Origin of the sequence: Paenibacillus sp. 1-18 (assembly GCF_000520755.1) — a bacterium.
GTDB lineage: Bacteria > Bacillota > Bacilli > Paenibacillales > Paenibacillaceae > Paenibacillus > Paenibacillus brasilensis.
Genome location: NZ_ASSB01000244.1, coordinates 1 through 57,671 on the forward strand (window position 1 = coordinate 1; position 57,671 = coordinate 57,671).

The window sequence follows — 57,671 nt, forward strand, 5'->3', positions numbered from 1 at the left end:
GGGAGAATAAATCATGGTAGAAGTCAAAAACGTATCTAAACGCTACGGGAATAAAAATGTGGTGGATCAGGTATCCGTCACCGTACCGAAAGGCACCATTACCTCCTTTATTGGACCCAATGGCGCGGGGAAAAGCACATTGTTGTCGATGATCAGTCGCCTGACAGACAGTGATGAGGGGGAAATCCTCATTGATGGGCAGGCGGTGAGCGTGACCCAAAGCGAGGAGCTGGCGCGGAAGATTTCTATTTTAAAACAGACGAATGATGTGAATATCCGCCTAACTGTGAAGGAGCTGGTGAGCTTCGGCCGTTTTCCGTATTCCAAGGGCAGGCTGAACAGCGAGGATCGCAAAATGGTGGAGCAGTCTATGGCCTACATGGGACTGGAGGATATGAAGGACAAGCATATTGATTTGCTTAGTGGTGGACAGCGGCAGCGAGCTTTTATTGCCATGATTCTGGCACAGGACACGGAATACATACTGCTGGATGAACCGCTGAACAATCTGGATATGAAGCATTCGGTTCAGATTATGAAGACGTTGCGCGGTTTGGTGGATGATCTCGGCAAAACGATTCTCCTGAACTCATCATCATCGGTGGCAGACAAGTGTCAGGTAATTAAAAAGTAAGGAACCAAATTTGTTGATTTTACTGGGATTTTCCGAGACATGTGATAACACGAAGAAAAGAAAGTTGGGAGCTGCTCCATTAGTGGATTTCACCAGTTAACTCAATACGGTATGGTTCAACGTTTGAAGTGTATTTCTGTCTGTATCCTATAAAGGTAAAGGTTACTTCGGAAATAATTCCAGTTGATACAAAATCAACTCCTCAACGTCAATTATATGTTTCGTTAAATGCGTTGCCAGATCGATGTATTGTACGCTGTTCGGTTCGGATGAACCTGCTTAAACCGTTTCATGAGCTGTTCTACCGGTTCATGTTCTACCATAATCGCATCAGCGGGGCATACTACAATACATTGGCTCTCTCCAAAGAATCCGTAGCATTCGGTGCAAACATTCAGGTCTACAACCGGACGCAACGATCCCGGCTTGATTGCCTCATTCGGACATTCCCACTCGCATGCACCACAGGTAACGCAACTTTCAGTAATTCTTACGGACATATAACATACCTCCATTTTTCTCAATCACTAATAATGTCGATCAGCCCTACATCTAGCAAGGATTCGATAAAATGACCTACATCTGCGGACAGCCTTTGGAAATCTTCTTGAGGGTAGAATTTTTGTAATTCCTCCAATATTTTAACAGACGTTAGACCATCACATAATTCCCAAATAAGAGCACCGATATCGTTTGTGGTGAAAAACACACCGGTTCCAGTGTGGCAGAGCACTGTTTCCCCATCTATCTGATCCCATATCACTTCCGGTATGCGTTGCACTTTATTCATAAGTTTGCCTCCTTCTCTTCTTTGACTAAAACACTAGTAGTTTGTATGGAATATACCGTTTAGTCATAGAAGTGGACTTTACGGGCAGACGGAATATCGCCCGTGCTGCTCCAAGTTTGGTGTTCAAAGGTGCTGCGCAGGTAGGCACAGAACATCTGATCTGACTGGATATATTTCTCTGTAAACGAATAATGTATCCCTCGGCAACCACCTCCACAGTGATTCTTGATGATACATGTCTTACAGGATGATAGTTTATCGACTACCTTGCTCTGAATCACCTTAAATGAAGGGTGGTTTTGGAAAATTTCAGCTAGGCGACGATCCCGAATGTTATCGGTTTTGAACTCTGAATATTGAAGTAGTTTGCATGGAAAAACCCAGCCCTCCGGGTCTATTGAGATTTCGCTCAGTCCGGCACCACAGTGGTTTCGACGACTCTTCTTCCTGCTGTAGGACCCTTCCGTTTGTATCTGGGTGTCACTTTCGCTTGTCAGCTCTTGGTTGGCACGATAAAGCTGATCATTCAGGCTCATCAGTTCGCTTGGGCTAAGCTCACTGTTGCGGTTACAACCACCTCGCCCCATTGGGAATTGCGGAATGATTCGATGGACACCCAATTGTCGATTGCGCGCAAAACTGAGCAATTCTTTTACATCTCGGAGACCAAGTTGTGAAAGTACGGAGTTAATGTTTACGTTTACTCCAGCATTTATAAGTAAGTCAATAGCATGAACAACCCGTTGCCAACTCCCCTTACCTCGATGATGATCATGGTGTTCGGCAAGGCCATGATCAAGACTGATCGTCACCTCATTAAAAATGGATGCGATTTTGTTGATATTCTTTGGAGTTATATAATGACCATTACTGATGATATTCGTACGTAGGCCACGGCTTCGGGCATAGCGGGCTATATCCAGCAGATCACGCCTCGTCATGGGCTCTCCTCCGGTAAAGATAAGTGTCGTGGCACCAGTTTCCACCACCTGATCCACTAAGTCAATGGCCTCAGATGTAGTTAATTCGTGCGGACGGGCCATCGAAGCTACTTGGTAACAATAAGTACAACGTAAGTTGCAAGCTTGAGTACAGACCCAATACACAGTTTTTAAAGAATTATCGGAATGGACAAGTTCAGGTATTTGCGGCTCTCGGTCGAGATAAAGCAATCTTCGTAAGACACACCATTTAAGAATCTCCTCAAGACGATTCAAGGCCAAGGCTGGAATATAATCAAAACGCCGTTCCAAGTGCTCACGTATATCGTTTCGACTACGACCTGCTCGAAGCCATCGCAATACCTCAGCAGTATCATCATCTAAGCGCTCCCATAAATTGAGCCCGGGATTATAGCCCAGACTTACTCCATTCCGATAGATCAATGAAAGTCGTGTCGGGATTAAAACTCTATCTAACATCGTATTTACCACCTTTACATAACGAAATTTTGTTCCCCACCATGCCTACAGGATTACTAATACATGCACAATCACAAGTCTCTGACCATACCATCTTATGCGAACCTTCAACTTTAAAAGTAGGACATCAGTATACTTTAATTTTTAACAACATTATTAAACTGTATAAATTAACTTGTACATCAATTCATAAATGACCCGTTGGATGGTTATGAAGTATATAGAGATAATTAATATTGTCACCCCGTACCTGTTGCCTTAAGGTGATAGGGTGTTGCACCATTACGAGTAAGCTATGGGGGGTAGCAATAGAACTACATTGGAGCTGATTGGCGAAGCCGGAAAACATAAGTGGGCAATCCCAGAAAGCTTATTCGTGGATATCTGGATTACCGTTGCCGAACGCGATGCATTTTGCCGATAGATCCGGTCGAGATAGAAACATCACCGTAAAAAGTGCCAGAATAGACAGACGATAACTACGGTGCGACCTGAAGGCCAATTTACAATATTGAATATCGCTTTAACGTAACTTTTTGTCCGAATATATGGTCGTTCCAAGTGCTCACGTAAATAGTTCAGATTACGGCCTGCTCTCAACTAACTCTTCATCATTTAAGCGTTCCCATAAATAAGCCCGGGATTTTACCCAGGCTTATTCCATTCCGACTTACCAATGAATGTGAGCCGGGACTACGACTCTGTCTAATATCGTGATTTACCATCATTACGTATCGTAATTTATTGTAAACCAGATCCACTGCCTGCTCCGGCATTACCAGCACAACCACAAGCACAATCCATTGACCTTACCATCGCATTTGAATCTTCAACTTGTAAAGTAGGACATTGGTATTCTTTCTCTCCAATTTTTAATATAACCTGTTGCTCTTCCATGGGTATAGCCTCCTTAATTTAGTTTTAACAACAATTGATATTATTACCTATAGTGATAAAATTATACGCAATTGAAATCAATGCTCGATCTACTCTTTGCCAATTCCTGCAGAAGTTTAGAAATACGAAAACACTTAGACTGCAAGGAGAAAGGCAATATGTATGCAAGTCATTCTAAACTTTTCCTATACTTATCCAGAATTTTCTACTGGTTCCACACTTTTTTATCACCCGACAACAAGCAGATGCATACAAAGAATTGAGCAAAATTGCACCTACTATTTCGATGGCTGTTGATACCAAGGATTATATCAATTCCTTTAAGAAAAACGTAGAAACGCTGGGGCAAATCTTTGACAAAGAAGATGCTGCCAAACAGGAACTGGCTGCGATTGACAGCTCCATCAAGGCTGTGCATGATAAGGCTGTAGCGAGCAAAGCTAAAGGCTTGATCGTGCTGACGAATGAAGGAAGCCTGAGCGCATATGGCTCACAATCCCGCTTCGGCATCATTCATGATGCTTTTGGCATCACAACTGTAGATCCTGACATTAAAGTATCCACGCATGGACAAAAGGTTTCTTTTGAATATGTACAGCAAAAAAATCCGGATTATATTTTTGTTGTTGACCGTGGGGCTGTGGTAGTCGAGGAAGGTAAGGAACAGGTTACAGGTAAACAAACCATTGAGAACGAATTGGTGAAGAAAACCAATGCATTTAAAAACGGTCATATTGTATACCTTGATCCTAACTACTGGTACCTGTCAGGTAATGGTCTGGAATCCGTATCTGAAATGATCAAGGAAATTGATGCTGCGTTGAAATGAAAGGGCATATAGATGAAGTTTTACTAGATGGGTATCTTGTGCACGTCTATACACCTCCCGTCTCCGTGAATCATAATGAGCTGTATCCTGTGCTGTATGTGCAGGATGGCAGTTCATTATTTCTAGGCAGCCTGGATGAGCTGGAGCGGTGTTTTGCTACGGGGGAGCTGCCCCGTGTAGTACTGGTGGGCATTCAGCCAGTAAATCGGCTGGATGACTATACACCTTGGCAGGCGGTAGCTTTAGTAGAAGGCAGGCCTGCTTTTGGCGGGGGCGGCGATGCTTATCTGGAATTTATGGTTACCCAAATAATGCCACACGTTGAGGCGGGATATCCGGTTCAAACCGGACCGAAGCATACAGGAATCATCGGCGCCTCGCTGGGTGGACTGATTTCCATGTATGCCGCTTTTCGATATGCGGACGTGTTTGGACGCATCGGCTCGATTTCAGGCTCCTACTGGTACCCGGGTATGATTGAGTACGTGCAGTCAGCATCTAATGCCGCTGTAACGGCTGGAACACACCGCTTTTATGTATCTGTCGGCACCTGTGAAGGTGAAGGGAAAACGACTGTACAAAAAGATATGGTTCCGCTGACGCTCCAGGTATGTGATACACTGCTTGCCTATGGTTTGACGGAGCGTGAGGTACGGTTGGTAAAGGATAAGGGAGCAGTTCATAACATAAACCACTTTCGGCGCCAATTTCCCAAAGCTGTCGCGTGGTTGCTTGGATAAAGCTTTTATATTGGTTTTAAACAATAAACGCCAAAGGAAGAGAATGTGATATCTCGATCCTTTGGCGTTTATTTTTATACTGACTGAAACTCGTGTTTTGTCTGGATAGGCTAGGTTCAAGTTTGGTTCAGGGCACTTGAATACGTATAATAAAGAGAAATTCAATACTTGATGTTACACAAAAATAGACGCAAGGGGGAACATAAATGAAAAAAAACCGTCTGGGATCTTCGGAATTACTGGTGGGCGAGATTGGCTTGGGATGTATGTCGATTGGTACGGAGGAGCAGCAAGGGGTCTACCTGATACATGAAGCGTTAGACAGGGGCGTAAATCTGCTGGATACAGCCGATTTGTACCATCATGGGCGCAATGAGGAAATTGTGGGCGCGGCGATCCGCGGGCGACGGCAGGATGTCATCCTGGCAACCAAGGTTGGCAATCGGCGTCTACCGGGACAAGAGGGCTGGGGATGGGACCCGTCCAAGTCATACATTCTGTCTGCAGTCAAAGAGAGTCTGCGCCGCCTTGGAACGGATTATATCGACCTGTATCAGCTTCACGGAGGAACGATAGATGATCCCATCGACGAGACGATTGAGGCTTTTGAACAGCTCAAGAGAGAAGGCGTCATCCGTTACTATGGTATTTCTTCGATTCGTCCTCACGTCATTCGAGAATATGTCAAACGCTCAAATATCGTCAGTGTGATGAATCAGTATAGTTTGCTGGATCGGCGTGCAGAGGAAGAGGTGCTGCCGTTGCTTCAGGAGCGGGGAATTAGTGTGATTGCACGCGGGCCTGTCGCCAGCGGCGTATTGGCCGATGGAGGGGAAGGAAAGGCAGCGAAGGGATATCTGGACTATGAAGAAGCTGAGCTGCTGGATGTACGAAAGCAATTAAGGGCATTCGCAGGGACAGATTGCAGCATGGAGCAGACAGCAATCCGTTACAGCCTGTCTCATCCAGCTGTCGCGGCTGTCATCCCGGGTGCAAGCTCATTGCGGCAATTGGAGCATAATACCGCAGCAGCGAAGATCCCGCCCTTAACCCAACAAGAGCGGCAGGCACTACAGCAAATCAGCCGGGCCAATCGTTATGATGCGCAGTACCGCTGATATGCTAACGTGTACTCGCTGCAGTTGCAATATATGAGAGAATCATTACAATATAAGAATAAGCTCAGGTTTATCATCCGTACTTGAGTATGGAGACGTTCATAAATATACCCTAGGAGGGAAATGCCCATGGAACGCATTGAATCACAGCAGCAATATCAGGATTTGATTAATGGTGACGGCCTGACCGTCGTAAAATTTGATACAACCTGGTGTCCGGATTGCAAGACACTGGATAAATTCATGGACGGCATTATCGCGGAAAACGCAGATAAGCGTTTCTTTGCGCTCGACGCCGAGAAATTCCAGCCGATTGCCGAGGAAAATCAGGTACGAGGCATTCCAAGCCTGCTCGTTTTCCGCAACGGTGAAAAAATTGCCCATTTGCACAGCAAATTTGCCAAAACGCCAGCTCAAGTTTCTGAGTACCTGACTACGCTGGAATCCAAACAATAATCTGAACGCAGATTCAAGAATGGAATGAGTTTATTTATCATTTCAGTAAATATGGTTTCAGTATGATCAAAAAAGGGATATCCGAGGGCAGATGGTTCATGCCGTGCGGATATCCCTTTTTGGTTATAAAGCAACAAACAATGGCTTACAAAATAATGAAAAAGAACACAGCCGCCAGTACGAAACGGTAGATGGCGAATGAAGTCAGGCTCAAGCGTTTGAGCAGACCGAGGAATGTTTTGATTGCTAGCATCCCGACGATAAAGGCGGTAATAAAGCCGGCCGCAAATACCGGAAAATCGCTCATAGACAGATGATCCATACTTTTGATCATATCAATGCCCGAGGCGCCCAGCATAACCGGAACGGACACCAGGAATGTAAATTCCGCAGCTGCCGTATGACTTACACGTGCAAATAGGCCCCCGGACATGGTTGAGCCTGAACGGGAGAAGCCTGGCCATAGCGCCAGGACCTGAAACAAACCAATCGTAAATGCTTGTTTATACGTAATTTCATCAATGGTTTGCGATTTAATGGGGGGATGAAATTTCTCAGCGGCGATCATCAGCAGGCCCCCGATAACCAAGCTGTACAAAACGGTCTCAGGACCAAACAGGTATTGCTTGATTACATCACGGAACAGTACGCCAATCAACCCCGCAGGAATCATGGCTAAAATAATATGCAGCAGATTTAGACGTGGCTGGGTTGAGATTCTGCGTCTGAAATCAAACAGGCTCAGAAATCTGCGCCAATACAATACCACAACTGCCAGCACAGCACCTAATTGCACGATAACCTCAAACGTTTTGACCGTATCATTCTCTGTGTTTAGCCCGAGAAGATCAGCCGTCAGGATCATGTGACCCGTCGAAGAGACCGGCAAAAACTCTGTCAGCCCTTCAATAATTCCCATAATAATAGATGATAAAATATCCACTTTACTAGTTCCTCCTTACACGCGTGCAGGGCAAACGACCTGAGTCATTTGCCCTAAAAATATGTCATTTCAGTAGGAGTGAACGCTAGTGGCAAGTGCAAAATACAGGTCGCTCAGGTCACAACGGTTCACTCCCGGGAAGAAGAGTCCGATTTCGTTTCTAATTCCGATATCGGGGATTTCTGGTGTAAAATAATTTCCACCCGACGAATACGATTTTTACCCATTTCACGAATGATAAATTTTACATCATCTTCTATGAATTCCTTGCCCTGTCTTGGTTCCGGAACCCGGCTATACACCCACCCTCCGACAGTATCCACGTCTTCATCGTCCAATGTCAAGCCAGTCAAATCACTCAGCTCGGAAAGCAGTACTTTACCATCCATCAAATAACTGTTCTCCGTCAGTTTCTCGATTTCCTTCCGTTCATCCTTATCAAATTCGTCTCGGATTTCGCCAACAATTTCCTCCAAAATGTCCTCAATAGTAATGAGACCGGAGGTTCCGCCGTATTCATCGACGAGAAGAGCAATATGGACCTGCTCCTTCTGCATGCGTTTCAGCAGCGTGTTAACGGGCATAACTTCCGGAACGGTCAAGATCGGCTGAATCAAACTATTGAAATCAAGCTCCTGGTTGCGATCATACTGAAGGAACAGTTGCTTGGTATTAATCATACCGATGATCTGATCCTTGCTATCTGTCGCCACTGGAAAACGGGTATACTGTTCTTCATGAATAGTCAGCATGTTTTCTTTCAGCGAGCGATTCGTAAACAAGCATACCATATCTGTACGTGGCACCATAATTTCTTTGGCAACGGTCTCGTCAAAAGCAAAGATCCGATTCACGTAGCCATATTCGGTGTTATTGATCTTACCACTTTCCACGCTTTCGGACAAAATGATTTGAATTTCTTCCTGAGAATGCGCTTCTTCGTGTTCGCTTGCCGGTTGAAGACCGAACAGACGAACCAGACGGTTGGCAGAGCCGTTAAGGAGCCAGATAAACGGATACATAATCCGATTAAACCACACGATAACGGGGGAGGTTAAGAGGCTGATTGCTTCCGCTTTGCGGATAGCCAATGTTTTGGGAGCCAGTTCACCGATCACCACGTGCAGGTAAGTTACAATGACAAATGAAATAATAAAGGCCAGGATATGTGAAAAATCCCCATTGATGTTGAGCTGTTGAAAGAGAGGCTCCAGCAATTTGACCACGGTCGGTTCACCGAGCCAGCCGAGTCCCAGGGCTGTAATCGTAATACCAAGCTGACAGGCGGACAAGTAGCCGTCCAGATTATTGACGACCTTTTGTAACGCCAGTGCATTTTTACGGTTTTCCACTACCAGCTGATCAACCCGGCTGGAACGGATTTTAATAATCGCAAACTCGGTAGCCACGAAGAAAGCACTAAATAAAATCAACACCGCAAACAAAAATAGACTGACACCTATACCCATATAATTTTCACTCATCCCTTTTTCGTTCAAATTTTTAAGGAACTCCATTTTAAGTTCACTTGAACTTATTTTAAGAACTTAAAAGAAAATATACAAGGTTCATATGGAAGTGTGGCGGGTCACCTACCTTCAATTTGATCAGAAAACAAGGCATTATAGAACCCGCACGGCACATTGCTTTGCTTTACAAGCCTAGTTCGAGGGCGTATGATGGGTTCAAATGAACTTGAAATGGTTTAAAGGGAGGAAAGCAGATGGAGTCTTTTACCCTCACTCGCCGTGATATGGCCCATTTGCTGCTGGCCATGGAAGGTCGCCGCGAATTGCAGCCTTTGGCTGTTCTTCAGGATGCCTGGAGACGGACTCATAGTCAACTGGACCGTTCCGGCAGCACGATGCCAGCATTTTTGTACACAGAAGTGACGCCTGTGCTGGATAAAATCATCAAGGGCAAGCACAGTGCCGCCTTTTCGCTCCAGGAGATCGTTTCGCTAGGTCAATTGGTCGAATATAGCCATGTTTCACTGGCCTCCATGCAAAATTGGGTCAAACGTGATTTCAAGGAATTTCTCGGCGCCCCTAAGATCGGCAAAAAATACTCGGTTAACCAGGCAGCTATTTTGCTCATTGTGGAGGATTTAAAATCATGCCTTGATTTTGAATCCATCCGGCAGCTATTTCATATCCTGTTCCAACAGCCTGAAGATGATGCAGATGATCTGATCCAGCCAGTGGATTTGTACGCTGCGTATTCAGCCTTGTTTGAGGAGCTGGATGCGAACGGAGATCAACTGCTGGATGTGACAGGGGGCGGGCATGCAAAAGAAAACGGGAATTTTACTACAGGACAGCAGCGTCAGGAAGGTGCCACAGAGGAACTGCTGATTCAGGCAGCTGATCAATACACCCGTCGTTTACCGTATTTGAACTCCAGCCAGCGTGAGGCGGTACGTAATACATTGCTGGTAGCAGCGGTATCGGTGCAAAACAGTTATTTTTTGTCCATGGCACGCCGGTATGTAAATGCGACGTTGTTTCTGGACTTTCAAGGTTAGATCAGGATTGGCATTAGAAGCCGATCCTCTTTTTTTGCCCTTTTTCGAGTATAGTCTACCCTTTTGGAGACTCAAAAAGTATACAAAAGAGGTATATACACTCAAACGCTGTCAAAGATACAATAAACATATATAATCCAGCAATTGGAAAAACTTTAAATATCCCTTCCAAAGCTTTGGATACACACACAGGAGGTAATGGCATGTCCGATGTCTCCATCATCATTTGTACCCGCAACCGGATCGAAGACCTGACACGCTGTATACAGTCTATTGCAGCACAGCAGCAGCTGGAGCATACGGCTGTAGAACTGCTGATTGTTGATGACGGTGATATTTCCGGCCAACAGGTCGAGCAGTATCGTGACATGGTTTCCGGCTTGCCCCAAGGCGTGCTCAAGTATCATAAAAAAACTCGTCCCGGTGTTTGGCTATCCCGCTATGAAGCCTTGTCTCTCGTGCGGTATGAGATTGTGCTGTATTTTGACGATGATGCTGAACTGGACGATCAACTCTATATCCGGCGCTTGCTCGATACCTATGACCAGGATGAAACGATTGTGGGTGTTGGAGGGATTGCAAAGGGACTACATTCGAGCCGGGCAGGAAAGCTGCTGGGCGTTTTGACATTTCAGATGTCTCCATCCCTCGGCAAACTTTCACCCAGCAGTCTGGCAGGTTCGTTACTGCGTTGGAACGAAGCAACGGAGATATTTGACACCGAATTTTTTCATGGCTGCAATATGTCATTCCGAAAAGATGCGCTTCGGGATATGAAGCCCTACCCGTGGATGACCAGCTATGCTGTGGCTGACGATCTGTATATGTGTCAGTTGGCGAGTCGTTACGGCAAGCTCGTTATAAATCCCGACTTAACCATCATCCATCACGAATCTCCAAGCTCGCGTGATAAGGCGGGCAAGGTAGCCAAGGCTACAGCGATCAACCACTATTATTTTCTCGCTCTGAAAAAGGCGGGAGCCATCCAGTATGGAGCCCTTTTATGGACCTTATCCTACTTGATGCTCAAAGAAACGCTGCGCCGCAATTTTAATGCCGCAGACGGATACATGCAGGGGGTGTTGTTCATTCTGAATCCGCGCAAGCAAAAATACAACGAGTATTTAGGCTCGGCGGTTCAGTAATCTGTTCTACAGACATTTACAGGATAAAGGGGGAGTATGATGTTAAGCTTGTCCATTGCCCTGTGTACCCGAAATCGGATTGACGATCTGACCCGATGCATCAATTCAATTGCGATTGGCGGAGCACCGGAGGGATGTGAAACCGAGCTGTGGGTTATCGACGATGGAGAACTGCCGAAGCATGTGCTGGAGCGTTATGAGCGTCAGTTGGGCAGAGCGGGTATTACCTACCGATATCATCGCAAGGAGCAGCCGGGCTTATGGTTATCGCGTGTGAAGACGGTTGAGCTTGCGCAGGGTGACATTATTTTGTTCCTTGACGATGATGTAGAGTTGCCGAGCAACTATTTGACTGAGTTAATGAGTACCTATGAAGCTTATCCGCAAGCCGCTGGTATTGGCGGCATTGCAGAGGGAATGAGCAACAGCTTCATGGGGACGATTCGTTGCCTGCTGTCATTTCAGCAGTCTTGGTTCAAGGGAAGGTTGTCCCTCAGCGGTCAGTCCGGCTCAATGTACAACTGGCACAAGGCGAAAAGGACGTTCAAAACCGAGTTTTTCCATGGGTGTAATATGTCATTTCGCCGAGAGGCCATTCGTGGTCTGGAGCCCGTACCCTGGCTGCAAAGCTATAGCGTAGGAGAGGATCTGTTGCTTTCGCGTATCGCGATGAAAAGCGGCCCATTGTACATCAATCCAGCGCTCACGTTGCTTCATCACGAATCGCCGTCCTCGCGCGACAATATGGAGCAGGTCACTTATATGCGGGTGATGAATCATATTCATCTGCTGCGGGACGAGCGTTCCGGACCGATTGGTTATGCAGCGTTGTACTGGACGACACTGTATCAGATTTTGAGAGAGAAGCCCCGGAAAAACCATGCTGCCATTCAAGGCTACAAAAGAGCGCTAAAGGCGATTTTTTCAAGTCAGGAGGAGCCTCTTGGCGGAGGGCGGCTATCTGAACGCCATTCCAAAAAAATGGCAGGTTAATGGAGGTGCGGCGAAAGGCGCGATGTGAGCGGAAAAAAGGCTTAATAAGGAATGGGAGTTGGACGTGACATGAGCACATGGACAGCAGCAAGGAAAGTATTCACGGGTGACAGTCTTGCCAAAACGATCATGCGTACGAGCTTTAACAATTTTTTTGTACTGATCGTTACAACTCTGACTTCTATTCTGACCGCGCGTATGCTCGGAGTAGAGGGGAAAGGGGAGCTGGCAGCGGTTCTGTTTTGGCCAACGCTGATCGGCAGCGTATTGAGCTTCGGCTTGCCAACGTCACTCATTTATAATATTAAGAAAAAAACAGGTACGACAGAAGAACTGCTGTCGCTGTCGCTGTGGATTCAGTTGCCTGCCAGCTTGTTGGCAGGGGCTGTGGCCTGGATATGCATGCCCATGTGGCTGAATGGCTATGGTGCGGATATTATCCAGCTGTCTCAGCTCTATTGTGCGGCAGCGGTACCGCTCGCGGTGCTTACAGCACTGACGACGGCTCTGTCGCAAGGGCTCGATCGCTTTAGCGTCTACAACGGCTTGTTGTTTTACTACCCGTTGCTGAACTTCATCGGGCTGGTGACCCTGTGGTTGATGGGCTTGCTCAATGTGCAGCTGGCAGGGGTTGTGAATTTTGTCGCGAGTTTCCTTGCGTTGGTGTGGGCGTTCCTCCGTTTGCGCAAGCATATGAATTTGCGTGCTTTTCGTCCGTTTACCCGTCGCCAGGTGCTTCGCCCTTATTATAGCTATGGGGCAAGAGTCTACGGGATGGAGTTGATGGGGACCCTGTCGACACAAACAGACAAAATTGTGATTGTGGCGCTGCTGTCTCCCAAAGCTTTCGGCTTATATTCTGTTGTTTACGCCTTGTCGCGCGTATTCAATGTGGTGCAAAACGCTGTCACGAACGTCACTTTTCCCAAGGTGACCGGGATGGAGCACAGCAAGATTGTCGAAACGGTCGGCCGTGCCTTCCGTATCTCGATGGCCGCCATGTTGATCGTCATCGTACCTGCCCTTTTCATTGGACGATATATGTTGGGTTTGCTGTACGGGCCAGCTTTTCTGGAAGCGTCGCTAACGTTCTACCTGCTGTCACTGGAATGTATTATCGGTGGCGGCTCATGGATTCTGGCTTCAGCCTTCAACGCGCTGGGGCGTCCGGGGCTTGTATTGTTCCGACAACTTGTAGCCTATGCGATCACCGTCGGATTGTTTTTTATTTGTACACCGATTTTCGGTCTGGACGGCATCGCCATTGCTTTGCTCGTAGGTGCTTGTGTGCGGTTGGCATTCTCATTGTTTTCGTTCCCTATGTTTTTCAATGTTCCGCTATCACGGATCATTTTTGATAAAAGTGACATCACGTTTGTCATTCAGACTATACAAAAGAAGCGCAGGAAGGGAGAACTGAAAAATGCCGAATTCGCATCCCATGGCTAAACTGAAAAATAAGCTGAGCGTCATTCTCGACGTAGTCCCTCAAGGTTCGAATATCATTTATGTCGATTATCCCGTTTATAATAACGGTGGAGATGTACTCATCATGAAAGGCACCGAGGCGTTCTTCAAAGATAACGGCATTCATGTCCGTGCCCGTTACAGCGCTATGGACATTCCCGATCAGCTCCACATTCCGGGCGACTGGATTATCGTATGCCACGGCGGCGGTAATTTCGGCGATCTGTATTTAAATCATCAAAACTTGCGAGAACGTATCGTGCGGGATTTTCCTAATCACCGGATTGTAATCATGCCGCAGACAATCCATTTTCAGTCTGAACAGAAGGCCAATGAGGTCGCTGCTCTGTTCAACGCCCACCCCGATCTGCATATGTTTGTGCGGGACACACGCTCTTATCAGTGGGCCAAGGACAAACTGAATCAATGCCATATCACGTTATGTCCTGATATGGCGCACCAGCTCTGGCCGTTAAAGCCGACTACAGTAACAGTGAAGGATGTACTGTACTTCCTGCGTACGGATATTGAAACGGTAGGGGGACAAAAAAAATTCGACGACGAGGCCGATGCAGCCCATCGTCTGGATTGGGATACTTTGTTCACTCCGCTGGAGGTAAAGGGGATCGTCTACTTTCAGAAGTTTTACCGTTTGAACAAAAGGATCGGTGGACCGTTGCCAACGCGTACATTCTGGTACAAGTACACTGACCATCTGATGAACAAGGCGGTCACGCTGTTCAGTTCTTACCGCGAGGTTCGCACCTCACGGCTGCACGGTCATATTCTGGCCTGTCTGCTCGATATGCCGCATGTAGTCATTGATAATTCTTATGGAAAAAATTCGCAATATTATAATACCTGGACTCAGCCAAATCCCAAAGCGAGGCTGTTTAACGATGCACTTGACGCACTGGAGCAGCCGTCTTAAAGGTAGGCAATATTATTATTGAAATGTCGCTTTGAACGTACGGAAACTCTAAAAAAACCCTCCTGACCCTTTGTGGCATAGGAGGGTTTTAGCTTGGTGCTCTTATAGACGTGATGTAAAAAAATGTATAATAATCAAAGAAACAAGAAGATGATTGGAAAAATGTTAAAAATCATTGTTGCATACTATGATTATTATAGCAATAGCAACCCTGGTTTCAATACGGTTTTTGGACTGAAACAGGAATGCTGCTAACCGCTATAGTTATCACAAAAGAAAACGCCATGGCTCATAATTTACGAGTTCAATCTATATAATACCTTTATTTTTCGGAAACAAAAATGTTTACATAAATGTAATTGTAAATATTTAGGTTTGTATTTTAATGAATCTTAATTACGGTATATTGGATTTTAAAAATGTCCACGTAAACGTAATTAACTACGTTTACGTAGACATTTTTAATTTGATGTTGTTGACAAAAATCTACAACTCTTTTTTGTAGAAATATGAGGTTACAATGATATATGGGTAGTACCAGCGAAGCTGACACTACCCGCAAAGTAAATGTAATTAAACGAGAAATTATAACCTCTCTGGCAACTTAATATTTTTTGTCTATCTGCTCTTTTAGTATTTCTATATGCTTACTGAGCAATTCTATTTTTCTTTGGAATAATTTATTTGTTTTTCTTATTTTAAAGAGGTAGATCAACGCACATGAACATATAAAAATATGAATAAAGCAGAACCAGTAGATTATGGTTACAGAAATAGTCCAGGTCCCTATTAGAATCCTCTCCTTACTTCGATTTTGTTAGTTGGGTTGTTTCTGCTAAAATCTCATCTAATTGATGCATAGCTTTGTTTTTTTTTAAAATGTTAATGATAAAAATAAGCGCAAAAATTAAGAGCAGTATTTCACTTCCTAAGAGAAAAAGTAGAGACATTTCATGAAAAAATAATTCATCGAACATAGAGATTACCTCCAATTTTAATAATATTTTACATATAAAGCTATAATATGTTAATTTTCAATAGCATCATACCATATTAGAGGAGGAAGAACATGAAAAAAGTTAGCATCTGCAATATTGTCCGCTTCTCTTTTACTTTCAGTGGCACCCGTTAGTTTTGCAAGTGAGGTCCCTTCTGTTACATTTTCAAGTCAGGATTTAGATAAGATATCTGATCATTTAAATGATTTGGGTCTTTCTAAAGAGGTACAACAAAGTCTAATAGAAAAGATTAAAGCAGGTGAACTTCCTGATTCTGACAATCCAGAAAAAAAGGTACTGGTATTACAAGTGAAATAGAATCATCAGATGGTTTGAAAATACAAAGAACCACATTTCCTGATGGTTCCGTAATTCAGTCAACAATAGATCTTACAAATGCGAAAACAAAGGAAGAAAATGTTATTACTCCAAATGATGTTTCAGGGGGATATGCCTCAGGAGGATCTGGTTATAGAACATTTACAAATGCAACAGTAAGAGAAGAAACCTCTTACGTTAAAGCAAGATTTTTTGCTGATTACACATTAGTTCAAGGTGGCTATAGCTATATATCAGACGCTTATGATCCTTATATTGATATAATTGCGGGATACTCAAGTGGAGACAATTTAGTTGTTGATCAACCTAAACAGACTGACTCAAGACCCGCTCGTGCAACCTTGACATTTACTTGGGTTAAAATAAATGGTTGGTTTAGCTCTACATGCAAATTATTTTTATATGTTCACGACGGTTCAGCAAGCTCACAATTCCAAACATATAATTAATAATTTGTTGTATTTTTTCTTATTATTCTATTTATAAGCGAGAAACAGAAAAGGCTTCCTCCAAGTTAAATAAACTCTGGGAAGCCTTTTACATAAATTAAATATCAATTTTCCTTAAAGTACATTCTAAGAGCCTCATTAATAATGCGAGTTCCCTCTTTTTTTCCTTTTTCCCTTCTGCGCCTTCCTCATCAAAGCTTTTTTTAAAATCATTTTCTAACCACACTGTATCCCGTTTATATAATTCTTCAAATTGCTTCTTTCTAGGCTTCACAGGTTTACTTTCAAAAGAAGTGTCTATATAAAAAAATTGTGCAACAAGAAAAAAATAGTATTTTATCATAAACAAGTGATATAAATTATTTAGTTAAGCTGGTGAACAATTAAGCTCATGAATATTTAATGGCTAGAATTTCAGAAAAAAAGATACGAACTATAGCTTAGAGAAGTAAGTTGACAATAAATTTTCAATACAAGTGTTAATATGATCGTGTAACGAATACAGCAGCGGAGAGGGCGGAATCGTTCTGAAGAAGCGTCAGCGTTTGCCTTTGCCCCCGGCGTTCTACCTTGAATATTTTAATCGGGAAATCCGGGGGCAACAGCAATCGGAAGAATGATCCGTCCGCGTAGCGACCGCTATTGCGCCAATCTCTCTCCTACCGCTTTATTTTGACAATTCATTTCATAGATAGATATAATTTATGGGACAAAACTTGCGGAAAACCGGGGAATTTCCCGGCTTTTGCAGTACATCATATGATCATATATTTATTTAAATGAATCGAGGCTGACAAATGAGCAATCAATCTATAGACATGCTTCTTACCAAGGATATCGTGCGTGAAGGGGAACCAATTTTGCGTACGAAGGTTGATCCGGTATGCCTGCCGCTGTCTGAAGAGGACCTTCAACAGATGCAATGGATGCTGGATTATCTGAAAAATAGCCAAAATGAAGAGCTGGCCACCCGCTATGAGCTGCGCCCGGGTGTAGGGCTGTCCGCTAACCAGGTAGGTCTGAATAAAAGAATGTGCGCTATCTATTATGAGGATGGAGATCAAACGATAGAGTATGCGCTGTTTAATCCGAAGCTGGTCAGCCACTCCACATCCATGATTTATTTGGAACAGGGTGAAGGATGCTTGTCAGTGGATCGTTACATAGCCGGATATGTTCCGCGTTATGAAAAAATTCGCGTTAAGGCCTATTTGCCGGACGGAACCCAGGAACTATTGACCTTCAAAGGTTATGCAGCGATTGTGGTACAGCATGAAATGGACCATTTGGACGGTATTATGTTCTATGACCGCATCAACCCGGAAGATCCGCATAAGCTTCCGCAGGGAGTGCATATTGAACCTTTTGCGCGTAAATAGTTCATGATCTGTAAAGTGTGGTGACTTCGTTCGCCACATTTTTAATTTGCAAGAAAATATGGATATAAATGTTGCGAAGCTTTAAACTGGAACCATATACGTCGTGATGGAATTTGAGGTATGCATGAAAATGTAAGCGCTTATCTTACTGGAGGGATGGCATGTATCGTGGAGTACGGCATCTGATGAACAATATGCGTATGCGGAATAAGCTGCTCTTCTCCTACGTGTTGATTGTCATGATTCCGGTGCTGGTGGTGGGCGGCTGTGTTACTTTTTATTTGCGTCAGCGAGGTTATACAGAGCATACGCGAGTTGAGCAGCGAGCCGTTTCATTTTCTCATATTAAGCGGATATGCAGACTTTGGTTATGCCCGGCAAGCCATGGGCTTCGGGGTAGATGGTTATTTATTGAAGCCTGTTGATGAGGAAGAAATGACAACAGAGCTGAAACGGGTACGCCGTAGCATTGAGGACGAAAAAGAAAACGGCAAGTGGGGAGGTGCTTCTCACCATGGGCGTGATTGGATCGAGGCACTGCTATTTTCAGTTCAAGAGAATTTAGCTAAACGCGATGCAATAGAACCCGGCAGTCCTCTGGATGAATGGACGCGACAAGCCAAACAGCACGGGCAGCATCAGGTGCTGCCTGCTTTGGATTGGGGCAGCTATCAAGTCATTCTGCTGGATCTGCGGATACCTGACTGGGATCGCCAAGCCCGGCAAGCGGCAGCCAAACAGCATCTGGCGGAGATGTACCGGGAGCAGGGCAGAGGTGTGGTATTTGAGACCGGAATCTATACGGGCCTGCTGCTTCCCGCTACGGTAAAAACGAAGGAAAACGCTGTTCAGATGCTGGCATCCTGGCGGCAAGAGCTGAAGCCGTGGGCAACAGAGATTTACGTGGCAGCCGGTGATCCGGTGGCGGAATTAACCGATATTCCCCGCTCTTTTGAACAGGCAATGAGGTTATTGGAGCGTACTTTTCTGTTTGGGATGGAGAGAGTGATGCTCCCCAGTGATCTGCACCCATTGGAAGCAATGAATACCGGAATGGACGAAGCGTCCAATAAAACAGCAGACTCCGTGCGTTACGCAGAGAAGCTTTACTATGCGCTGGATATGGCAAGCCGGGAAGCAGCGTTGCGTGTATTAAAGGAAATGGCTATTCAATTTCCACAGGCTTATGGTACAGAAGCTGCAATCAAGGCGGCATTTGCCCAGACATTTACATTGGCACTGAACAAGTATGCGGCTGGACAGGATCAGAGCCGAGCGGTGTTGGAGGAGCATTCCAGCTTGATTACCGATGTTTATGCCTATTCTACATTGGGCGAGCTGGTCGATCACTCGGTGGAGCATATATTGAAATGGATAGGTCAGACGGACTCGGGCGGCAAGGAGATCATTATGAGGCAAATGCTGGACTTCATATTACTTCCATAGCAAATTCAAAAAGTATGCAGGCATGTCGCCTTCCTCCTACCGTAATCGGGTTCAGAAGAACGGAGGAACGGATGGCTAATAGATTCTCTAGGCTGCACTCTACAAAGTCTCTCGTGCAGATGTCGAAGAAGGTTCTCTGACATCTACACGAGAGATTTTTTTGCGCAGAGAAATATGCAGATCAATCGAAAAAGTCACACTTATTAGTGGTTTTGGGCTGATTTCAAAAATTCGCCATCGTTACGACACAACTTTGACACGATGTTCACACTTTCGATTCTATTTCATTCAAATCTATTCTATATAATGTTGTTATTCTGAAGTCGGGTCATGAAATCAATGGCGAAAGTGACTGGGCAAGCCATTCTTAAAAAATGATCAGTTCATATGCAAAAATGTGAATATTATCACAAAGATGGATTGTTGGCTTCGGAGACTCATTTATCAATCGTTCTTAGGAGAAGCACAGGGGGAGGAATAACATCATGGACGTATTAGAATTGGCACGAATGCAGTTTGCGACAACGACGATTCTGCACTTTGTTTACGTGCCGATCTCCATTGGATTGTCATTGTTGGTGGCGATCATGGAGACCATGTATGTAATCAAAAAAAATGATTTGTACAAAAAAATGGCTCAATTTTGGGGGACGTTTCTGCTAATCAACTTTGCAGTCGGCGTGGTCACCGGGATTTTACAGGAATTTCAGTTCGGGATGAACTGGTCGGACTTTTCCCGTTTTGTTGGCGATGTATTTGGTACGCCGCTGGCGATTGAAGCGCTGCTTGCCTTTTTTCTGGAATCCACCTTTATCGGCTTATGGGTATTCGGTTGGGAAAGGCTGTCCAAGGGTGTCCATTTAACTTGTATGTGGCTGGTTTCCATCGGTACGATGCTCTCGGCTTTGTGGATTCTGGCTGCCAATTCATTCATGCAGCGTCCCGTAGGATATGTGATCGAAAATGGACGTGCAGAAATGCAGGATTTCGCTGCTTTGTTAACGAACGAGCAGCTTTTGTGGGAGTATCCTCACACCATATTTGCTGCCATTGCAACCGGGGCTTTCCTCGTAGCGGGTATTAGTGCATGGAAGCTGATGCATAAAAAGAATATGGACTTTTTTAAGCCTTCTTTTAAGTTGAGTATTGTTGTTGCACTAATCAGTGCTATTGCTATTCCTTTGTTTGGTCATGGACAGGCTCAATATTTGATCAAAACACAACCCATGAAGATGGCTGCCAGTGAAGCTCTGTGGGGAAAAAGTGGCGACCCGGCGCCTTGGACGGTTATTGCAGGTATTGATCCGGAAAAGCAGGAAAATACCTTTGAAATTAAAGTCCCTTTTGCACTGAGCTTTCTGTCGTATAGCAAATTTTCCGGCTCTGTGCCTGGTATGAAGGAGCTTCAGGCGCAGTATGAAAAAACCTACGGTCCGGGTGATTATATTCCGCCAGTACGCACTACCTTCTGGAGCTTCCGCATTATGATTGCGGCCGGATGTGCCATGATCGCACTCGCTTTATACGGTGCTTACCTGAGCTTTCGCAAAAAATTGGAGGGCTCGCATCGGTGGTTCTTCCGTCTTATGCTGTGGGGGATATCGCTCCCATTCATTGGGAATACCGCGGGTTGGATTATGACTGAAATGGGGCGCCAGCCATGGACTGTGTTTGGTTTGCTTCAAACGAAGGATTCTGTTTCACCTACCGTTGTGGCAGGAGAAGTGCTGTTCTCACTGATTGCGTTTACGACGCTGTATGTCGTTTTGACAGGTGTATTGGCATTCCTGTTCGTTCGTACAGCTCGCAAAGGTCCGGATATCGAGCCGCATCAGCATACGGTAATTCATGATCCATTTGCTCAAGGAGGTGACACCAATGTCGCTAAATGATTTATGGTTTTTGTTGATTGCTGTGCTATTTACAGGCTTTTTCTTTCTGGAGGGCTTCGATTTTGGCGTAGGGATGGCTACAGGTTTAGTCCCCCGTAACGACCAGCAAAAACGCTTGATGATCAATACGATTGGTCCGTTCTGGGATGCCAATGAGGTATGGCTGGTCACAGCGGCCGGTGCGATGTTTGCCGCTTTCCCACACTTTTATGCGACCATGTTTAGCGGATATTACCTGGTATTTGTGTTCATTCTGCTAGGTTTGATCTTACGCGGGGTTTCCTTTGAATTCCGTGGCAAGGCAGAAGGCAAGTGGTGGACAGGAACGTGGGATGCTTGCATTCTGATAGGCAGCTTCCTGCCGCCTATGCTGTTCGGTGTGGCTTTTGCAGCTTTGGTGAGAGGTGTACCTATCCAGCAAAACATGGATTTAAAAGCCGGATTTTCCGATGTGTTCAATGGATATACGGTATGGATCGGACTGACAGTGGTCGGGATGTGCCTGATGCATGGACTGACGTTTGTTTCTCTGCGGACGGTCGGAGAGGTGAGGGATCGTGCTCGTGTGATCGCGTCCAAATTCCTGCCGATATTAGGTGTTTTACTCGCCGGAATGGTGGTATGGACTTATTTTGCAACCGATGTATTCGCACGTCGTGGTCCCTTTATGTATGCGGCGGTCGCAGTCGGAATGGTCGCTTATGTGCTGGCCTGGTATTTCCTGAAGCAGCGCCGCGAAGGCTGGGCCTTCGGGATGACGGGTGCCTTGATTTTGCTGACCTTCGTTTCATTATTCGTCGGCTTGTTCCCGAGATTTATGGTGAGTTCAATCAACAGTGCATTTGATCTGACGATTTATAATGCAAGCTCCAGTCATTACACACTGAAAGCCATGACGATTGTTGCAGCAACGCTTTTACCCTTTGTATTGGCTTATCAGGCATGGAGCTACTTTGTTTTCCATAAGCGTCTTAGTGAAAAGGATCATTTGGAATATTAATGGATAAAGCATGGTTTGAATTAAAGGGCATTCGGCCGGTAATGCTGCTGCTGGCCGCCTTTTCCCTTCTCCAGGGGGCCGCTGTGATTGCACAAGCGACTTTTTTGGCGAAGGCAGTGACGATTTTATTTAATAAAAATCCGCTGGTGATGGCCTGGCCGTCACTGGCTTTGTTTTTGGCGGCTTTTGCAGCAAGGCATACGGTGATCTGGCTGCAACGTCGAACAGCAGGCCGTTTCGTCGAAGCAGCAGGCGCTTCCTTGCGGGAGCGTCTGCTTGCACGTTTGTTCGAGCGTGGGCCGGGCTTTGCGGCGAAGGAAGGCAGCGGCAAGCTGGTAACGCTGGCGCTGGACGGTGTGGATCGTTTTCGCACGTATTTGGAGCTGTCCATCCCTCGTATGATTGACATGATGGCTGTAACTTTACTTGTGCTTGTATATGTTTTCACATTGGATGTCATTTCAGGTATCATTTTGACGACTACGATGCCGATCCTGGTGGGCTTTTTTATTTTGCTCGGCTTGGCGGCGCGGAAGCAGGCAGACAAGCAGTGGCGTTCCTATCGTCTGCTATCGCACCATTTCACGGATTCGCTGCGTGGGCTACAGACCTTACGATTTCTGGGCCGCAGTCGAGAGCATGGGGAGACCGTCGGGAAGGTCAGTGACCAGTACCGGGCGGCAACGATGCGTACGCTGCGAGTAGCGTTTCTTTCCTCGTTTGCTCTCGACTTTTTTAGCATGCTGTCGGTTGCTTTTGTAGCGGTAGGCTTGGGGCTGCGCCTGATTAGTGGATCGGTCGGCCTGGAGGCAGCGCTTATGATACTTATTTTGGCCCCGGATTATTTTATGCCGATTCGTCAGCTCGGATCAGACTATCATGCCTCACTGGATGGCAAGGAGGCTTGGGGGGCGATGCGCTCTATTCTGACCAAAGATGAGCGAGATATCCATACCGCAGAGATATTCACGAGTGGAGGCAACGAGGTTCATGCTAAGGCCGAAGGTAATGGCGGCAGAGATAATGGTCCAGCCATCACAGGGCAGGAAACCCTGAGGCTGTCGGATGTGTGCCTCCTCAATGAGGACGGCTCCGCGAGGCTTGACCATGTATCTGCAAACATCGAGCCGCACATGAACATGATCGGCATTGTCGGAGCCAGCGGTGCAGGTAAAACAACGCTGCTCAGCTTACTGGGCGGCTTTGTCGACCCGACTTCGGGCGAGCTGAGTCTGAATGGCTGTCCTTTAGCGGGTGATGCCAAAGCCGAATGGCAGCGGCATATTGCCTATATTCCACAGCATCCATATCTGTTCAGCGCTTCTCTGGCAGATAATATCCGCTTCTATGAGCCGGAGGCATCCAATGATCAGGTGGAATGGGCGATTGACGCGGTAGGACTTCGCGAGCTGGTGGATGGACTTCCAGGTGGGCTGGAAGAGCCTATCGGTGAAGCAGGACGGACGTTGAGCGGAGGTCAAGCGCAACGAATTGCATTGGCGCGTGCTTTGCTGAGCAATCGTCCGGTCATTTTATTGGATGAGCCAACAGCACATCTGGATATTGAGACGGAATGGGAGCTGAAGCAGACGATTTTGTCCGTTTTGCAGCACAAAAAAATGCTTCTCGCAACCCATCGACTTCATTGGATGCCGGATATGGACTGTGTTTGGGTGATGAATCAAGGTCGTTTGGAAGAAGCGGGCTCGCATGAGCAATTGGTTGCCCAGAAGGGAATGTATTTCCGGTTACTTACAGGAACAGCGCAAGGAGGGGACGAACGATATGAGAGCGACGGACAATAGCGGTCAAGGCTGGTTTGTGTCTTATTTGAGACAATATTTCTGGGCTTTTCTGGCGGCGGCGATTTTGGGCGCATTGGCGATTGGATGTGCAGGCGCGTTGCTCTTTACGTCCGGTCACCTGATTACCCGATCGGCGTTAAAACCGGAAAATATATTGATGGTGTACGTGCCGATAGTGCTTGTACGAACCTTCGGCTTTAGTAAAGCGGTCATTCAATACCTGGAGCGCTTGGTAGGACATGAGGCAGCGCTACGCCTGGTGTCCCGTATGCGGGTAAGACTGTATCGGGCAGTGGAGCCGCAAGCACTGATGATCCGCAGCAAATTCCGTACAGGGGACCTGCTGGGATTGCTTGCTGAGGATATTGAGCAGCTTCAAAATATCTATTTGAAGCTGGTCCTGCCTGCCTTATCGGCATTGCTCATTTATGCAATAGGCATTTCAGCACTGGGGTGGATGGACGGAACATTTGCTCTGCTCATGGCGCTGTATTGTGCATTTCTGCTTTTTATCGCCCCGGCCATCTCACTGTGGGCCTCGCTCGCCAAACGGCGAACGTTCAAGCAGGAACGGAGCAAAGCTTATCAGGAGCTGACCGATGCTATCTTCGGCATGAGTGATCTGGTGTTGAGCGGACGGACTGGGCATTTCCTGGACTCCTTTACACAGCGTCAAAACAAGGCTGCTATGGTGGAAAATTCGCTTCGGCGGGGCGAGTGGCGCTCCCATTGGATAGCACAATGCGTGGTAGGCGGCGGAATTGTGATCATGACCGTATGGGCCGGAGGACTGGTAGCACAAAATGGTCTTGAGGCAACATGGCTAGCCTCCTTTGCACTTGTCGCCTTTCCGCTGTTGGATGCCTTTGTACGGGCTGGAGAAGCGGTGGTGCATGCACCGGAGTATCAGGATTCACTACGACGGTTGAAAGATTCGGAAAAACATACACCTATAACTGCTGTATCTGCACCGTTTTCGGCCTCGGCTTCTGTGCATACAGGGCAGCAAGCAGCAGGAGGCACAGCAGACCAAATAGAGGCGGAACATGTTACCGCCCAGCTATCGGGCAACGCAGGTGAGCTGCTGCTGAATAACGTGAGCTACCGCTATACAGCAACGCAAGAATGGAGCGTGCACCATATTTCCTTGCGTGTGCCGCAGGGAGGCAAGGTTGCGCTGCTTGGTCGCAGCGGTGCGGGCAAGTCCACGCTGCTGAATCTGATTCAGGGAGCGTTGCAGCCGGATGAAGGGAGTGTAACTGTCGCAGGTGTACCCGTATATACCGGTGGGGCATACTCCAGCTTGTTTGCGGTGTTAAACCAGCAGCCGTATTTGTTTGATACGACGGTAGCTAACAATATTCGGCTGGCGCGCCCCGATGCTTCGCTGGAGGAGGTTCGTGCAGTAACGGATCAGGTGGGGCTTGGAGCCCTGATTGATTCTTTACCGGAGGGCTACGATACCCGGATGCAGGAAACGGGCCTACGTTTTTCGGGTGGAGAAAGACAGCGCATTGCCCTGGCGCGAATTTTGCTGCAAAATCACCCGATTGTTTTACTGGATGAGCCAACGGTGGGGCTTGATCCACTGACAGAGCATGCACTCATGCAGACGATGTTTCGGGTGCTGGAGGGCAAAACATTGGTCTGGATCACGCACCATCTAACGGGAATGGAGCATATGGACGAGGTGATCTTTATGGAAAAAGGTGTAATTTCCATGCGAGGCAGTCATGCACAGCTTTGGCAGGAGCAGGCCCGATACCGTAATCTGTACGAGCTGGATCATCCGCGTCTGTGAAAATGTGTGGGCAAGGTATTTAAAATTTTGATTTATTTATATATACTGAGTAGAGTTGATGTGCCACATGCGGACAATCAACTGGAAGGGATGGATAGAATGAAAACATTCTTTTCAAAAAACTGGCACTTTGTGCTCATTGGTTTTGTCGCGCTTATCGTGGGCGGTTTTGCCTTATTTTATTTTCAGGGGAATGCGTCGTCGTTTCCAGCTAGCCAATCCAAGCCACTTCAAGAGCAACCGGATCTTACAAAATACAAAATTGCTACGGTCGAGGTCAAGGATGATGGCTTTTATCCTAAAAATATTGAGGTAAAAGCGGGTGTCCCGACAAAAATCAATTTCAAGAAAACTACATCTTTTACCTGCATTGATGAAGTACAGTCGCTGAAGATCGGAATGGATGTTTTTCTGGATCATGAAAATAATTATTTTGACACTCAAGACCTGAAGCCCGGTGTATATAAGTATAATTGTGGCATGTACATGTTCTATGGGACTATTACAGTAAAATAAGCTTGTATACGAATAGAGTAAACTTGTAGCCTCCAACACCTTTTGTGTGCTGGGGGCTATTTGTTTTTCCAATCCAGCTCCCGTATATCTAATTTTGAACTGATTTTTCTCCTAATTCGTCGGGTATCAGCTTTTGATCCAGCACAGTATGATAACTGTATGATAGTAGTAACCACATACGAGGAGGAGCTTGTTATGGGATCTTCAATTGAAACCGCTTCCAATCCTGGCGGCATGATTCCTGAATCCAATAGGGGAAGAACGCGCAAGGCTCGTGGGTCAAAGCCCGAACGCGGTGGAAAAGGCTTGTGGGACAGCGTGAAACAGCAAAAGTATCTTTATTTCATGTCCATTCCTTTCGTTATATGGGTGTTTGTTTTTAGTTATTTTCCACTATGGGGCTGGACGATGGCGTTTCAAAATTATAAGCCGGCCAAATCGTTTTTGGATCAGAAATGGGTAGGGTTGGACAACTTTATTGAGCTTTTTCAGGATGAACGGTTTTATCTGGTATTACGCAATACGCTGGCGATGAGCCTGATGGGCATTGTATTTGGTTTTGTTGTACCGATCTTTTTTGCAATTCTGCTAAATGAGCTGCGGGGAATGATGTTCAAGCGTTTCGTGCAGACGGTCTCCTACCTTCCGCATTTTGTATCCTGGGTGGTGGTTGCCGGATTGGTCACAAAGATGCTGTCCATTGACGGAGGTGTCGTCAACGATATATTGATAGCGCTTCATATTGTGGATGAGCCGATTCAGTTCATGGCCAAAGGGAGTTGGTTCTGGTATATTGTAACCGCTTCCGACATATGGAAGGAAACAGGCTGGAATACGATTATTTACTTAGCCGCCATCACCGAAATTGACCAGGAACAGTATGAAGCTTCGCGCGTGGATGGGGCGAGCCGCTGGAGACAGATGTGGCATATTACGTTGCCGGGGATCCGCTCGACTATTGCCGTTCTGTTTATTATGGCGATTGGACATCTGGTCAGCAACGGTTTTGAAAAGCAGTTCCTGTTGGGTAACAGTCTTGTTACGGATTATTCCGAAGTGCTGGATTTGTACGCACTGAATTACGGGATTAATTTGGGCCGCTTCTCTTACGGGACGGCGATCGGTATCTTCAACTCATTGGTCAGTATTCTGTTGTTGTTTACGGCGAACGGTATATTCAAAAAACTGACTAAAGAAAGCATCATGTAGGGAGGGAGAGACGAAATGACAACCAAGGCTTTTAACGCGACCCGGTCTGAAAAGCTATTTGACCTGTTCAATTATATCCTCATGGCTCTAATCGTGGTATTGACACTGTATCCGTTTCTGAACGTACTTGCGATTTCTCTGAACCATTCGACGGACACGGTTCGTGGCGGTATTTATATATGGCCCCGCCAGTTTACACTTGAAAATTACAAAACGATTTTCCAATACGATGGCCTTCTTCGGGGGCTGCAGGTGTCAATTTTACGTACAGTGGTCGGAACGGTGCTGGGACTCATTTGTGCATCCATGCTTGCATTTACGCTGAGTCGAGTCGATTTTCGCGCCCGTAAGTTCATATCCACCTTTCTGGCGTTGACGATGTATTTTTCCGGCGGGATGGTGCCTGTATTTATTTTGATGCGTGATTTGCAATTGCTGGGTACGTTCTGGGTATATATTTTTCCGGGACTGATTAGCGCATTTAACGTTTTTGTCATTCGTTCCTTTATGGATGGTTTGCCGTATGCGTTACAGGAGTCTGCCAAGCTGGACGGAGCAAATGATTTTACAATATATTGGAAAATCATTTTACCGCTGTGCAAGCCTGTGCTGGCGACAATTGCTCTTTTTTTGGCGGTAAATCAATGGAATGCGTGGTTTGATACGTATTTGTACAACGGAACAGCTTCGCAATGGACAACGCTGCAATACGAGCTGATGAAGGTGCTGCAAAGTACACAGCAAGGTGGCTCCAGCATGACAAATAGTAATGATATGGCGAAGCAAATGGCTCAAATTTCGCCAGAATCCATCAAAATGGCGATCACGATTACCGTTACGCTCCCCATTCTGCTCGTATATCCGTTCCTGCAAAAGTATTTTGTAGGCGGTATGACGCTGGGAGCAGTTAAATCATAACAGTTAAATCATAACAGTCGAAATTGAGAACACAGGAGGTTTGGAACATGAAAAAACACTAGTCCAGATTTGCACTCATTCCCCTGCTTGCAGTATCACTTGCTGCACTGGCAGGCTGTGGTGGAAGCCAAAACGCAGCAAAGGAAGGCTCATCCAGCGGAACCGATCCGATTACGTTTAGCTTTTTTGGGGCTGATCCAAGCCCGCAATGGAGCGGCATGAAGGATGAAATAGGCAAGGAAATCACGAAAAAAACGGGTGTAACCCTGAATGCTGAATTTGATGTCAGCGGCGGGGGCGGTAATGATCGCATTGCTTTGATGGCAGCCAGTGGAGAGTACCCGGATCTGGTTTCTGCCAAAGCGAATATCAGCAAGTTGGTGGATGCCGGAGCCATGATTGATCTAACCGATCTAATCAATGAACACGCGCCGAATCTTAAGAAGCTGTACGGCCCCTACATGAATCGGCTGAAATACAGCAGCAAGGATCAGGCCATCTATGCTATCCCTACGTATGCAGGTGTGGGACAGAAAAACTTTGATGCGACGGGTGGATTTGAAATTCAGCACAGAGTACTTAAGGAACTGGGATATCCAAAGGTAAAAACATTACAGGATTATGAAAACGTACTCAAAGCCTATGTAGCCAAACATCCGACCATTGACGGCAAAAAGACCATTCCCCTTACGCTGGACGCGGACGACTGGAGAATCATGATTACTGTAACCAATTCAGCCTACCAGACGACCGGTGCGTCAGACGATGGGGAATATAATATTGACCCCAAGACCTATGAAGCCAAGCTCCATTACAAACGCCCGGTGGAAAAAGAATATTTTCGCTGGTTAAACCACATGTACAATGAAGGGCTGCTGGATAAGGATTCATTTGTGCAAAAAAGTGACCAATACAAATCCAAAATTGCCAGCGGCCGTGTCCTCGGTCTGATTGATCAGGAGTGGGGCTATCTGGAGGCTGAAAATGCGTTAAAAACGTCGGGCAAGGCGGATGCCAGCTATGCACATTTTCCAGTTACACTTTCGGAGGAATATAAGGATCATCCCTTTCAGGATACAGGCTTCATGTCAGGTTATGGTGTAGGCATTACAGAGAGCTGCAAGGACCCGGTGCGGGTCATTAAGTTCCTTGATTTTTTAGCCTCCGATGAAGGACAGGTGCTGGTGAACTGGGGAATTGAAGGGTTGCATTATGAGATCAAGGACGGCAAACGCATGATTCCGGCAAATGTACTGGAGCAAAAAACGAACAATGCCACCAGCTTCAACAAAACAAGCGGTATGGACCTGTACACGTTGATCAGCGGACACTACGGTGATGGCGTGTAGGACCCTACGGGCAACTATTATACTACCAAATTTCCGGAACAAATTATCGCAGCCTATTCGGAGCCGGAAAGGGAGTCGCTCAAGGCGTATGGCGTAAAAACGTGGAAGGAGCTCTTTCCGAGCGAAAAGGAATTTGAAGTGAAGCCATGGGGCGCAGAAGGTTCATATCCACAGTTTTTGGTAGACTGGTTTGCGGAGCAGGGAGCCAGCGTACCGATTCAGGACGGGGATATGGACATCATTCGAGAACCGATTGATATGATCGGTATCAATTACTACAGTATGTCGGTTAATCGCTTTAATCCAGAAGCCGGTTTCCTTCAATCCGAGGAGATCAATATGGGGCTGCCTGTCACGGATATCGGCTGGCCAGTAGAATCACGAGGGCTGTATGAGGTATTACATTATTTGCAAAAATACGGCAACATCGACATTTACATTACAGAGAATGGAGCATGTATCAACGATGACATCGTAAACGGCAAGATTCAGGATGAACGCCGTATTTCGTATATGCAGCAGCATTTGGTACAGGTACACCGGGCTATTCATGACGGTCTTCATGTCAAAGGATATATGGCATGGTCCCTGATGGACAATTTTGAATGGGCAGAAGGATACAATATGAGATTTGGCATGATTCATGTCGATTTTCGCACACAGGTCCGCCCCCTAAGGAAAGCTACTACTGGTATCAAAATGTGGTAAATAATAACTGGCTGAAGACCAGACGCTAAAAAAAGCTGCTTTGACATAGCGGAGCTAGTTCTGTCTTCACTCCGGTTTGGTTTGGACAGCAGGCCCCCTGGGGTAATAATAGTCAGGATGCGCTACAGGTTGTTCCAAGTATGCAGCCGCCACAGGGATAAAAAAAGGAAGATATGTGGATACTGACAAAAATACCTGACGAGGGCGTTTGAAACTATTTTAAACCAAGGGGAGTGGAGGTATGGCTGCGAATTTTAGGAAATCTGGATCAACTGACAGGCAAATGAGCCGTACGGTATCTGTTATCGCGTGGATCGCCTGCATTGCAGGTATTATGCTTATTTTGTTTGATCTAGGAAATTTAAGTGATCGTAATATATATTTAATGGTAGGTATTGGGTGCGTAGTTGCCGGAATTTTTATTTTTCTCGTTGGGAAATCATTTGTCATTGCCCGTAAAAAGGAAGATCAGGAAAACGGTCGCAGTTAACATAAACAAGAAATGAAACAACATATTCAATGAAAACAACATCGTGGGTCTTCGAGCAGTGTAACATGATAACTGTAAGGAGGTCCGCTTTTTGCTTTAATATAGCTTCTTTGCGATATAAAATTAGCGTATTTTATGTCATTTTTTTAGTAATAAAAGATTTTAAATTTGCAAGAGAAATTTAATTTTTAGAGAGGTTTTTCACAAAAAACGGACAAATAATCGACAATTCTGTTAACAATAAAAAAAGTGGTCGCTTTTCTGCTATCTTATATAGGGGCAACATTACAGGAGTTCGTTAGAGTTTTGAGTAATTTATTATTTTAAGGAGAGGGGAACAACATGAACAAAAAACCAAAAGCGATTATTGCGTTGGTTTTGACCGTGCTCACGGTAGCATTGCTCATTTGGACGTGTTTTTATGCTGGCGGAAAATACGTTGTTTTCGATCCGAAAGGACCCATTGGGCAAGCACAAAAAGAATTGATCATTCTTTCAACGGCATTGTCTGCGCTTATAATTGTACCGGTCATGATTTTGACTTTCTTCATCGTTTGGCGGTATCGCGACACACCGGCAAATAAGGTCAAGTATCAACCCCACTGGGATGACAGCAGAAAGTTGGAGACTGTATGGTGGGCTATTCCAATTATCGTTATTTGTATTATTGCAGTGATCACTGCGAGATATACCTACTTGCTGGAGCCTTCCAAGCCGTTGGCGAGTACACAAAAGCCAGTAACCATTCAAGTGACTTCACTGGACTGGAAATGGCTCTTTATGTACCCGGAGGAAGGGATTGCTACAGTTAACCAAGTTCACATTCCTAAAGGTGTTCCAGTCCGTTTTGAACTGACTGCCGATGCCCCGATGAACTCTTTCTGGATTCCGCAATTAGGCGGTCAAATCTACACCATGTCAGGCATGGCTATGAAACTGCATTTGCAGGCGGATCACGAAGGAACTTACTTTGGCTCGGGTGCAAACTTTAGCGGTGAGCATTTTGGACAAATGCGATTTAATGTGGAAGTCCAGTCGGATGAAGAGTATAAAAACTGGGTCGCTGACATCAAGAAACAGTCCAAACCGTTGACCAAGGACGGCTATTTGGCACTTGCAAAACCAGGTTTATCCCAGCCTGATGAGTATTCTTCAATTCCAGACGGATTGTTCCAGGACATCGTAACTAAGTATGTAGTAGACGGTGCTTCTAACCCGCATGCAGGACATGGCGAAGGAGCGTCCACTGAAGATTCTTCCAAGTCTGGCACAGAGGATAAAAGTGCAATGGACATGAGTCATATGAATATGAGCGGACACAATTAAATGATTATAGGGAAGGAGGCCCCCAATGCTTGAGAAAATAAAAGAGTTTGCATCCACTTTCTTCATTACTGGAGATCCGATGATTTATGGAGCGGACGTTTCTATCGCTCTTGCGACGATCGGGATCGTGTTTGTGCTCACTTATTTCAAAAAATGGGGCTGGCTTTGGAAAAACTGGTTGACTACCGTTGACCATAAAAAAGTCGGTATCATGTATATCCTCGCGTCCATCTTGATGTTATTCCGCGGAGGCGTGGATGCATTATTGATGCGTATTCAGCTTGCTACACCGGATGTTACACTGCTGCATCCTGAGCATTACAATCAGATCTTTACAACACACGGCACGATCATGATCTTGTTTATGGCGATGCCTTTGATGTTTGGTTTGTTTAATATCGCGGTACCTCTGCAAATTGGTGCACGCGATGTGGCGTTCCCTTTCCTGAACGCACTAAGCTTCTGGCTTTTCTTTATGGGAGCGATGCTGTTCAACCTGTCCTTCGTCATTGGCGGTTCGCCGGATGCAGGTTGGTTGAGCTACCCGCCGCTTTCTGAGCTGCAATTTAGTCCCGGCGTTGGCGAGAACTTTTATATCTGGGGTATTCAGATTTCCGGTATAGGTTCATTGGCTACAGGGATCAACTTTATTGTTACCATTATTAAAATGCGCGCACCTGGTATGACTTGGATGAAAATGCCTGTCTTTACGTGGTCCGTATTTTCATCATGTGTTATTATCATTTTCGCGTTTCCGATTCTGACGGTTACTTTGGCTTTGCTATTCCTTGATCGCTTCGGAGGAGGACACTTCTTTACCCTTGACCTTGGCGGCAACCCGATGATGTATATCAACCTGATTTGGATGTGGGGTCACCCTGAGGTATACATCGTAGTATTGCCTGCTTTCGGTATTTATTCCGAGGTCATCAGTGTATTCTCGAAAAAGAAATTGTTTGGCTACAAATCCATGGTTTACGCTATGTTCATTATTGCGATCTTGTCCTTCTTCACCTGGGCGCATCACTTCTTCACGATGGGATCAGGTGCAGATGTGAATGCATTCTTTGCGATTTCCACGATGGTTATCGCAATCCCAACAGGGGTTAAGGTGTTTAACTGGCTGTTCACGATGTATCGGGGGAAAATCGAATTTAAAACTCCGATGATGTGGTCTATCGCATTTATTCCGAACTTCCTGATTGCAGGTTTGACGGGCGTCATGTTGTCTGTAGCGCCTGCTGACTTCCAGTTCCATAACAGTTACTTCCTGATCGCTCACTTTCACTCCGCTCTGATTGGCGGTGTAGTGTTCGGTTATCTGGCTGGTCTGTACTATTGGTGGCCTAAAATGTTCGGCTTTACGCTGCCTGAAACGCCTGGCAAATGGGCTTTCTGGTTCTGGAACATCGGTTTCTATGTATGCTTCATTCCGCAATATTCCCTTGGTTTAATGGGTATGACACGTCGTCTGAGCACTTACGGCTGGGATACTGGCTGGCAGCCGCTTAACTTTGTTTCAACCATTGGGGCCTTCCTGATGGGGATTGGTTTCTTATTCCAGGTTCTCCAAATTCTGCTGGGTATCAAGAATTTCCGTAAGCTGAAGGATACAACAGGCGACCCATGGGGTGGCCATACGCTCGAATGGTCGATTCCTTCACCTGCACCGGAATACAATTTTGCTACCATCCCGCAAGTGGAAGAACGTGACGACTGGTGGGCAGAGAAAGATAAACGTGCAAAAGGTATTTTCAGAAAGCAACCGCCAATTGAAGCAATTCATATGCCGAAAAACTCGGCGATTCCGTTCATTATGGCGGTATTCTTTTTCATCGCAGGCTTCGGATTCGTATTCGGTTGGTCGTTCTTCTATATTCCAGGGCTGATCGGTGTGGCAATTTGTATGATTTGCCGTTCGTTCTTCTCCTATGATGGCGACTACTATATCCCTGCGGATGAAGTTAAACGCACGGAAGCCGCAATAAGGGGGTCTGTATAATGGCACAAGCAGCAGCACATCAAAGCCATGATCATGACCACGGACATCACGATCCGCAAGAATTGAAGATGCTTGGTTTTTGGATCTTCCTCGTAACGGACGTGATCCTGTTCAGTACCTTGTTTGCTACCTTCGTCGTCCTTCGGAACAATACAGCCGGAGGACCGGGGGGCGCAGAGCTGTTTAACATGACGGGCGTTATTATTGAAACGTTCCTCTTGCTTACAAGCAGCTTTACAAGTGGTCTGGCCGTGTTGGCCATGAACAAGGGAAGCCTGAAGGGATTAATCAGCTGGTTAATCGTGACGGCGATCCTGGGTCTTGGTTTTATCGGTTTTGAAGTTTACGAGTTTGTTGAATTGGTACACGAAGGAGCCAATTATGGAACCAGTGCATTCCTGTCGGCATTCTTCACTCTGGTCGGTACACATGGACTTCACGTTTCCTTGGGTCTGGTGTGGATGATCGGGCTTATGTTGCAGGTGAAAAAGCGCGGGCTTACTCCTGAAACGAAGGGTAAAGTCTCAGCACTGAGCTTATACTGGCACTTTTTGGACGCTGTCTGGATTTTCTTGCTGTCAGTCGTTTATTTGATGGGGGTGATGTAGATGGCACAGCATCAATCAGGAGCAGGTTCGCATGGTCATGATGATTCTCACGGTTCAGTGAAATCCTATGTTATCGGGTTCATTCTGTCCATCGTACTGACCATCATTCCTCTCGGTGTGGTTATGAATCATATGTTGAGCCGTACTTCAACCTTGGTCGTTATTTTGGCCACGGCAGTGCTGCAATTTCTGGTTCAGCTATTTTTCTTCATGCACATCCGTGAGAGCAATGGACCACGCTGGAATGTCATGACTTTGATTTTTGGTGTAGTTATCCTGTTGACCATTGTTGGTGGTTCCGTATGGATTATGGAATACAATATGGTGGCACACTAATAGAATGGTGTAAGCAGCACCGTATAAAAGAGGGATCGGCTTTAAGCCGATTCCTTTTTTTTGTGTAAAACATGTCGGGACATATAACTGTGGCTTCTTGAACTCTAGTTTGTATATGTGTAGAATAAAATTGTATAGCAGAAGTTTAAAAACGATAATACTAATGGAGAGCGGAGGAACAAAGTAATGAATACCGAATTATTGTTTGCGCCCTTTAAGGCAGGGAATTTATCTCTTCCCAACCGGATTGTTATGGCTCCAATGACACGGAATTTTTCCCCTCAAGGTGTTCCCGGCCCTGAGGTTGCTGCGTATTATCGTCATCGTGCGGAGAATGCAGTGGGCTTGATTGTTACCGAGGGAACTGCGATTAATCATCCATCAGCCGTAGAGCACACGAGTATTCCTAACTTTTATGGTGAGGGATTAAAGGGATGGGCGAAGGTTGTAGAGGAGGTTCATGCGGCAGGTGGCAAGATTATACCGCAGCTCTGGCATGTGGGTACAGCTCGCCAAATAGGTGCGGATAACCAACCGAATCCCGAGGCATTGCCTGTCGGCCCGTCCGGTATTTCTCCTGCCGGTGAAAAGGTAGTTGAGCCGTTGACCGAGACCGAGATTGCTGATATCATCACAGCCTATGCCCAGGCGGCAGCAGATGCAAAACGGATCGGCTTCGACGGCATTGAGCTTCATGGAGCACACGGCTATTTAATTGATCAGTTTTTCTGGGACAAAACGAATAAGCGTACAGATCAATACGGAGGCAATTTGGTTCAGCGTACCCGGTTTGCGGTAGAGGTCATTGAGGCCTGTCGCCGAGCAGTGGGCCCGGATTTTCCGATTGTACTGCGATTTTCTCAGTGGAAGATGTACCATTATGGAGAAAAGCTGGCACAGACACCGCAGGAGCTTGAACAGTTTTTGGCTCCATTAGTGAAGGCCGGGGTAGATGTATTCCACTGCTCAAGCCGCCGTTTCTGGGAACCGGAGTTTGAGGGTTCTGATCTAACTTTAGCAGCATGGACCAAAAAGCTAACAGGCAAGCCCGTTATTACTGTAGGCTCCATTGGCTTGGAGAAGGCGTTTTTGAGTGAGCTGGAAAAATCTCATCATAGTGAGAGCAATAAATCAAATAGCGTTGAGGCGAGACTAGAACAGCTTGTTGGGCTAGTAGAGCGAGAAGAGGTTGATCTGATCGCGGTTGGGCGGGCTTTACTGGTAGACCCGGCGTTTGCGGTCAAGCTGCGGGATCAACAGATAGAAGCAATTATCCCTTACAGTGATGAAGTTTTGAAATCGTTGAATTAAGCTTGAAATTTCTCTGTTACAGGGCAAGCTGTAATATAAGCTATTCGTAAATTCTACGAATTTGCTATAATAGGAGCATCAAGTCGAAACACATGGGGTGAAAAGGATGAATTCTGAAACGGAAGCTTTGGATTGCGAGCCGGCTTGTCACGGTTCAGACCAAGAAATTGAGCGCATAAAATCTTCCCTTGTTGAGGATTCCATCGCATACAAAATGTCGGAGTTGTTCAAAGCACTGGGCGATCCGACACGGATTAAGCTAATATACGCCCTGGCTCAAAAGGAACTGTGTGTCCATGATCTGACTCAGGTGTTGAACATGGGCCAATCTGCGGTATCCCATCAGCTTCGTTACTTACGCAACCTGCGTATTGTCAAACGGCGCAAGGAAGGCAAGACGGTGTTTTATTCGCTGGATGATAATCATGTGGAGCAGATCTTTTTGCAAACCCACCAGCACATTTCACATCAATAGTTTTTTGAATAAATAAACAGCAGGGCGCCAAGGGTTGGCGCTCTTTTGGTGCTTGTCCGTTGAAAATGATTTTTTTGGTAAAAAGGGCTATTATCATTGACTTCTGCCCCTAATTCTGAATATAATGGCCTTAACAAATAATATATGAACAAGTGCTCATATATAGTTATCAGGAGGCCAATGATATGGATGCTCTGAAAAGAACGGAACGTCACGAATGGGTTTTGGAAGGCTTGGATTGCGCCAACTGTGCTCTAAAGATTGAAAATGGAGTCAGTAAAATAGAAGGTGTTCTTGATTGCTCGGTCAATTTTGTTACGAAAACATTGACGCTGACCGCAAGCTCGGACCAAAAAGAAGAGGTTCTTCGTCAAACGGAACGCAAGGTTTACAGACTGGAGCCGCACATACGGATGATTGTCAAAAATGCCCGGGGACGCTTGCGTGAAGACAGTCGAAGTGAGGCTGGCACAGCGCAGGCAGGAAGTACAGCGGACTGCGCATGCGGTGGTCATGAGCATGCTGAACATCATCACTCGCATGCTGGTCATGACCATAAGGATCATGCAGATGGTAAACATGCACACGCGCCTCATGATCACCACACAGCGGATGGTCATAGTCATGCCACTCATTCTCATTCGCATTCGCATGGAGATGACAACCACGCCGGGCATACCCATGATCATGGTACGGAAGGTATGCGCCCTATGATTACACGCTTGGCTGCCGGTGCAGTCATTGCTGCTGTTGCCTGGTGGTTGCCCGTGGAGGGTGTGGGCAAGCTGGCTCTGTTTTTGCTGGCATATATCATCGTTGGCGGCGATGTTGTCCTACAGGCTGCGCGCAGTCTGGTGCGGGGAATGGCCTTTGACGAATATTTCCTGATGACACTGGCTACGGTAGGCGCATTTGCGATTGGAGAATACCCTGAGGGCGTAGCCGTCATGTTCTTTTATCAGATCGGAGAGCTGTTTCAAGGCGTTGCTGTCAACCGTTCGCGCAAATCCATCGGTGATCTGATGGATATTCGACCAGACTATGCCAACCTGAAGACGGCTGGCTCTGTACGGAGGGTTTCGCCAGAGGACGTGCGCATAGGTGATTTGATCGTGATTAAGCCGGGCGAGAAGATTCCGCTGGATGGTAAGGTTGTAGACGGTGAATCGCATGTGGATACCTCGGCGTTGACAGGTGAATCTGTGCCTCGTACCGTTGAGCCGGGAAGCAGCGTATTGAGCGGTTTTATAAATACGAACGGGTTTTTGACTGTAGAGGTCGGCAAGGAATTTGGCGAATCCACAGTCTCTAAAATTTTGGAGCTTGTGCAAAATGCGAGCGCCAAGAAAGCGCCGACTGAAAAATTTATCACCAAGTTTTCCCGATACTACACCCCTGTTGTGGTTATCGTCGCACTGCTGCTGGCGGTCGTTCCGCCGCTTGTTGTACCGGGTGCACAGTTTGCTGATTGGATATACCGCGCGCTTGTTTTCCTCGTCATTTCTTGTCCATGTGCGCTGGTGGTATCTATTCCGCTGGGTTTCTTTGGCGGAATCGGGGCAGCGTCACGTTCAGGTGTGCTGATCAAGGGCGGGAACTATCTTGAGGCTCTGAATGATGTAAAGTACGCTGTTTTTGATAAAACAGGCACGCTCACCAAAGGTGTTTTCCGCGTAACAGGGATTTATCCTGCCGAAGCCTTTACGAAGGAAAGTCTGCTGGAAACCGCCGCATTGGCGGAGCTGCACTCCACGCATCCTATCGCAGCATCTCTGCGTGAATCCTATGGCAAAGAGCTTCTGACAGAGCGGGTTCAGCAGTATAGTGAAATATCCGGTCACGGGATTCAAGCACAGATTGATGGTCGTCTGGTGTTGGCCGGGAATGCGAAGCTGATGGAGCGGGAGCATGTTGCTTTTGACGCAGCACAGCAGGCAGGGACGTTGGATGAAGGAACGGTCGTTCATGTAGCCGTAGATAAAGTTTATGCCGGATGCATTCTGATCTCGGATGAGGTCAAGGAGGACGCAGCGAGGACGATTGCTTCGCTGAAAAAGCTGGGTGTGGTGAAAACGATCATGCTAACGGGTGACAATCGGACGGTTGCTGAGGCTATAGGACGCCAGCTGGGTCTGGATGAAGTACGGGCAGAGCTGTTGCCTCAGGATAAAGCAGAAGCGATTGAGCAGCTGTCTGCAACTAAGAAAACGAGCGACAAGGTTTTATTTGTGGGCGATGGCATTAATGATACCCCTGTGCTGGCACTGGCAGACGTAGGTGTAGCGATGGGCGGTTTGGGTTCGGATGCTGCGATTGAGGCAGCAGATATCGTAATTATGAACGATGAGCCCTCAAGATTGGTTACGGCGATTCATATCGCCAAGCGTACGCGTCGTATCGTATGGCAAAATATTATATTTGCGTTGGGTGTCAAAGCGGTATTTCTCACGTTGGGCGCGTTTGGTATTGCTACCATGTGGGAGGCTGTATTTTCCGATGTAGGTGTAACACTACTGGCCGTATTGAATGTGATGCGTGTATTGAAGGCCCGCTCTTACGAATAAAACTTACAAGTAAAAAATGAACACTTCCGGACTAACATTGGATGTATGCATCCTGTGAAATCCGGGGGTGTTTTTTTATAACCAGCACGTTTCGAATGGAGCTTGCTGTTGGCAGTAATGGAGGGGGTTTTAAGATTTCTGCTCGTTGTGTAGAGATGTATAAAAGCAGGGTTTACCTAATACGTTAAGGTAGGGACTTTACAGGTAAGGTCCATGTGAAATTGGCTTGCCCATTAATGAGTAAACGCTCTCTTTTTTGGGTGGTTTACTCGAATTCGTGTGTGCCAACTTGCTGATGGAAGAAAGGATGGATTAGTAGCATGGAGGCTAAACTGATGCATGTATTCGCAGAGCTGCTGGACAGCCAAAACAGCCGGGATCGCGAGGATCAAGGGTCGGGTAGCAAGGCTGCTGCGCGAAGGCTGATCGTCAATTCGTTTATGGCAGGGTACAATGAAATCTCTGCTTCGCAGGAGGCAGATCCGCTGAACTGGCTGGTCAATTTAGCCGATCAGGGCCTAATCAGTCGGGAAGAGGCATTGCTGGCTGCGAACCCGGAGTTACTTGAAGAAATCACGCTGAATAAGGGGAACACCTACGGCAGGGAAGCGATAGATTCACTATTAAAATGGAGCGATGAATACAGACGCACGCCTATACGAATTTATGCGGATGCTTCTGCAAATGTCAGTCGTATAGGTACAGAGCCAGCATCCAGACTGGAAGTAGAAAGTCTTGACGGCTACTGCCTTCTGCACGGCCCCTTGTCACAGACACCTAGCCGTGTAGCGGAATTATGCTATGCCTACCTGGATGCCGCAGAGTCTGGGCAGATGGGGTATGTCCCTGACGGGAAGCCCAATCCCATCCTTATTCCCGGTGCCTGTGCATCAGACATTTACAAAAGCTTTAATCAGGCTTCTGGCTTGCCAGGATTGTGTGAGCATTTGTCCCGGAGAATCATCGGCCTGCTTGAAACAGAGTATGAAGGCCTGTTGGAGGCTCTCAACGGATCACCGCTCACGATAGCCCTGCTCGAACAAACCAACGTAGTAGGGATTGGAAGCCTGCAGGATATGCAATTGGAGGCATTGCTGCGTGCAGCGTTGCGAAACGTACGCCAAGGGGGAGAACCACAGCTGGAGATTATAGTACGCAATCCGGCTGATGCTAATCAATTCCGGGCAACCCGAGACTGGATTGATGGTGTTGCGGAGCAAACCTTATGTGGACGTTTGCGGTGCATTCCATATCGGGTAGGCGTGCTTTTGACAGTTGATGCGCCTTTAACGCCTGACGTAAGCCTCCCATGGAACGGGCAGGGCGTACGTTCCGGGGAGTTCGCCAGTGCCAATAATATGCCAGAAGTGAAAGCGAAACAGATCAAGCAGGCGACTCAAGCCGCAGATATGACACGTTTTGCCGATATGATGATTTTGAATGTGGCACCGATTCCATCCGATAGCAGTGAGACTGAGGACCGGCTAAATCCAGCTTGCGCTGATGGTCATATGAATGCTGATGCTACGATAAAATGCATAACAGATGCTATCCGGCGTGTAAAGCCAGAGCTTTCCATCTGGGTGGCGTTAGATGAGATTCGCCAGTCTCTGGATGGAAATACGATTTGGGGAAGCGGTTTGACGGGTATCATTTGTCCAGACGAAGCAGTCTCCAAGGCACGTCTGGCGGCTGCACGTTATAAACTTTTGCAATACGCAGAGCAACAACAGTTTCCCGACGTTTTACACAAAAATGCACAGCAATGACTGCTTTAAAATACAAAGAATACCTGCGTTGTCGCCGCGGGTATTCTTTTTTTATTTGAGCCATTACGGGTTTACAACAAGAAAAGAAGGGTATATAATAAAGCAAAAGTTTCACTAAACCAAAATAATTGTATTAATGCAAAAATGATTATCATTCTCATTGCCAAACATGCTGCTTCGGGCTTCCCGAAGCAGCATGTGCTATTTTAAGGCCCTTAACAATGGATATCATTCTCAATGAAATGCAGGCACAAATAACAAATATGGAAAGGAACGTGACATGATGCAAGCTGTACAACAAATTCAAAAGACACTATCACCTTCTGATCAAATACGTTCAAAAAACAGTGGCAGCGGACGACCCGGCCCGAATCGCAAGCCACAGTTTCAGCTTAAAAGCATGCTGAAAAACAAGGAGATGCAGGCTGCCCTGGGCAGCGGAATGCTGATGCTGATGGCATGGGGCATTTCGCATTGGTCGCAATGGCTATCGGTCATTCTGTATGTGGTGTCCTATGCTTTGGGGGGATGGTCCAAGGCCAGAGAAGGGATCGAAACACTGATCCGAGAACGTGATCTGGATGTTAATCTGCTTATGATTGCAGCGTCTCTGGGAGCTGCGACCATTGGCTATTGGAATGAAGGAGCCATGCTGATTTTCATTTTTGCACTCAGCGGTGCTTTGGAGAGCTATACAACCGAGCGCAGCAGCAAGGATATTTCCGAGCTGATGGCTCTGAAGCCGGAGACGGCCTTGCGTTTGTCCTCCGAGGGGACAGAAACTGTCGGCATTGAGCAGCTGCTGCCAGGTGACCTGCTGCTGGTGAAGCCGGGCGAGCTGATACCAGCAGACGGCCGAATTTCCAAGGGCATGTCGGCGGTAAACCAGGCATCCATTACCGGGGAATCCGTTCCGGTGAATAAGGTGGCGGGTGACGAGGTATATGCGGGCACCATTAATGGGGAAGGCGTGCTGTACGTAGAGGTTAGCCAGTCCTCTGAAGACACTTTATTTTCAAAAATTATTCGTATGGTAGAAGAAGCCCAGACCGAGGTTCCAGATTCCCAGCGGTTTATCAAAACATTTGAGTCGGTGTATGCCCGAATTGTAGTTGTTGTCACGCTGATTGTCATTGCAGGTGCGCCCATCGTATTAGGCTGGACGTGGGCAGCAGCCTTTTACAAGGCGATGGTGTTTCTCGTTGTTGCCTCGCCATGTGCCCTCGTATCTTCCATCATGCCAGTGATGCTGTCGGCCATTTCCAACCGTGCCCGCCGGGGTATCCTATTTAAAGGTGGCGCGCATGTGGAAAATATGGCATTGACTTCTGTTGTTGCTTTTGACAAAACAGGCACGTTAACGATGGGAACGCCAGTCGTCACCGATTGGATTACCGCCTCAGACTACGATACGGATGAGCTTGTGCACATTGTCGCCACGATCGAAAGCTATTCTTTGCATCCGCTGGCCCGGGCGATTGTAGCCAAAGCCGAAGCCGAGCTCGGATCGAGAGAGCCTCTCGCAGCCGAGCAGGTACAGGCAATCACCGGATGGGGGATGGAGGGCATCATCGGCGGAGTGAAGTGGAAAATCGGTCGCACAAATGTGCTGGATGAATCTGGTCCTCTGGCAGAGCCGGAGTGGATAGAGACTCGCGCCCGACTGGAGGCTGAGGGCAAAACCGTATCCATCATCCTCGCGGATGACCGGATTGCCGGGATGCTGGCACTACGTGACGAGCTGCGTCCACAGGCGCAGGAGTCCGTGAAACGCCTGCAGGCACAGGGCATCCGGGTCGTCATGCTTACAGGAGACCGGCCAGAAACCGCCGCCGTGATCGCAGCGCAGGCCGGTGTCGACGCCGTATATGCCGGCTTGATGCCGGAGGACAAAGTCAGCCATATTCGCATGCTGCGGGAGCAGTATGGGCATGTCGTTATGGTTGGCGACGGTGTAAATGATGCTCCGGCGTTGACCGCGGCAACCGTCGGACTAGGCATGGGTATGCACGGCAGCGGAGCCGCGCTGGAGGTTGCAGACGTCGTGCTGATGAACGACGGAATTGAAGAGATTGCGCCGACGATAGCGCTGGCGCGCAAGGCGCAGCGGGTGGTCAAGCAAAATATGATCTTCGCCGTAAGTGTCATTCTGCTGCTAGTGGTTAGCAACTTTGTGCAGAATATAGCCCTGCCATTTGGTGTTATTGGGCATGAGGGCAGCACAATACTTGTTATTTTGAACGGCTTGCGCTTGCTGCGTTCATAAGCTAATAAATCACACGATGACCAACAAGAAGGAGCATTCCACCCTCTTAAAATCCAAGGGGTGAATGCTCCTTCTGTCCATCTCAGACATCTGGCTCGCCCAGGTACTGCACGCTATCTTCGGCGTGGTGTAGAGCGGCGCAAGAACAGGGAGAAAACAAGCCCTGCTAACGCAATTCCTGTGGCAATGATAAAGGCATCATTAATGCCATGGATCGTCGATTCTGTAACGGCACTTCGGTATACCTGCTGTAGTGCCAGCGCTGAGCCGGTTTCCGCCGAAACGCCTGCCGTTTGCGCAAGGGTTTGTCCCAGCTGTGATACCCCTTCCGCTACGGAGGCATTGGCTGTAGTAGCCACATTCGCATAATCCGCCAAATGAATCGTAGTCCGACTGCTCATTACAGTAATAAGCCAAGCGGTACCAATGGAGCCAGCAATTTGCCGCACCGTATTGGACATGGCTGTGCCGTGGCTGCCGAGATGGGGAGGAAGCTGATTTAGTCCCTCCGTCTGTACGGACATCATCAGCAAGGACATACCAAAGCTGCGAATCGTATAGATGACCATAATGTGCCCGTAGGTGGTCGCATCGGTCAGCAGACTGAATTCCCATGTCGTCACTGCTGTAATGATCAGTCCGACAATCGCCAACGGCCTTGCGCCAATTCGGTCGAAAATGGCCCCCGATATCGGTGACATTACACCCATCAGCAACGCACCCGGAAGCAGTAGCAGACCAGATTGCAGCGGCGTAAAACCGCGTATATTTTGCAGATAGATCGGTAGTAGCAGCATCCCGCCGAACATCGTCATATTGACCGTAGCCCCAACCAGCGTTGATACTGTGAAAATATCATATTTAAACACACGGAACTCCAGCATGGGCTGTATCATGTTCAACTCACGCACGACAAAAAATAGAATAAACACGATCCCGGCAGCGAGGGAAAGTACGACGATGTTGCTGCTCCAGCCCTTGTCCCCGGCGGAACTAAAGCCATACAACAGAAGGCCGAAGCCAAGGGTGGAAAAAATAGTCCCCAGCAGGTCAAACTGCGGCTTCGTTAGCTTGGACACATTTTTGAGCCAGCGTACGGCGAACAGAATATCAATGATCGCCAGCGGAATAACGAGCAAAAATAGCAGCCTCCAGCTATAGTGCTCCACGATCCAGCCGGATAAAGTTGGTCCGACCGCCGGGGCAAACATCATAGCGATACCCATCGTACCCATGGCGGCACCACGTTTTTCCGGGGGGAACACCGTCAGGAATACGTTCATGACCACAGGCATGATGATGCCCGCTCCGCTGGCCTGAATGACACGTCCGACCAGCATGGGGGCAAAGCCGGTACTGGCAGCGCAGACGACAGACCCGGCGGTGAACAACCCCATCGCGGAGATAAAAAGCGCACGGGTTCCGAATGACTCAATCAGGAAAGCGGTGATTGGAATCAGAATCCCGTTCGTCAGCATATACCCGGTGGATAGCCACTGAACGGTAGTAGCCGACACATTAAAATCATTCATCAGGTGTGGGATGGCCACGTTTAGCAGCGTTTGATTCAAAATCGAAATGAAGGCGCCTAACAACAGTACGGACAGAATGCGCCCGACGGACATTTTTTGATCCATGACAGCCTCCTACTTGTGAACTCTGATGGTTGCACTCATCCCCGGGATAATCCCTAACCCTTTATAGCCTTGAATGGATATGTTGACAGGCACGACCTGTGTCACTTTGGTGTAGTTGGCAGTGGTATTGGAAGTGGGCAGTAGTGAAAAAGTCGATGCGGTCGCCAGACCGATCTTTTCGAGCTTGCCAGTAAGGGACGTATCCGGGTATGCATCAATATATACATCCACGGTCTGTCCAACTTGAAGATCCCTTACAGCTGTTTCATCTATATTGGCGGTAATCCATAAGTTGTTTAGATCAAAAGCCTTTGCCAAAGGTGTACCTACCCCAACAATCGAGTTGTTAACCGCCGATTGCTGCACAATGGTACCATCGGTTGGAATGGTGATGCTAATCCGGCTTCCGCCTCCCTCTACCGTACCGAGTGTACTTCCGGCGGTGTAGGTTTTGCCAACCTCGGCATTCCAGCCTGTGAGCTTGCCCGCGCCTGAAGAGGCAACGGTAACCGCTTGTCCGCTCACTTGAGCATTGTCGGTCTTTATGTAGTTGGCGGATTGATTGTAGTAATAGGCGGCGGCTCCGCCTCCTGCCAGAATAATGATAATAACCAGCAGGTTGACTAATATGGCGCGTGAATTCATATTGCATGCCTCCCTAGTTCTTGGATTTTCAAAGTATGCGCCATATGTTTCATAATATTCAGATGGATTTTGGGAGAAGATAAGAGCGCATGCGAAAAGGATGATTTTGCAGACAAAGGATGAGGCGCATAATGACAACCAGAATCATGATTGTATATGACAGTGAAAATGGGCATACCGAGCGTCTGGCTCGTTCGATCGCAGAAGGCGCACGCCAGGAGAATACGGAAGTACTGCTAAAGCATGTGAAAGAGGCCGATGTGAAAGAACTGGGGAGTGTAGACGCGATCATATGGGGATGCCCGGGCCATTTTGGCACAATCAGCAGCGGTCTGAAAAGCTGGATTGATAAGCTAGGGTATCTGTGGGCGCAGGGCAAGCTGGTGGATAAAATCGGTGCGGTGTTCTGCACAACCGCTACGGTTCATGGCGGCCTGGAATCAACACTTCTCAATCTGATCACCCCGATGCTTCATCAAGGCATGATTATTGTAGGACTGCCCGCCAATGTTACGGAAAATGCACTTTACGGCTCTTATTATGGCGTGGGGATAACCTGTCCGGTGGAGACAGACCCGAATGGGCCACCAAATTTTCCAACAGGTGATGATCTTGCATTAGGTCGCTCTCTGGGCAAACGGGTCGCTGAGATGGCGGGACGGTACCGTAACGCTGCAAAAGAATAGGAGGCCGCCCATGACCATTGCTTTTATCGGAGTAGCTGCGGTTGCCCTTATCTTTTTGCTGGTATTTAATACGAAGATGGCGCGCAAGTCCCCTCCCAAGGCTCGCCAAGCCGATGAGGATTCACGGCAAAGAAGCAAACGTCCTTATCCTGTGCAGGTGGAGCCTGAGGTACGAGAGTTGCCGGATCATACGCGAGAGGCACAGCATAAGGCTGTTGATGCCAGCGAACAACATCATGTCGAGGAACATCACAAGGTGCCTGGTAAACATACGGATGTGAAGGTGGAAAGGGAGCGTGAAGATCAACATGCTACTAATCTAGCTGGTAACCCAGATACACACCAGGCTACTTACGATGATCAGGATTACCGAGCTGCTTTACGCGGATTTGCTGGAAAGGGCAAGGAAGAGGATGGACGCTCTCCAATGACCCATGGGGAGAATGAGGCTCTGAAAAGCGAGGACGAGCAGTATCGTGAGGCATTGCGCTCCATGAACCGGAAAAAATGAGGGTTCTCCATTGAACACGCCAAAAAGGCTGCTTTACTGTCTGGTTTACAGGCAGAAGGCAGTCTTTTTGTGTTTCCGGCTATAGCCATTCGGTCAGCCCAATCATCGTAATCAAGCCGAGAATAAAAGAGAATGTGGCGATCCGCTGATTGCCGTCCCCGTGACTTTCAGGATCAGCTCCTTGTAGACGATAAACATCATAGCTCCGGCGGCAAAAGCTAAGCCGTAAGGGACCAGTCCGTTGACCCAGCTGCTCAAATAAAATCCGACCAGACTCGTAATGATTTCCACAGCTCCGGTGAGGGTGGCAATGCCTAATGCCTTGAAACGACCGATGTTTTGATTCACGAGAAATAAGGCTACGATAAAGCCCTCCGGGGCATTTTGCAGGCCGATGGAAAAGGCGATCAAATTGCCGAGATTTTGGGTTTCACTCGCGTAGCTGACTCCGACGGAAAGCCCTGAGACAGCCGAGCAAAATGCCGGCAGACAGCACAAACCAATTGGAATGCCGGATGGCTTCGGGAATCAGGTTATACACGGATGCAGAGGTCATGATTCCTGCGGCATAAGCCAGCAAAACATCGCGAAGTCGATGGGTAATATTGCGCATAAATAATATGGGCACGGCGCCGAGTCCGGTGGACAGGGCGGAAATCAGACTGCCTACAAAACGTCATTCATAATCGGGATAACCGCTCCATACCTGATTAATCTTCCAGCGTCGCTTCATGAAAACTTCATTTGACTGTTTACAGTTATTTCCGCATAATGAAATTAGGATTTAGAATCAGTCTAAAGTCATAGGATGTTATTAAACAAGGGATTCATTTTTACATCAGCCGGGTGTCCACATTTTGGATAGGCTGCTGGAAGAACTGATTTTAGAGTATATGCAGTAGCCCAGCGCCCGGTAACGAAAACTCGCTATATAATACTATATGATATTTTAGGAGGAACCAAGATATGTACAAGTCCATTATTATAGGTACCGGCCCTGCCGGTCTGACCGCTGCGATCTATCTGGCACGTGCCAACATGAACCCACTGGTGATCGAAGGACCACAGCCAGGCGGACAATTGACCACGACTACTGAGGTCGAAAACTTCCCAGGTTTTCCGGAAGGAATCATGGGACCCGATTTGATGGACAATATGCGTAAGCAAGCGGAGCGTTTTGGTGCTGAATTCCGTACAGGCTGGGTGAACAAGGTCGATACAACCGCTCGTCCTTTTACATTGGATGTAGAGGGTTTGGGTGAATTGGTTACCGACACGCTGATCATTTCCACAGGCGCAACTGCAAAATACCTGGGGATTCCCGGCGAACAGGATAACATCGGACGCGGCGTGAGCACTTGCGCGACCTGTGACGGATTCTTTTTCCGTGGCAAGGAAATTGTGGTCATCGGTGGTGGGGATTCCGCGCTGGAGGAAGCTAACTTCCTGACACGTTTTGCCTCCAAAGTAACGTTGATACATCGCCGTGAAGAACTGCGCGCCTCCAAAATTATGCAGGATCGTGCTCGTGCCAACAGTAAAATTGAGTGGGCGCTCAATCGTACTCCTGTAGAAGTGATTGCTGACGAGAACGGAGTAACCGGCTTAAAGGTACTGAACAATGCTACAGGCGAAGAAGAAATCATTACGGTTAGCGGTGTATTCGTGGCCATCGGTCACCATCCGAACACAGGCTTCCTCGAGGGTCAAATTACAACCGATGCGAACGGTTATATCGTCGTAAATCCTGGTACTTCCGAAACGAACGTACCCGGGGTATTCGCTTGTGGCGACGTACAGGATACACGCTACAGACAAGCGATTACAGCAGCAGGCAGCGGCTGCATGGCCGCTATGGACAGCGAGAAGTATATCGAAAGCCTGGAGCACAGCGCATTGGCTCTGTAATATTTCGTTACAAGTATGAATAAATATATTATTTACAACAATAATTGATGAGGTGATCTATCATGGAAAAAGCAATTGTATACACATCTACAAACTGCCCGCATTGCCGTCAAGTCAAAAGCTATTTGAGCGAAAAAGGCGTAGAGTACGAAGAACGCAACATTGAAACAAATGAAGCGTTCGCACAAGAGGTTTGGGATATGGGCATTCGTGCCGTTCCGTTGACTTTGATCGGGGAAGAACGTATTTCCGGTATGAACAAAACCAAGTTTGAAAAAGTGTTGAACGCTTAATCAACTGGGGAATAATCAAAATAAAAGGGCGTATAGGAGCTTTTAATGTTCCTGTACGCCCTTTTTTTACAGAGATACCCGTACACGCCCGAGGAAAGGGGCTGTCGCTGCATAGGCAGCGCCCAACATGGTCGAACGGCTGCCCAGCGTGGAAAAACGGATTTGCAATTGCCGACGATGATAGGGCAGGGCACGTTCATCAATCACCTCACGCATACTCTCTTCCAGCCATGGTCTGGCTTCCGCGAGTGGACCGCCAATAATAAGCATTCCGGGGTTGAGACTATTTACAATGTTGGTAATGCCCACACCCAAATATCGCCCGATATCATGAAAGACGCTTAACGTATCCGCGTCACCTTGCCGGGCGAACGGCAGTAATTCCGCTGTACTGCGTGCGGGCAGCTTGAAAGTGGATGCCGTATATGCTTTTTCCGAAGCATACAGCTCCCAACAGCCCCGGCTGCCGCAGGAGCAGAGCCGTCCATTCCAGTCAATGGTCATATGACCTGTCTCTCCGGCGTACCCCCAGGCTCCTTGATACGGCTTGCCGTCAATGATAATCCCTGCTCCGATCCCGGACCCTGCACTGATGTAGACCAGATCCCGTACCAGCTGTCGATGCTCGCCGTCCATACCATAGTACAGCTCGCCCTGCGCACCGACGTTGGCCTCGTTATCCACGATGACGGGAAGGTCAAGCGCAGTCTCAAGCTGCTGCCGCAGAGGGACCTCTTCCCAGCCCAGATTGGGTGCGAACAAAACCATTCCTGATTCATCCACCATACCCGGCACCCCCAGTCCAATGCCGACGATACCATGAGGGGAGGGAGGAGTGACCTGCATAAGCTCCTGAACCAGCTTTTGAATCTGCTCCATGACAAAGGCAGGATCATGCTGTCTCAGGGGGAGGGAAAGCTCTGTCTCAATGGCTCCCGCCAAATCAGTCAGAGCACCCTTGATATACTGCACACTAACCTCGATGCCAAGCACAAAGCCAGCACGGCTGTTAAACAGCAGCATTAAAGGCTTGCGCCCGCCACTGGATTCACCTAAACCCGTTTCATATACAAGTCCCTCGGTGATCAGCTCTGCTACCAGATTGGAGACGGTGGCCTTGTTTAACCCGGTTTGACTTGATAATTGTGCTCGGGATAGCGGGGCATGGAGGCGGATGCGCTCCAGCACAATGGATTTATTCAGCTTTTTGACAAGCGCCTGATCGCCGGTGACATTCATGTTCTTTTCACTTCCTGTTGGTGTAATTCTCGATATTATATCATAAAAACAAACTTAGTTTAAGCAATAGACAAAGTTATTTTCCTGTGCTAGAATCTTTTTTTGTAAACGGTTACTATAACGATTGACATAGCAATTACTACAAAGGAGGAACTTATTGATGGCTTATTTCGAGCAGGTATCTAAAATTAATTTTGAGGGCAAGCAATCCAATAATCCTTTTGCATTTAAATTTTATAATCCACAGGAAGTTGTGGCTGGGAAAACGATGGAGGAGCATTTGCGTTTTAGCATGGCTTATTGGCATACACTCGTTGCAGGCGGCACTGATCCATTTGGGGTAGAGACAGCGGAGCGTCCGTGGTCCAAATTCACCGGGCTGGATTTGGCGAAGGCTCGTGTGGAAGCTGCCTTTGAGCTGCTGGATAAGCTGAACCTGCCTTATTTCGCTTTCCACGATGTGGATATTGCCCCGGAGGGCGCTTCCCTGAAGGAATTCCACAGTAATCTGGATACGATCGTGGACCTGATTGAGGAGCATATGAAGGCTACGGGTAAAAAGCTGCTGTGGAACACGGCGAACATGTTTAGCCATCCTCGTTATTTGCATGGAGCTGCAACCACCTGCAATGCGGACGTATACGCACATGCAGCCGCCCAGATTAAAAAGGGTTTGGAAGTAGGCAAGCGCTTGGGCGCAGACAACTATGTGTTCTGGGGAGGCCGCGAAGGCTACGAAACACTGCTGAATACGGATTTGAAGCTGGAACAGGATAACCTGGGCCGAATGTTCCATATGGCTGTCGACTATGCGCGTGAAATTGGCTTTGATGCTCAGTTCCTGATCGAGCCTAAACCGAAGGAGCCAACCAAGCATCAGTATGATTTTGATGCGGCAACGACGATTGCTTTCCTACAAAAATATGATCTGGATCAGCATTTCAAGCTTAATCTGGAGGCTAATCATGCGACGTTGGCAGGCCATACTTTTGATCATGAGCTACGTGTGGCACGGATTAACGGTATGCTGGGATCACTGGATGCCAACCAGGGAGATTTGCTGCTGGGCTGGGATACGGACGAATTCCCGGTTGATCTGTATGATGCGACCCTGACCATGTATGAGGTGCTGCAAAACGAGGGCCTGGGTCGTGGTGGTATCAACTTTGATGCCAAGGTGCGCAGAGCATCGTTTGAGCCCGAAGATCTGTTCCTCGCACACATTGCAGGCATGGATACGTATGCGAAAGGCTTGAAGGTAGCCGCCAAACTGATTGAGGATCGTGTGTTTGAGGACTTTATTGACAAGCGCTACAGCAGCTTTAAAGAAGGCATTGGAGCAGATATCGTTTCCGGAAAAGCAACGCTTGCTTCTCTGGCTGAGTATGCACTGGCGAACGAAGCACCACGTAAAAACGTATCTGGTCGTCAGGAATATTTGAAGGCCACATTAAATCAATACATTTTGGCGGATTAAAATTAGAATCTATACATCAAATAATATCTACACGTTAACAGGGAAGGAGGAACTTCGATGCAGGAAAAGCTAAAACAGGAGCAGGAACACTATGTCATCGGCGTCGATCTGGGTACCAGCGCAGTCAAAACGGTACTGGTCAACCGCAAGGGGCAGGTAGCTTGGGAAACCTCCCAGTCTTATCCACTCCAACAGCCGAAGGCAGGGTACAGTGAGCAGCATCCTGAGGACTGGGTCCGTGGTACGTTAGCCTCTCTGCAAGAGCTTGTGGAAAAGGCCGGAATCGGCGGGGCAGAGGCCGTGGACGGCATTAGCTTTTCGGGACAGATGCACGGGCTTGTGCTGATCGACAAGGAAGGCCAGGTTTTGCGTCCGGCTATTCTGTGGAATGACACGCGTACAACGGCACAATGCCGCCGCATTGAAGAAAAGCTCGGACCAGAGCTGCTGAGCATTGCACGCAATCGCGCGCTGGAGGGCTTCACACTGCCCAAGCTGCTGTGGGTGCAGGAGCATGAGCCGGACGTGCTGGCTCGTGCAGCTCATTTTATGCTGCCGAAGGATTATGTGCGATACCGTCTGACAGGAAAGCTGGCAATGGAATATTCGGATGCGGCGGGCACGCTGCTGCTGGATGTCGCTCAAAAGCAGTGGAGCCAAAAGCTTGCCGCTGCTTTTGAACTGCCGATGTCACTGTTCCCGCCGCTGGTGGAATCCTTCGACCAGGCGGGTACATTGTTACCGGAGATTGCCGAGCAGAGCGGACTTTCGCCTGCAACGAAGGTGTATGCAGGGGGAGCGGACAACGCATGCGGTGCGATTGGCGCAGGTATTTTGAGCGAAGGCCGCACTATGTGCAGCATCGGCACCTCGGGCGTTGTGCTTTCCTATGAGGAGCGCAAGGATATTGATGTACAGGGCCGGGCGCATTTTTTTAAATCATAGTGAGCAGGATGCTTATTATATCATGGGCGTTACACTTGCGGCCGGGTACAGCTTAACCTGGTTTAAGGAAACCTTTGCGCCGGGGCTTTCTTTTGATGCGCTGCTGGAGGATGTCGGCTCTGTGGAGCCAGGTAGCCAGGGGCTGCTGTTTACGCCTTATATTGTCGGCGAACGTACCCCTCATCCGAATGCTACTATTCGGGGCAGCTTTATCGGGATGGACGCGGGACATAAGCTTGCGCATTTTACACGGTCGGTGCTGGAGGGAATTACCTTTTCGCTCAAGGAATCTATTGATATTCTCAGAGGAACGGGCAAGACGGTGAAGGAAGTCACCTCCATCGGCGGTGGGGCGCGTAATGAGGCGTGGCTGCAAATGCAGGCAGATATTTTCAATGCGGATATCATCAAGCTGGAGAGTGAGCAGGGACCTGCCCTGGGGGCGGCCATGCTGGCTGCATACGGTAGCGGCTGGTTTGAATCGCTGCAAGCGTGTGCTGAAGCTTTCCTTCGTGAGGCGGCGAGATATTCACCGAACCCCGAGCGTGTGGCTCGATATGAAGGCCTGTATGAGCTGTATCGTGAAGTTTACCTGCACACGCGGGAGCTCAATGAGCATTTGGCAGAGTATCGCTAGATAGGGTGAGCTATGAGTGTAAAGGAAAAGCGTCTGCGGGTTAGGATCAACCTGCAGACGCTTTTTTCATGGGATGCTTAGCCGGATTAGATGTTTCTCTTAATGTTGACATGATCTTCATTCACAGTACTCGCGGCACAGCCCGGACATGACTTGCTCGATGAGCACCCGGCACAGGCACCTTGGCGGCTTTTTCGCAAAAAGCGCACCAACACCCACGCGCTATAACCAAGGATCGCCAATAAAATAATAATATTAATCATGGAATCCACTTCCTTTTATATTCATAGGGGCTAGCTTAACCCCAACCTAATAATCTGCCACACTGATAAATGAAGACGGCGATGATATATGCGACGGTCAAAGGATAGATCACAGAAAATGCGGTCCAGCGCCAGGAAAGTGTCTCTTTACGAATAACCGCTACCGTAGCCAGACACGGCACATACAACAGAATGAACACCATAAAGCTAAAGGAAGCAAGCGGTGTAAAGGCATGGCTAACCTGCAGCTCCAGTCCCTGCATATCAGGAACGTGGTAAATGATATTCATCGTGGATACGATAACCTCCTTGGCCATAAAGCCCGTAAGCAGAGACGCGCCTGCTTGCCAGGTGCCGAAACCGAGAGGGGCCAATATGGGTGCAAACCATCCTCCAACCGTGGCGAGCAGACTGTCATCCATTTCTGCACCGAAGCCTTGCGGACCAAAATTGGACAACAGCCAGATGCCGACGGAGCCGGCAAGAATAATCGTTCCGGCCTTACGAGCAAAGCCCTTGACCTTCTCCCATGTGCTGCGAAATAGTGTAAGAGCTTGCGGCACCCGATAGGGAGGGAGCTCCACGATGAAGAGGGAGGGCTCGCCTGATAAAATGGACACTTTGGAAAAAATTTTAGCAAGTATAAGCGATACGGTGATTCCGAGTACGTACATCAGCATAATGATGCTTGCCGCATGTGTCGGGAAAAATACCCCTGCGAACAACGCATACACCGGCAGGCGGGCCGAGCAGGACATAAAAGGCACCAGCAACGTTGTAATGAGGCGTTCTCTCGGCTGTTCAATGGTGCGTGCCGCCATAATCGCCGGAACATTGCAGCCAAATCCGATGATGAAGGGGATGAAGCTTTTCCCGTTCAAGCCAACCGCCTGCATCAGACGGTCCATTAATATCGTGACCCGTGCCATATATCCGGAATCCTCAATCACCGAGATGATCAGGAATAAAATAGCGATCTGGGGCAGAAACACGAGCACGCCCCCGACTCCAGCCACGATGCCGTCCACGACCAGACTTTGCGTAAAAGCAGAGGCATTCCATTGAACTAGCACTTCAGAAATAAAGCTGCTTAGTGTCCCGGAAAAGAATCCGTCCAGCATATCTGAAAGGATCGTACCTGCCCAATCGAAGGTAAACTTGAAGGTAGCGTACATCAGCAGCAGAAAGATCGGAATCCCCAGATACCGATGGGTTAGCACCGCGTCCAGCTTATCCGTCAGACCGTGTGGCTTGAGCTTGGAGGTGTCGAGCACCCTGGTGCACAGATCAGCGATCCATGCTGAACGTACAGAACGGATATGCTGGGCAGGGGTGGCTGTATAACCTTCGCCGTGAAGATCTTCCTCACAGCGCTGGATACGTGCAGTGACCTTTTCACGCTGTACCTCATTTGTCATCCAGTCCATGACGACAGGATTGTTTTCCAGACATTGCAGCGCGGCCCATCGAAGTTGAAGTACAGGCGCCTCCGTTAACAGGCTGCCTATATCTGTAATCGCGGCTTCGACGGCAGGACCGTAGTCTAATTGAAAAGTATTGGATGTGCGCCGTACCTCTCGCAGAGAGGCAAGCATTTGCTTACTTCCGCTGCCTGTACGGGCCACCATAGGAATAATAGGAACGTTCAATTGCTCAGCCAGCAATTCTTTGTTTACGCGGAGACCCGTCGCATCAGCTACGTCGGTCATGTTTAAGCCGAGTACAAGCGGACGGCCATACTCCAGTAGCTGTATGGTCAAATACAGATTACGCTGGAGCTGGGAGGCATCCACGATGTTAATGAGGGCCGCTGGTGGCTCTTCCAGTAAAAAACGGGTTGCTACACCTTCGTCCAGCGAAAGAGGAAGTAAGGAATAGGCCCCCGGCAAATCCACCAAAACGGCAGACTTGTCGCGCAGGAGCCCCGTTTTCTTTTCCACCGTGACCCCCGACCAGTTGCCCACCTCTGCATACGTACGCGTCAGCTTGTTGAATAATGAGGTTTTTCCCGTGTTGGGATTGCCAAATAGAGCAATCATGTCCATGCTGGAACGACCTCCAGTTGCTTCACCTGATTTTGACGGAGGCCAACCAGCTGACCATTGCATTCAATGACAATAGGACCACCCAACAAACTGATTTTTTTCAACCGTATAATGGAACCTTCGTCAATACCCATGTCTGTTAAGCGGCGGCGCAATGAGGGGTGGAGAGGTGCGAGAGATTGCAAACGCACAGTCCGGCCTAATGGACTACGAAGGAGTGAGATACATTCTGGCATGGTACTCAGCCTTTCTGATGTAGAATGAGAATCAATATCATTTAGTTCCGATGCCAGTACCATATCATAAGGAGTGCCAGGTTGCAATGATAAAATTCTCACTGAAATGAATGTGTGCCTGCTATTCCGTCTGCTATAAAAGGCAGTATGGTGTCGCAAACTGCCTCGGATTGGGCCTATACTCGTCTGCAACCGACAAAACTAGAGCGCTTGGGGCAGCTGTTTTTATGGTAAGATAGAGCTGTTTACAACTATGCTAAGAAGGGCAGGAACGCTCTGTATGAACAGAAAAATCGGGGTTAGGCTTGTAAAATGTCTGGTTGCGGGCGCAGCGCTGGCTGTGTTGCTGCCGCAGGCTGTGAAGTGGGGTAACAACGTATATGCGGCTTCGGTCAAGCCGACTTTATCCGTATCATCGCAGCAGCTTCAGAATAAGCTTTTAAAGGCCATGGATACACGGAGTGAAACGCTGACCTTTACATATCAAGGGCGGGTGAACGGTCTCAAGCAGCAGCTAGAGACGGCCATTCAACAGGCTATGGAAAGCGACCCGTATGTGAATTATACGATCAAAAGTTATGCATTCAGCTATACTGGCACCACCACGTCTGCGCAGGTCACGATTCGTTTGAGCTACCGTGAAACGAAGGAACAGACAGCCTACGTGGATAGCACAGTTCAATCCGTGCTGGGTGACATCATTACGAAGGGCATGACCGATCATGAGAAGGTAAAGGCCATCCATGACTGGATCGTGGTTCGTCTCAAATATGATGAAACGCAGCAAAAGTATACAGCCTACGATGGTCTGAAAACCGGGAGTACTGTCTGTCAGGGCTATTCACTGCTAGCCTACAAAATGCTGGAACGTGCAGGGATTACGAACCGGATTGTAGAAGGAAGAGCAGGGGGCCAACTGCATGCATGGAATCTTGTATTACTGGATGGGCACTGGTATCACATGGATACGACCTGGGATGATCCAACTCCGGATCGCGGAAACGAGGTAAGCACTTCCTATTATCTGCTGACTGATACCGAAATGCGCCGGGACCACACATGGGTTAAACCGTACCCTCAGGCGAACACAATATATCGGCAGACCTTATCAGCGCTAATAGCTGCGGGAGGACCGAAGGCTGCTGTGTATCAAAAGCTGTACAATAACCTGGAATATCCGCTGCAAGACGGCAAAGGGCTGGTTAAATCATCTGCCGACATCAGGGAGCAGGTTCGCACGGCTGTAAATAAAGGGGGGACGACGCTTACCTTCGGATATCAGGGAACAGAGCGAAGCCTCAAGGA

The 57,671-nt window shown here is 47.6% G+C and carries 49 protein-coding genes and 6 pseudogenes (1 of these 55 running past the window's edge); 40 read left to right on the forward strand and 15 right to left on the reverse strand.

Features of this window, described 5'->3' with window-relative positions; genetic code table 11:
- Positions 1 to 13: 13 nt before the first annotated feature.
- Positions 14 to 586: pseudogene (locus L693_RS0115140) on the forward strand (iron ABC transporter ATP-binding protein); the annotation flags it as partial.
- A gap of 272 nt (positions 587 to 858) precedes the next feature.
- Here the strand turns inward: L693_RS0115140 and L693_RS0115145 are convergent.
- The 4 genes from L693_RS0115145 to L693_RS30060 all read right to left on the reverse strand — a co-directional run bounded on the left by L693_RS0115145 (position 859) and on the right by L693_RS30060 (position 3,742).
- Positions 859 to 1,134: a 4Fe-4S binding protein gene (locus tag L693_RS0115145; protein ID WP_025717972.1), complete on the reverse strand. Its 276-nt coding sequence runs from the start codon at positions 1,132 to 1,134 to the stop codon at positions 859 to 861.
- Between the two features lie 20 nt (positions 1,135 to 1,154).
- Positions 1,155 to 1,424, reverse strand: coding sequence for a PqqD family protein (locus L693_RS0115150; protein ID WP_025717973.1), 270 nt, complete (start codon positions 1,422 to 1,424; stop codon positions 1,155 to 1,157).
- A 59-nt stretch (positions 1,425 to 1,483) separates the two neighbouring features.
- Entirely contained in the window at positions 1,484 to 2,845 is a 1,362-nt protein-coding gene (locus L693_RS0115155) for a radical SAM/SPASM domain-containing protein (protein ID WP_025717974.1), read from the reverse strand.
- A gap of 741 nt (positions 2,846 to 3,586) precedes the next feature.
- Positions 3,587 to 3,742 carry a hypothetical protein gene (locus tag L693_RS30060; protein WP_155983843.1) on the reverse strand — a complete coding sequence of 52 codons (156 nt, stop codon included), beginning with the start codon at positions 3,740 to 3,742 and terminating at the stop codon, positions 3,587 to 3,589.
- Positions 3,743 to 3,929: 187 nt separating this feature from the next.
- Between L693_RS30060 and L693_RS0115165 the strand changes: the two genes are divergently transcribed.
- The 4 genes from L693_RS0115165 to L693_RS0115180 all read left to right on the forward strand — a co-directional run bounded on the left by L693_RS0115165 (position 3,930) and on the right by L693_RS0115180 (position 6,885).
- Complete coding sequence (locus L693_RS0115165; RefSeq protein WP_269320851.1) at positions 3,930 to 4,571, forward strand: ABC transporter substrate-binding protein; 642 nt, start codon at positions 3,930 to 3,932, stop codon at positions 4,569 to 4,571.
- On the forward strand, positions 4,568 to 5,311 hold the full coding sequence (locus L693_RS0115170; RefSeq protein WP_025717976.1) for an alpha/beta hydrolase: 744 nt from the start codon (positions 4,568 to 4,570) through the stop codon (positions 5,309 to 5,311). Before L693_RS0115165 ends, L693_RS0115170 begins: the two co-directional genes overlap by 4 nt.
- A 206-nt stretch (positions 5,312 to 5,517) precedes the next feature.
- The gene (locus tag L693_RS0115175) at positions 5,518 to 6,429 is read left to right on the forward strand and encodes an aldo/keto reductase (RefSeq protein ID WP_025717977.1); all 912 of its coding nucleotides are present in this window, start codon (positions 5,518 to 5,520) and stop codon (positions 6,427 to 6,429) included.
- Positions 6,430 to 6,558: 129 nt separating this feature from the next.
- Entirely contained in the window at positions 6,559 to 6,885 is a 327-nt protein-coding gene (locus tag L693_RS0115180; RefSeq protein WP_025717978.1) for a thioredoxin family protein, read from the forward strand.
- A gap of 145 nt (positions 6,886 to 7,030) precedes the next feature.
- Here the strand turns inward: L693_RS0115180 and bacA are convergent, their stop codons facing one another.
- Positions 7,031 to 7,828, reverse strand: a complete 798-nt coding sequence (bacA, locus tag L693_RS0115185) for an undecaprenyl-diphosphate phosphatase (protein ID WP_025717979.1) — start codon at positions 7,826 to 7,828, stop codon at positions 7,031 to 7,033.
- 128 nt (positions 7,829 to 7,956) lie between these two features.
- Entirely contained in the window at positions 7,957 to 9,327 is a 1,371-nt protein-coding gene (locus L693_RS0115190) for a hemolysin family protein (RefSeq protein WP_025717980.1), read from the reverse strand.
- Between the two features lie 224 nt (positions 9,328 to 9,551).
- Here L693_RS0115190 and L693_RS0115195 point away from each other — a divergent pair, with 224 nt between their 5' ends.
- From L693_RS0115195 to L693_RS0115220, 5 genes are all read left to right on the forward strand, one after another.
- On the forward strand, positions 9,552 to 10,352 hold the full coding sequence (locus tag L693_RS0115195) for a DUF1836 domain-containing protein (RefSeq protein WP_025717981.1): 801 nt from the start codon (positions 9,552 to 9,554) through the stop codon (positions 10,350 to 10,352).
- 203 nt (positions 10,353 to 10,555) lie between these two features.
- A complete protein-coding gene (locus tag L693_RS0115205) occupies positions 10,556 to 11,497 on the forward strand; it encodes a glycosyltransferase family 2 protein (RefSeq protein ID WP_025717982.1) in 942 nt (313 codons plus the stop codon).
- A gap of 39 nt (positions 11,498 to 11,536) precedes the next feature.
- Positions 11,537 to 12,490, forward strand: coding sequence for a glycosyltransferase family 2 protein (locus L693_RS0115210; protein ID WP_025717983.1), 954 nt, complete (start codon positions 11,537 to 11,539; stop codon positions 12,488 to 12,490).
- Positions 12,491 to 12,559: 69 nt separating this feature from the next.
- Positions 12,560 to 13,939, forward strand: a complete 1,380-nt coding sequence (locus L693_RS0115215; protein ID WP_025717984.1) for a lipopolysaccharide biosynthesis protein — start codon at positions 12,560 to 12,562, stop codon at positions 13,937 to 13,939.
- Positions 13,914 to 14,888, forward strand: coding sequence for a polysaccharide pyruvyl transferase family protein (locus L693_RS0115220; RefSeq protein WP_025717985.1), 975 nt, complete (start codon positions 13,914 to 13,916; stop codon positions 14,886 to 14,888). The genes L693_RS0115215 and L693_RS0115220 overlap by 26 nt, the downstream gene beginning before the upstream one ends.
- Before the next feature lie 803 nt (positions 14,889 to 15,691).
- On the opposite strand, the gene L693_RS30640 is transcribed toward L693_RS0115220, so the two are convergent.
- Positions 15,692 to 15,865, reverse strand: a complete 174-nt coding sequence (locus L693_RS30640) for a hypothetical protein (protein WP_197029957.1) — start codon at positions 15,863 to 15,865, stop codon at positions 15,692 to 15,694.
- A 117-nt stretch (positions 15,866 to 15,982) separates the two neighbouring features.
- Here L693_RS30640 and L693_RS31490 point away from each other — a divergent pair, with 117 nt between their 5' ends.
- Complete coding sequence (locus L693_RS31490) at positions 15,983 to 16,204, forward strand: hypothetical protein (protein WP_025717986.1); 222 nt, start codon at positions 15,983 to 15,985, stop codon at positions 16,202 to 16,204.
- A gap of 14 nt (positions 16,205 to 16,218) precedes the next feature.
- The gene (locus L693_RS28165) at positions 16,219 to 16,674 is read left to right on the forward strand and encodes a hypothetical protein (RefSeq protein ID WP_231503661.1); all 456 of its coding nucleotides are present in this window, start codon (positions 16,219 to 16,221) and stop codon (positions 16,672 to 16,674) included.
- 97 nt (positions 16,675 to 16,771) lie between these two features.
- Here the strand turns inward: L693_RS28165 and L693_RS30065 are convergent, their stop codons facing one another.
- On the reverse strand, positions 16,772 to 16,948 hold the full coding sequence (locus L693_RS30065; RefSeq protein WP_197029959.1) for a hypothetical protein: 177 nt from the start codon (positions 16,946 to 16,948) through the stop codon (positions 16,772 to 16,774).
- Between the two features lie 523 nt (positions 16,949 to 17,471).
- On the opposite strand from L693_RS30065, the gene def reads away from it, so the two are divergent.
- From def to L693_RS0115345, 21 genes and pseudogenes are all read left to right on the forward strand, one after another.
- Entirely contained in the window at positions 17,472 to 18,053 is a 582-nt protein-coding gene (def, locus tag L693_RS0115245) for a peptide deformylase (RefSeq protein WP_025717987.1), read from the forward strand.
- A 291-nt stretch (positions 18,054 to 18,344) separates the two neighbouring features.
- Positions 18,345 to 19,578, forward strand: a pseudogene (locus L693_RS0115250) (response regulator transcription factor); the annotation flags it as partial.
- 406 nt (positions 19,579 to 19,984) lie between these two features.
- Positions 19,985 to 21,391, forward strand: coding sequence for a cytochrome ubiquinol oxidase subunit I (locus L693_RS0115255; protein WP_025717988.1), 1,407 nt, complete (start codon positions 19,985 to 19,987; stop codon positions 21,389 to 21,391).
- Complete coding sequence (gene cydB / locus L693_RS0115260) at positions 21,378 to 22,391, forward strand: cytochrome d ubiquinol oxidase subunit II (protein ID WP_025717989.1); 1,014 nt, start codon at positions 21,378 to 21,380, stop codon at positions 22,389 to 22,391. Before L693_RS0115255 ends, cydB begins: the two co-directional genes overlap by 14 nt.
- The gene (cydD, locus tag L693_RS0115265; protein ID WP_025717990.1) at positions 22,391 to 24,196 is read left to right on the forward strand and encodes a thiol reductant ABC exporter subunit CydD; all 1,806 of its coding nucleotides are present in this window, start codon (positions 22,391 to 22,393) and stop codon (positions 24,194 to 24,196) included. Before cydB ends, cydD begins: the two co-directional genes overlap by 1 nt.
- The gene (gene cydC, locus L693_RS0115270; protein WP_025717992.1) at positions 24,177 to 25,997 is read left to right on the forward strand and encodes a thiol reductant ABC exporter subunit CydC; all 1,821 of its coding nucleotides are present in this window, start codon (positions 24,177 to 24,179) and stop codon (positions 25,995 to 25,997) included. The genes cydD and cydC overlap by 20 nt, the downstream gene beginning before the upstream one ends.
- A 99-nt stretch (positions 25,998 to 26,096) precedes the next feature.
- On the forward strand, positions 26,097 to 26,513 hold the full coding sequence (locus L693_RS0115275; protein WP_025717993.1) for a cupredoxin domain-containing protein: 417 nt from the start codon (positions 26,097 to 26,099) through the stop codon (positions 26,511 to 26,513).
- A 195-nt stretch (positions 26,514 to 26,708) separates the two neighbouring features.
- Entirely contained in the window at positions 26,709 to 27,722 is a 1,014-nt protein-coding gene (locus tag L693_RS0115280; RefSeq protein WP_025717994.1) for an ABC transporter permease, read from the forward strand.
- A 15-nt stretch (positions 27,723 to 27,737) separates the two neighbouring features.
- Positions 27,738 to 28,640: a carbohydrate ABC transporter permease gene (locus tag L693_RS0115285; RefSeq protein WP_025717995.1), complete on the forward strand. Its 903-nt coding sequence runs from the start codon at positions 27,738 to 27,740 to the stop codon at positions 28,638 to 28,640.
- A gap of 77 nt (positions 28,641 to 28,717) precedes the next feature.
- Positions 28,718 to 30,145 (forward strand): annotated as a pseudogene (locus L693_RS28170) (ABC transporter substrate-binding protein); the annotation flags it as partial.
- Positions 30,146 to 30,726: pseudogene (locus L693_RS32460) on the forward strand (family 1 glycosylhydrolase); the annotation flags it as partial.
- A gap of 212 nt (positions 30,727 to 30,938) precedes the next feature.
- Positions 30,939 to 31,187, forward strand: coding sequence for a hypothetical protein (locus tag L693_RS0115300; protein WP_025717996.1), 249 nt, complete (start codon positions 30,939 to 30,941; stop codon positions 31,185 to 31,187).
- Positions 31,188 to 31,529: 342 nt separating this feature from the next.
- On the forward strand, positions 31,530 to 32,513 hold the full coding sequence (gene cyoA, locus L693_RS0115305; protein WP_025717998.1) for a ubiquinol oxidase subunit II: 984 nt from the start codon (positions 31,530 to 31,532) through the stop codon (positions 32,511 to 32,513).
- A 25-nt stretch (positions 32,514 to 32,538) separates the two neighbouring features.
- Entirely contained in the window at positions 32,539 to 34,515 is a 1,977-nt protein-coding gene (locus tag L693_RS0115310; RefSeq protein WP_025717999.1) for a cbb3-type cytochrome c oxidase subunit I, read from the forward strand.
- The gene (gene cyoC, locus L693_RS0115315; protein WP_025718001.1) at positions 34,515 to 35,123 is read left to right on the forward strand and encodes a cytochrome o ubiquinol oxidase subunit III; all 609 of its coding nucleotides are present in this window, start codon (positions 34,515 to 34,517) and stop codon (positions 35,121 to 35,123) included. Before L693_RS0115310 ends, cyoC begins: the two co-directional genes overlap by 1 nt.
- Complete coding sequence (gene cyoD / locus L693_RS0115320) at positions 35,124 to 35,459, forward strand: cytochrome o ubiquinol oxidase subunit IV (RefSeq protein WP_025718003.1); 336 nt, start codon at positions 35,124 to 35,126, stop codon at positions 35,457 to 35,459.
- A gap of 186 nt (positions 35,460 to 35,645) precedes the next feature.
- Positions 35,646 to 36,770, forward strand: coding sequence for an NADH:flavin oxidoreductase (locus L693_RS0115325; protein WP_025718005.1), 1,125 nt, complete (start codon positions 35,646 to 35,648; stop codon positions 36,768 to 36,770).
- A gap of 106 nt (positions 36,771 to 36,876) precedes the next feature.
- On the forward strand, positions 36,877 to 37,245 hold the full coding sequence (locus L693_RS0115330; protein WP_007432172.1) for an ArsR/SmtB family transcription factor: 369 nt from the start codon (positions 36,877 to 36,879) through the stop codon (positions 37,243 to 37,245).
- A gap of 185 nt (positions 37,246 to 37,430) precedes the next feature.
- Positions 37,431 to 39,809, forward strand: a complete 2,379-nt coding sequence (locus L693_RS0115335) for a heavy metal translocating P-type ATPase (RefSeq protein ID WP_025718007.1) — start codon at positions 37,431 to 37,433, stop codon at positions 39,807 to 39,809.
- 320 nt (positions 39,810 to 40,129) lie between these two features.
- Positions 40,130 to 41,578: a hypothetical protein gene (locus L693_RS0115340; RefSeq protein ID WP_025718008.1), complete on the forward strand. Its 1,449-nt coding sequence runs from the start codon at positions 40,130 to 40,132 to the stop codon at positions 41,576 to 41,578.
- A 283-nt stretch (positions 41,579 to 41,861) separates the two neighbouring features.
- Positions 41,862 to 43,844, forward strand: a complete 1,983-nt coding sequence (locus L693_RS0115345; RefSeq protein ID WP_231503663.1) for a heavy metal translocating P-type ATPase — start codon at positions 41,862 to 41,864, stop codon at positions 43,842 to 43,844.
- A gap of 113 nt (positions 43,845 to 43,957) precedes the next feature.
- On the opposite strand, the gene L693_RS0115350 is transcribed toward L693_RS0115345, so the two are convergent.
- The gene (locus tag L693_RS0115350; protein WP_025718009.1) at positions 43,958 to 45,481 is read right to left on the reverse strand and encodes a DHA2 family efflux MFS transporter permease subunit; all 1,524 of its coding nucleotides are present in this window, start codon (positions 45,479 to 45,481) and stop codon (positions 43,958 to 43,960) included.
- 9 nt (positions 45,482 to 45,490) lie between these two features.
- Positions 45,491 to 46,126: an HlyD family secretion protein gene (locus L693_RS0115355; RefSeq protein WP_025718011.1), complete on the reverse strand. Its 636-nt coding sequence runs from the start codon at positions 46,124 to 46,126 to the stop codon at positions 45,491 to 45,493.
- A 131-nt stretch (positions 46,127 to 46,257) separates the two neighbouring features.
- Between L693_RS0115355 and L693_RS0115360 the strand changes: the two genes are divergently transcribed.
- Positions 46,258 to 46,812 carry an NAD(P)H-dependent oxidoreductase gene (locus L693_RS0115360; protein ID WP_025718012.1) on the forward strand — a complete coding sequence of 185 codons (555 nt, stop codon included), beginning with the start codon at positions 46,258 to 46,260 and terminating at the stop codon, positions 46,810 to 46,812.
- A 10-nt stretch (positions 46,813 to 46,822) separates the two neighbouring features.
- Positions 46,823 to 47,323: a hypothetical protein gene (locus L693_RS0115365; protein ID WP_025718014.1), complete on the forward strand. Its 501-nt coding sequence runs from the start codon at positions 46,823 to 46,825 to the stop codon at positions 47,321 to 47,323.
- A gap of 79 nt (positions 47,324 to 47,402) precedes the next feature.
- On the opposite strand, the pseudogene L693_RS0115370 reads toward L693_RS0115365, so the two are convergent.
- Positions 47,403 to 47,984, reverse strand: a pseudogene (locus L693_RS0115370) (ZIP family metal transporter).
- A gap of 305 nt (positions 47,985 to 48,289) precedes the next feature.
- Between L693_RS0115370 and trxB the strand changes: the two are divergent.
- Together trxB and L693_RS0115380 are read left to right on the forward strand one after the other, a co-directional pair.
- Complete coding sequence (gene trxB / locus L693_RS0115375) at positions 48,290 to 49,231, forward strand: thioredoxin-disulfide reductase (protein WP_025718015.1); 942 nt, start codon at positions 48,290 to 48,292, stop codon at positions 49,229 to 49,231.
- A 62-nt stretch (positions 49,232 to 49,293) separates the two neighbouring features.
- Positions 49,294 to 49,524 (forward strand): glutaredoxin family protein, encoded by a 231-nt coding sequence (locus L693_RS0115380; RefSeq protein WP_007432162.1) that lies wholly within the window; start codon positions 49,294 to 49,296, stop codon positions 49,522 to 49,524.
- A 66-nt stretch (positions 49,525 to 49,590) separates the two neighbouring features.
- On the opposite strand, the gene L693_RS0115385 is transcribed toward L693_RS0115380, so the two are convergent.
- Positions 49,591 to 50,763, reverse strand: coding sequence for an ROK family transcriptional regulator (locus L693_RS0115385; RefSeq protein WP_025718017.1), 1,173 nt, complete (start codon positions 50,761 to 50,763; stop codon positions 49,591 to 49,593).
- 160 nt (positions 50,764 to 50,923) lie between these two features.
- On the opposite strand from L693_RS0115385, the gene xylA reads away from it, so the two are divergent.
- Both xylA and xylB read left to right on the forward strand, forming a co-directional pair.
- Positions 50,924 to 52,240, forward strand: coding sequence for a xylose isomerase (gene xylA, locus L693_RS0115390; protein ID WP_025718018.1), 1,317 nt, complete (start codon positions 50,924 to 50,926; stop codon positions 52,238 to 52,240).
- Positions 52,241 to 52,297: 57 nt separating this feature from the next.
- Positions 52,298 to 53,822, forward strand: a pseudogene (gene xylB / locus L693_RS0115395) (xylulokinase).
- Between the two features lie 86 nt (positions 53,823 to 53,908).
- On the opposite strand, the gene L693_RS29325 reads toward xylB, so the two are convergent.
- From L693_RS29325 to L693_RS0115405, 3 genes are read right to left on the reverse strand one after another with little or no spacing between them, the layout of a single operon-like run.
- The gene (locus L693_RS29325) at positions 53,909 to 54,085 is read right to left on the reverse strand and encodes a FeoB-associated Cys-rich membrane protein (protein WP_081752150.1); all 177 of its coding nucleotides are present in this window, start codon (positions 54,083 to 54,085) and stop codon (positions 53,909 to 53,911) included.
- Positions 54,086 to 54,120: 35 nt separating this feature from the next.
- Positions 54,121 to 56,130: a ferrous iron transport protein B gene (feoB, locus tag L693_RS0115400; protein WP_025718019.1), complete on the reverse strand. Its 2,010-nt coding sequence runs from the start codon at positions 56,128 to 56,130 to the stop codon at positions 54,121 to 54,123.
- Positions 56,121 to 56,366: a FeoA family protein gene (locus tag L693_RS0115405; protein ID WP_025718021.1), complete on the reverse strand. Its 246-nt coding sequence runs from the start codon at positions 56,364 to 56,366 to the stop codon at positions 56,121 to 56,123. Before L693_RS0115405 ends, feoB begins: the two co-directional genes overlap by 10 nt.
- A 280-nt stretch (positions 56,367 to 56,646) precedes the next feature.
- On the opposite strand from L693_RS0115405, the gene L693_RS0115410 reads away from it, so the two are divergent.
- Positions 56,647 to 57,671, forward strand: partial view of a transglutaminase domain-containing protein gene (locus tag L693_RS0115410; RefSeq protein WP_025718023.1) — the 5' portion only. The gene runs 103 nt beyond the window's last position; the window shows 1,025 of its 1,128 coding nt (coding positions 1–1,025); its start codon is at positions 56,647 to 56,649; its stop codon lies beyond the right edge, outside the window.

Bases quoted from the DNA above. Each gene is read 5' to 3' on its own strand.
- xylA (WP_025718018.1), top strand. From the start codon at position 50,924: ATGGCTTATTTCGAGCAGGTATCTAAAATTAATTTTGAGGGCAAGCAA.
- L693_RS0115220 (WP_025717985.1), top strand. From the start codon at position 13,914: ATGCCGAATTCGCATCCCATGGCTAAACTGAAAAATAAGCTGAGCGTC.
- L693_RS0115180 (WP_025717978.1), top strand. From the start codon at position 6,559: ATGGAACGCATTGAATCACAGCAGCAATATCAGGATTTGATTAATGGT.
- L693_RS0115365 (WP_025718014.1), top strand. From the start codon at position 46,823: ATGACCATTGCTTTTATCGGAGTAGCTGCGGTTGCCCTTATCTTTTTG.
- feoB (WP_025718019.1), bottom strand. From the start codon at position 56,130: ATGGACATGATTGCTCTATTTGGCAATCCCAACACGGGAAAAACCTCA.
- L693_RS29325 (WP_081752150.1), bottom strand. From the start codon at position 54,085: ATGATTAATATTATTATTTTATTGGCGATCCTTGGTTATAGCGCGTGG.
- L693_RS0115300 (WP_025717996.1), top strand. From the start codon at position 30,939: ATGGCTGCGAATTTTAGGAAATCTGGATCAACTGACAGGCAAATGAGC.
- L693_RS0115335 (WP_025718007.1), top strand. From the start codon at position 37,431: ATGGATGCTCTGAAAAGAACGGAACGTCACGAATGGGTTTTGGAAGGC.
- L693_RS0115345 (WP_231503663.1), top strand. From the start codon at position 41,862: ATGCAAGCTGTACAACAAATTCAAAAGACACTATCACCTTCTGATCAA.
- cyoD (WP_025718003.1), top strand. From the start codon at position 35,124: ATGGCACAGCATCAATCAGGAGCAGGTTCGCATGGTCATGATGATTCT.
- L693_RS0115145 (WP_025717972.1), bottom strand. From the start codon at position 1,134: ATGTCCGTAAGAATTACTGAAAGTTGCGTTACCTGTGGTGCATGCGAG.
- trxB (WP_025718015.1), top strand. From the start codon at position 48,290: ATGTACAAGTCCATTATTATAGGTACCGGCCCTGCCGGTCTGACCGCT.
- L693_RS0115350 (WP_025718009.1), bottom strand. From the start codon at position 45,481: ATGGATCAAAAAATGTCCGTCGGGCGCATTCTGTCCGTACTGTTGTTA.
- cydB (WP_025717989.1), top strand. From the start codon at position 21,378: ATGTCGCTAAATGATTTATGGTTTTTGTTGATTGCTGTGCTATTTACA.
- cydC (WP_025717992.1), top strand. From the start codon at position 24,177: ATGAGAGCGACGGACAATAGCGGTCAAGGCTGGTTTGTGTCTTATTTG.
- L693_RS0115310 (WP_025717999.1), top strand. From the start codon at position 32,539: ATGCTTGAGAAAATAAAAGAGTTTGCATCCACTTTCTTCATTACTGGA.
- L693_RS0115360 (WP_025718012.1), top strand. From the start codon at position 46,258: ATGACAACCAGAATCATGATTGTATATGACAGTGAAAATGGGCATACC.
- L693_RS0115325 (WP_025718005.1), top strand. From the start codon at position 35,646: ATGAATACCGAATTATTGTTTGCGCCCTTTAAGGCAGGGAATTTATCT.
- L693_RS0115255 (WP_025717988.1), top strand. From the start codon at position 19,985: ATGGACGTATTAGAATTGGCACGAATGCAGTTTGCGACAACGACGATT.
- L693_RS0115175 (WP_025717977.1), top strand. From the start codon at position 5,518: ATGAAAAAAAACCGTCTGGGATCTTCGGAATTACTGGTGGGCGAGATT.
- L693_RS0115210 (WP_025717983.1), top strand. From the start codon at position 11,537: ATGTTAAGCTTGTCCATTGCCCTGTGTACCCGAAATCGGATTGACGAT.
- L693_RS0115205 (WP_025717982.1), top strand. From the start codon at position 10,556: ATGTCCGATGTCTCCATCATCATTTGTACCCGCAACCGGATCGAAGAC.
- L693_RS0115150 (WP_025717973.1), bottom strand. From the start codon at position 1,424: ATGAATAAAGTGCAACGCATACCGGAAGTGATATGGGATCAGATAGAT.
- L693_RS0115285 (WP_025717995.1), top strand. From the start codon at position 27,738: ATGACAACCAAGGCTTTTAACGCGACCCGGTCTGAAAAGCTATTTGAC.
- L693_RS30060 (WP_155983843.1), bottom strand. From the start codon at position 3,742: ATGGAAGAGCAACAGGTTATATTAAAAATTGGAGAGAAAGAATACCAA.
- L693_RS0115330 (WP_007432172.1), top strand. From the start codon at position 36,877: ATGAATTCTGAAACGGAAGCTTTGGATTGCGAGCCGGCTTGTCACGGT.
- L693_RS0115385 (WP_025718017.1), bottom strand. From the start codon at position 50,763: ATGAATGTCACCGGCGATCAGGCGCTTGTCAAAAAGCTGAATAAATCC.
- cyoC (WP_025718001.1), top strand. From the start codon at position 34,515: ATGGCACAAGCAGCAGCACATCAAAGCCATGATCATGACCACGGACAT.
- def (WP_025717987.1), top strand. From the start codon at position 17,472: ATGAGCAATCAATCTATAGACATGCTTCTTACCAAGGATATCGTGCGT.
- L693_RS0115340 (WP_025718008.1), top strand. From the start codon at position 40,130: ATGGAGGCTAAACTGATGCATGTATTCGCAGAGCTGCTGGACAGCCAA.
- cydD (WP_025717990.1), top strand. From the start codon at position 22,391: ATGGATAAAGCATGGTTTGAATTAAAGGGCATTCGGCCGGTAATGCTG.
- L693_RS0115380 (WP_007432162.1), top strand. From the start codon at position 49,294: ATGGAAAAAGCAATTGTATACACATCTACAAACTGCCCGCATTGCCGT.
- L693_RS0115275 (WP_025717993.1), top strand. From the start codon at position 26,097: ATGAAAACATTCTTTTCAAAAAACTGGCACTTTGTGCTCATTGGTTTT.
- L693_RS0115280 (WP_025717994.1), top strand. From the start codon at position 26,709: ATGGGATCTTCAATTGAAACCGCTTCCAATCCTGGCGGCATGATTCCT.
- L693_RS0115155 (WP_025717974.1), bottom strand. From the start codon at position 2,845: ATGTTAGATAGAGTTTTAATCCCGACACGACTTTCATTGATCTATCGG.
- L693_RS0115405 (WP_025718021.1), bottom strand. From the start codon at position 56,366: ATGCCAGAATGTATCTCACTCCTTCGTAGTCCATTAGGCCGGACTGTG.
- L693_RS0115195 (WP_025717981.1), top strand. From the start codon at position 9,552: ATGGAGTCTTTTACCCTCACTCGCCGTGATATGGCCCATTTGCTGCTG.
- L693_RS0115170 (WP_025717976.1), top strand. From the start codon at position 4,568: ATGAAAGGGCATATAGATGAAGTTTTACTAGATGGGTATCTTGTGCAC.
- L693_RS0115355 (WP_025718011.1), bottom strand. From the start codon at position 46,126: ATGAATTCACGCGCCATATTAGTCAACCTGCTGGTTATTATCATTATT.
- L693_RS30640 (WP_197029957.1), bottom strand. From the start codon at position 15,865: ATGTTCGATGAATTATTTTTTCATGAAATGTCTCTACTTTTTCTCTTA.
- cyoA (WP_025717998.1), top strand. From the start codon at position 31,530: ATGAACAAAAAACCAAAAGCGATTATTGCGTTGGTTTTGACCGTGCTC.
- L693_RS0115215 (WP_025717984.1), top strand. From the start codon at position 12,560: ATGAGCACATGGACAGCAGCAAGGAAAGTATTCACGGGTGACAGTCTT.